The sequence below is a fragment of the Faecalicatena sp. genome, assembly GCF_058819085.1.
Window position 1 is genome coordinate 1 of sequence record NZ_JBZUUL010000021.1, and the last position, 47975, is coordinate 47975.

General features: G+C 48.2%; 46 protein-coding genes and 1 other annotated feature. Of the genes, 6 read left to right on the plus strand and 40 right to left on the minus strand.

The genetic code is table 11. The annotated features are described in order from the left end of the window. The 10 genes from AC4OGX_RS10595 to AC4OGX_RS10640 all read right to left on the minus strand — a co-directional run. Nucleotides 1-80 (minus strand): BMC domain-containing protein (locus tag AC4OGX_RS10595; RefSeq protein ID WP_493330441.1); only part of this gene is annotated, 80 nt, incomplete at its 3' end. Between the two features lie 12 nt (nt 81-92). Further along, complete coding sequence (locus tag AC4OGX_RS10600; protein WP_493330384.1) at nt 93-437, minus strand: BMC domain-containing protein; 345 nt, start codon at nt 435-437, stop codon at nt 93-95. A 26-nt stretch (nt 438-463) separates the two neighbouring features. Continuing rightward, complete coding sequence (locus tag AC4OGX_RS10605) at nt 464-1672, minus strand: zinc-dependent alcohol dehydrogenase (protein ID WP_493330385.1); 1209 nt, start codon at nt 1670-1672, stop codon at nt 464-466. A 16-nt stretch (nt 1673-1688) separates the two neighbouring features. After that, on the minus strand, nt 1689-3077 hold the full coding sequence (locus tag AC4OGX_RS10610) for an aldehyde dehydrogenase family protein (RefSeq protein WP_493330387.1): 1389 nt from the start codon (nt 3075-3077) through the stop codon (nt 1689-1691). Beyond that, the gene (locus AC4OGX_RS10615; RefSeq protein ID WP_493330388.1) at nt 3068-3595 is read right to left on the minus strand and encodes a GlcG/HbpS family heme-binding protein; all 528 of its coding nucleotides are present in this window, start codon (nt 3593-3595) and stop codon (nt 3068-3070) included. Before AC4OGX_RS10615 ends, AC4OGX_RS10610 begins: the two co-directional genes overlap by 10 nt. Before the next feature lie 19 nt (nt 3596-3614). Next, nucleotides 3615-4421: a class II aldolase/adducin family protein gene (locus tag AC4OGX_RS10620; RefSeq protein WP_493330390.1), complete on the minus strand. Its 807-nt coding sequence runs from the start codon at nt 4419-4421 to the stop codon at nt 3615-3617. A gap of 122 nt (nt 4422-4543) precedes the next feature. Then, nucleotides 4544-5017 (minus strand): EutP/PduV family microcompartment system protein, encoded by a 474-nt coding sequence (locus tag AC4OGX_RS10625; RefSeq protein WP_493330392.1) that lies wholly within the window; start codon nt 5015-5017, stop codon nt 4544-4546. A 5-nt stretch (nt 5018-5022) separates the two neighbouring features. Continuing rightward, entirely contained in the window at nt 5023-5385 is a 363-nt protein-coding gene (locus tag AC4OGX_RS10630; RefSeq protein ID WP_493330393.1) for a BMC domain-containing protein, read from the minus strand. 5 nt (nt 5386-5390) lie between these two features. Continuing rightward, complete coding sequence (locus tag AC4OGX_RS10635; RefSeq protein WP_493330394.1) at nt 5391-6185, minus strand: glycyl-radical enzyme activating protein; 795 nt, start codon at nt 6183-6185, stop codon at nt 5391-5393. A 13-nt stretch (nt 6186-6198) separates the two neighbouring features. After that, entirely contained in the window at nt 6199-8730 is a 2532-nt protein-coding gene (locus AC4OGX_RS10640; protein WP_493330395.1) for a glycyl radical protein, read from the minus strand. A gap of 353 nt (nt 8731-9083) precedes the next feature. Here AC4OGX_RS10640 and AC4OGX_RS10645 point away from each other — a divergent pair, with 353 nt between their 5' ends. Next, entirely contained in the window at nt 9084-9800 is a 717-nt protein-coding gene (locus tag AC4OGX_RS10645) for a phosphatase (protein ID WP_493330396.1), read from the plus strand. A 25-nt stretch (nt 9801-9825) separates the two neighbouring features. Here the strand turns inward: AC4OGX_RS10645 and AC4OGX_RS10650 are convergent, their stop codons facing one another. After that, entirely contained in the window at nt 9826-10143 is a 318-nt protein-coding gene (locus tag AC4OGX_RS10650) for a helix-turn-helix domain-containing protein (protein ID WP_493330397.1), read from the minus strand. A gap of 203 nt (nt 10144-10346) precedes the next feature. Here AC4OGX_RS10650 and AC4OGX_RS10655 point away from each other — a divergent pair, with 203 nt between their 5' ends. After that, the gene (locus tag AC4OGX_RS10655) at nt 10347-10961 is read left to right on the plus strand and encodes a Uma2 family endonuclease (protein ID WP_493330398.1); all 615 of its coding nucleotides are present in this window, start codon (nt 10347-10349) and stop codon (nt 10959-10961) included. A 265-nt stretch (nt 10962-11226) separates the two neighbouring features. On the opposite strand, the gene AC4OGX_RS10660 is transcribed toward AC4OGX_RS10655, so the two are convergent. The 9 genes from AC4OGX_RS10660 to AC4OGX_RS10700 form a co-directional block, all read right to left on the minus strand. Continuing rightward, nucleotides 11227-12486 (minus strand): L-rhamnose isomerase, encoded by a 1260-nt coding sequence (locus tag AC4OGX_RS10660; RefSeq protein WP_493330399.1) that lies wholly within the window; start codon nt 12484-12486, stop codon nt 11227-11229. A gap of 51 nt (nt 12487-12537) precedes the next feature. Continuing rightward, nucleotides 12538-13953 carry a rhamnulokinase gene (rhaB, locus tag AC4OGX_RS10665; RefSeq protein WP_493330400.1) on the minus strand — a complete coding sequence of 472 codons (1416 nt, stop codon included), beginning with the start codon at nt 13951-13953 and terminating at the stop codon, nt 12538-12540. A 140-nt stretch (nt 13954-14093) separates the two neighbouring features. Further along, nucleotides 14094-14963: a D-psicose 3-epimerase gene (locus AC4OGX_RS10670; protein WP_493330402.1), complete on the minus strand. Its 870-nt coding sequence runs from the start codon at nt 14961-14963 to the stop codon at nt 14094-14096. Between the two features lie 119 nt (nt 14964-15082). After that, the gene (locus tag AC4OGX_RS10675; RefSeq protein ID WP_493330403.1) at nt 15083-16030 is read right to left on the minus strand and encodes a PHP domain-containing protein; all 948 of its coding nucleotides are present in this window, start codon (nt 16028-16030) and stop codon (nt 15083-15085) included. A 114-nt stretch (nt 16031-16144) separates the two neighbouring features. Beyond that, complete coding sequence (locus tag AC4OGX_RS10680) at nt 16145-17104, minus strand: AraC family transcriptional regulator (RefSeq protein ID WP_493330404.1); 960 nt, start codon at nt 17102-17104, stop codon at nt 16145-16147. A gap of 8 nt (nt 17105-17112) precedes the next feature. Next, nucleotides 17113-17898 carry a ParA family protein gene (locus AC4OGX_RS10685; RefSeq protein WP_493330405.1) on the minus strand — a complete coding sequence of 262 codons (786 nt, stop codon included), beginning with the start codon at nt 17896-17898 and terminating at the stop codon, nt 17113-17115. A 153-nt stretch (nt 17899-18051) separates the two neighbouring features. Continuing rightward, nucleotides 18052-19059 (minus strand): asparaginase, encoded by a 1008-nt coding sequence (locus tag AC4OGX_RS10690; RefSeq protein WP_493330406.1) that lies wholly within the window; start codon nt 19057-19059, stop codon nt 18052-18054. A gap of 31 nt (nt 19060-19090) precedes the next feature. Further along, on the minus strand, nt 19091-19651 hold the full coding sequence (locus AC4OGX_RS10695) for an HD domain-containing protein (protein ID WP_493330407.1): 561 nt from the start codon (nt 19649-19651) through the stop codon (nt 19091-19093). Further along, nucleotides 19644-23474 (minus strand): efflux RND transporter permease subunit, encoded by a 3831-nt coding sequence (locus AC4OGX_RS10700; protein WP_493330409.1) that lies wholly within the window; start codon nt 23472-23474, stop codon nt 19644-19646. The genes AC4OGX_RS10695 and AC4OGX_RS10700 overlap by 8 nt, the downstream gene beginning before the upstream one ends. Nucleotides 23475-23710: 236 nt before the next feature. Between AC4OGX_RS10700 and ymfI the strand changes: the two genes are divergently transcribed. Next, complete coding sequence (gene ymfI / locus AC4OGX_RS10705; RefSeq protein ID WP_493330410.1) at nt 23711-24442, plus strand: elongation factor P 5-aminopentanone reductase; 732 nt, start codon at nt 23711-23713, stop codon at nt 24440-24442. A gap of 30 nt (nt 24443-24472) precedes the next feature. Then, nucleotides 24473-25201, plus strand: coding sequence for a microcompartment protein PduB (pduB, locus tag AC4OGX_RS10710; RefSeq protein ID WP_493330412.1), 729 nt, complete (start codon nt 24473-24475; stop codon nt 25199-25201). 56 nt (nt 25202-25257) lie between these two features. Here the strand turns inward: pduB and hflX are convergent, their stop codons facing one another. From hflX to AC4OGX_RS10780, 14 genes are all read right to left on the minus strand, one after another. Further along, on the minus strand, nt 25258-26499 hold the full coding sequence (gene hflX / locus AC4OGX_RS10715; protein WP_493330414.1) for a GTPase HflX: 1242 nt from the start codon (nt 26497-26499) through the stop codon (nt 25258-25260). Nucleotides 26500-26567: 68 nt separating this feature from the next. Then, complete coding sequence (locus AC4OGX_RS10720) at nt 26568-26981, minus strand: RrF2 family transcriptional regulator (protein ID WP_493330415.1); 414 nt, start codon at nt 26979-26981, stop codon at nt 26568-26570. 199 nt (nt 26982-27180) lie between these two features. Beyond that, nucleotides 27181-27747, minus strand: coding sequence for a tRNA 5-(aminomethyl)-2-thiouridylate-methyltransferase MnmM (gene mnmM, locus AC4OGX_RS10725; protein ID WP_493330416.1), 567 nt, complete (start codon nt 27745-27747; stop codon nt 27181-27183). Between the two features lie 32 nt (nt 27748-27779). Beyond that, nucleotides 27780-28352 (minus strand): tetratricopeptide repeat protein, encoded by a 573-nt coding sequence (locus tag AC4OGX_RS10730; RefSeq protein ID WP_493330418.1) that lies wholly within the window; start codon nt 28350-28352, stop codon nt 27780-27782. A 15-nt stretch (nt 28353-28367) separates the two neighbouring features. Then, a complete protein-coding gene (locus AC4OGX_RS10735; protein WP_493330419.1) occupies nt 28368-30224 on the minus strand; it encodes a heavy metal translocating P-type ATPase in 1857 nt (618 codons plus the stop codon). Nucleotides 30225-30261: 37 nt separating this feature from the next. Next, a complete protein-coding gene (locus tag AC4OGX_RS10740) occupies nt 30262-30621 on the minus strand; it encodes an ArsR/SmtB family transcription factor (protein ID WP_493330420.1) in 360 nt (119 codons plus the stop codon). A gap of 283 nt (nt 30622-30904) precedes the next feature. After that, nucleotides 30905-33361, minus strand: a complete 2457-nt coding sequence (locus AC4OGX_RS10745) for a heavy metal translocating P-type ATPase (protein ID WP_493330421.1) — start codon at nt 33359-33361, stop codon at nt 30905-30907. Nucleotides 33362-33515: 154 nt separating this feature from the next. Further along, nucleotides 33516-34268, minus strand: a complete 753-nt coding sequence (locus AC4OGX_RS10750) for a GTP pyrophosphokinase (RefSeq protein ID WP_493330442.1) — start codon at nt 34266-34268, stop codon at nt 33516-33518. A gap of 169 nt (nt 34269-34437) precedes the next feature. Further along, nucleotides 34438-35211 carry a tryptophan synthase subunit alpha gene (gene trpA / locus AC4OGX_RS10755; RefSeq protein ID WP_493330422.1) on the minus strand — a complete coding sequence of 258 codons (774 nt, stop codon included), beginning with the start codon at nt 35209-35211 and terminating at the stop codon, nt 34438-34440. Next, on the minus strand, nt 35204-36391 hold the full coding sequence (gene trpB, locus AC4OGX_RS10760) for a tryptophan synthase subunit beta (RefSeq protein WP_493330423.1): 1188 nt from the start codon (nt 36389-36391) through the stop codon (nt 35204-35206). Before trpB ends, trpA begins: the two co-directional genes overlap by 8 nt. After that, entirely contained in the window at nt 36381-37004 is a 624-nt protein-coding gene (locus AC4OGX_RS10765; protein ID WP_493330424.1) for a phosphoribosylanthranilate isomerase, read from the minus strand. Before AC4OGX_RS10765 ends, trpB begins: the two co-directional genes overlap by 11 nt. Continuing rightward, entirely contained in the window at nt 37001-37795 is a 795-nt protein-coding gene (gene trpC, locus AC4OGX_RS10770) for an indole-3-glycerol phosphate synthase TrpC (protein WP_493330426.1), read from the minus strand. Before trpC ends, AC4OGX_RS10765 begins: the two co-directional genes overlap by 4 nt. Continuing rightward, complete coding sequence (trpD, locus tag AC4OGX_RS10775; protein ID WP_493330427.1) at nt 37792-38811, minus strand: anthranilate phosphoribosyltransferase; 1020 nt, start codon at nt 38809-38811, stop codon at nt 37792-37794. Before trpD ends, trpC begins: the two co-directional genes overlap by 4 nt. Nucleotides 38812-39013: 202 nt before the next feature. Beyond that, nucleotides 39014-39268: a binding site (T-box leader), on the minus strand. A gap of 126 nt (nt 39269-39394) precedes the next feature. Beyond that, nucleotides 39395-40723 carry an O-acetylhomoserine aminocarboxypropyltransferase/cysteine synthase family protein gene (locus tag AC4OGX_RS10780; RefSeq protein ID WP_493330428.1) on the minus strand — a complete coding sequence of 443 codons (1329 nt, stop codon included), beginning with the start codon at nt 40721-40723 and terminating at the stop codon, nt 39395-39397. Between the two features lie 214 nt (nt 40724-40937). Between AC4OGX_RS10780 and AC4OGX_RS10785 the strand changes: the two genes are divergently transcribed. Next, nucleotides 40938-41378: an RrF2 family transcriptional regulator gene (locus AC4OGX_RS10785; RefSeq protein ID WP_493330429.1), complete on the plus strand. Its 441-nt coding sequence runs from the start codon at nt 40938-40940 to the stop codon at nt 41376-41378. Here the strand turns inward: AC4OGX_RS10785 and AC4OGX_RS10790 are convergent. Together AC4OGX_RS10790 and rd are read right to left on the minus strand one after the other, a co-directional pair. Then, nucleotides 41347-42399 carry a PTS sugar transporter subunit IIC gene (locus AC4OGX_RS10790; protein ID WP_493330431.1) on the minus strand — a complete coding sequence of 351 codons (1053 nt, stop codon included), beginning with the start codon at nt 42397-42399 and terminating at the stop codon, nt 41347-41349. The two genes, AC4OGX_RS10785 and AC4OGX_RS10790, sit on opposite strands and share 32 nt — an antisense overlap. A gap of 213 nt (nt 42400-42612) precedes the next feature. Then, nucleotides 42613-42774 (minus strand): rubredoxin, encoded by a 162-nt coding sequence (gene rd, locus AC4OGX_RS10795; RefSeq protein ID WP_493330433.1) that lies wholly within the window; start codon nt 42772-42774, stop codon nt 42613-42615. 232 nt (nt 42775-43006) lie between these two features. Here rd and AC4OGX_RS10800 point away from each other — a divergent pair, with 232 nt between their 5' ends. Continuing rightward, on the plus strand, nt 43007-43273 hold the full coding sequence (locus AC4OGX_RS10800) for a hypothetical protein (protein WP_493330434.1): 267 nt from the start codon (nt 43007-43009) through the stop codon (nt 43271-43273). Nucleotides 43274-43311: 38 nt separating this feature from the next. Here the strand turns inward: AC4OGX_RS10800 and AC4OGX_RS10805 are convergent, their stop codons facing one another. The 4 genes from AC4OGX_RS10805 to ung form a co-directional block, all read right to left on the minus strand. After that, nucleotides 43312-44733 carry an ABC transporter permease gene (locus tag AC4OGX_RS10805; protein WP_493330435.1) on the minus strand — a complete coding sequence of 474 codons (1422 nt, stop codon included), beginning with the start codon at nt 44731-44733 and terminating at the stop codon, nt 43312-43314. Then, complete coding sequence (locus AC4OGX_RS10810) at nt 44702-46231, minus strand: COG1361 S-layer family protein (RefSeq protein ID WP_493330437.1); 1530 nt, start codon at nt 46229-46231, stop codon at nt 44702-44704. Before AC4OGX_RS10810 ends, AC4OGX_RS10805 begins: the two co-directional genes overlap by 32 nt. Beyond that, nucleotides 46218-46940 (minus strand): ABC transporter ATP-binding protein, encoded by a 723-nt coding sequence (locus AC4OGX_RS10815; protein ID WP_493330438.1) that lies wholly within the window; start codon nt 46938-46940, stop codon nt 46218-46220. The genes AC4OGX_RS10810 and AC4OGX_RS10815 overlap by 14 nt, the downstream gene beginning before the upstream one ends. A gap of 248 nt (nt 46941-47188) precedes the next feature. Beyond that, nucleotides 47189-47857 carry a uracil-DNA glycosylase gene (gene ung / locus AC4OGX_RS10820; RefSeq protein ID WP_493330439.1) on the minus strand — a complete coding sequence of 223 codons (669 nt, stop codon included), beginning with the start codon at nt 47855-47857 and terminating at the stop codon, nt 47189-47191. Nucleotides 47858-47975: the final 118 nt, after the last annotated feature.

A 47975-nucleotide genomic window follows, 5' to 3' on the forward strand; every position in this document is an offset into this window, starting at 1 on the left:
GCCTTTGTCATTGCATCTGCTGCTTCGATTGCTGCTGTAAGTCCTCTTGTTTCTACCATTCCTAATGCCTGCTGTGCCATTTTATATTCCTCCTAAACTTCTTCTACATAAATTTTATTGGGTTTTCCTTTATCTAAACCAGATAATTTTAACATTTTCTCTGTATCTTGTGTTGGTCTTGCGATCTCGTATTCGTTTACAACGCCTGCGAGCTGCTCCGCTCTCGCTTTTGCTGCCTCCAGTGCGGCTTCCACATCGGACACGCTTCCGCGGAACTTTACCATAACGATCAGAGGTACAGGTAATTCGTCTGCATTTGCCGGTTTATTCTTATCAAAGGTCTCAAGCCTTACATTGCCTGCCTTGCATCCGGCATCTGCCGCTGCGAATGCAGTCGCAAGTCCGAAAACCTCTAACATGCCTACTGCTTCTCCCATTTGTTTCTCCCTCCGTGGGATTGCTGTTATTTGTTAACGATCGCGATCTTTAAGCCTTCCATCTTTAAGTTTGTCTGATGTGCTTCATTGATCTGCTCCAGCGGGAACTCATGTGTGATGAGGTCATCCATCGGAAGTCCGATCGCTTTTGCTCTCTTCAAGAAATCAAATGTTGTAGCGTAATCTCTTAAAGTATATACCCAGGAACCAACTAATGTGATTTCCTTAGAGCACAGGTCAAAGTGCGGATTGATCGTTGCATCTCCACCATTGATGAAGAATCCTAACTCACAAAGTCCGCCGCCGTTTCTGATAAACTTGTAGATGTTAGCATGTGCAACAGGTGATCCTGTACACTGGAATGCAAAGTCTGCCGGATGTCCGTCGAATGCAGCCTTTACTCCGTCTGCCAGGGCTTCGATTCCCTTGAAATCCTTGAAGTTTACAGATCTCTCTGCACCCATTCTCTTAGCGAAGTCAAGTCTCTTCTGCTCTCCGTCTACCGCAACGATGTTCTCGATTCCCATGGTACGCAGTACTGCGATACAGATCAGACCGATCGGTCCGCATCCCTGTACAACAACCCTGCTGTTGAATCTTAAGATTCCTGTTGTCTTAGCTCTCTCTACAGCATGGATTAATACTGCACAAGGCTCGATCAGGATTCTGGATTTCAGGTCAAGGTCACTTACGTTAAATACAGTAGAACCTTCGCGGATCAGTATGTAATCTGAGAACCATCCGTTTAAGTGGATGTCGTCATCCGGAAGAAGTCCGTATACATCAGCGCCGCCGACATTCTGTTTGTTCAGGTCATACATTGTGATGTCCGGGTCATCCTTGAAGATCATACAGGTAACGACCTTGTCTCCGACCTTCAGTTCTTTTCCGGCGCTGTCGCGCTTAACATTCTTACCCATCTTCACGATCTCACCAGTTCCCTCGTGTCCGAGAACAACCGGGATGAGTCCGAATGGATCTCTCTTGAATTCATGAGCGTCTGTTCCGCAGACACCGCATCCTTCTACTTTAACAAGGATATCTCCGTCGCCAAGCTCCGGGATCGGATATTCCTTGATGTCATAGTGTTCCAAAGCTGTCAGCATAGCCACGTGAGCTGTCTTCGGGATCTCACCTGATGCTGTTGTATTTGCAGCAGGAGCAATCTTCTTGTCCAGCATACTTTCCAGTACCTGTTTAACGACTGCTTCTACATTTGCAGAATTCATTTCCATTTTATTTCCTCCTGTCTTAGCGAATGCACAGACTGTCTGTCATTACGCAGCGTCTTCTCTTTGTAAATGAGCTTGCACTTGTAAGTCCTTCGCCTGTACGGCTTGCAATGGTAAATGTACAGAAGCCTTCGCCTCCGAATCCGATCGCTGCGTAGGATGGACCGTTCTTTACAAGAATCGCTGTGTCGATCGCTTTTGCATATTTTGTGATGTTGTCAATGTTCTTAGAATGGATATGTGCGGAATGTCTGTTGCCGTGCTCCAGCCAGACAGCCTGCTCAACCGCATCGTCAAAGTCTTTTGCTCTTACGACGCCTAAGATCGGCATCATCAGCTCTGTGGCGATCAGCGGGTGTTCCTTCGGTCCTTCAAATGTGATGCATCTGATGTTGTCCGGAACGGTCACTCCGATCATTCCCAGAAGAGTCTTCGCATCTCTTCCCACGCATTTCCTGTTCAGTCTGCCGTCCTTTAAGACAACAGCTGTCAGTGCATCCTGCTCTTCTTTTGAAGCCAGGTAGCATCCCTGCTCGGAAACCATATAGTGCATCAGTTCATCCACGATGGAATCGACTGCGACGATCTCCTTCTCGGCGATACATGGAAGGTTGTTGTCGAATGTACATCCATTCACAATGTCTTCTGCCGCTTTACGGATATCTGCTGTCTCATCTACAAGTGCCGGCGGGTTGCCTGCCCCTGCTCCGATCCCTCTCTTGCCTGATGACAGGACTGCGGTAACAACTCCCGGTCCGCCTGTTGCTGCGATCAGGTGGATATCTTTATGCTTCATCATGATGTTGCTGGAGTCCAGCGTTGGTTTTTCTACTGTGCAGGCGATGTTGTCAGGTCCGCCCACTTCCATAGAAGCCTCATTGATCATGTTGATCGCATAGATCGATGTCTTGATCGCTGCCGGATGCGGGTTGAATACGACTGTGTTGCCGCCTGCCAGCATTCCGATCGTGTTACACAGAACCGTCTCACTCGGGTTGGTACATGGTGTGATCGCTCCGATCACTCCGAATGGTCCCATCTCGATCAGTGTCAGTCCTCTGTCTCCTGACCATGCAGTCGTTGTGATATCTTCCGTTCCCGGTGTCTTCTCAGCAACTAACTGATGTTTCAGGATCTTGTGTCCGACATTTCCCATGCCTGTCTCATCTACACCCATGCGGGCGAGAATCTCGGCATTCTCTATTGTCTTCTTCCTGATGTTTGAAATTATCTTCTCTCTTGCGTCCATGGACATCTTAGCAACGATCTTCTGCGCCTTCTTGGACGCTTCGATCGCTTCGTTCATGTCGGCAAATACGCCGTGGCTTCCTGTTACATCGGAAGCGATCTGCATCTTTGCCATAACTTCCTGAACAATGTCCTGGACCATCTGTTCATTTACAGACACGCTAATACCTCCTCAAAAACTTCTTTGCCATAGGCCGCGATGGCTGTATCCTGTTCGGCTGTGCCGCCGCTGACTCCCAGGGCTCCGACTATTTTTCCATCTGCTTCCAGCGGTTCTCCACCGCCAAATATTACGATCTTGCCTTCATTCGTAAACTGGATTCCGTATAAAGGCTGTCCCGGCTGGCTTAATCGGCTAAGCTCATCCGTGGACATCTTGAGGCTCGCTGAAGTAAATGTCTTATTGATTGCAATGTCAAAACTTGCTATGTAGGCATCATCCATGCACTGAACCGCAACAGGTCTCCCTGCCTTATCAGATACGGCAATGACTGCATTCACACCCATATCGGCGGCTTTTGCCTTCACCCTTTCGATCAGGGCGTTGGCAGCCTTAAGGGTCATCTTATGCTTATTGCATCTGCAGACATGGCCTGCCGCATGATGTTGATGTCCGCCGCTTACTTTCATCTGGTCCAACACCGCTTTGACGGCATTGGTAATTTCCTGTTCATTCATAGCAGTCCCCTATTTTAGATTACAGTCCTAACTGATCCATAACTTTCTTTGTGATGGATGCAACTAAGTCAGCGTCTGCAGAAGCTGAAGGTGCGCTCTGGCTGCATGATCCGCCGCAGCTGTGGCAGCTTGGCTTACCAGCTTTTGCGTTCGGGCATACATTTGCAGGATGCTTTCCCGGAAGTCCCATCTGTCTTCTGATCTCATACAGCTTGTCCATCTGCTCTTTGTTGAATTCCTGTGGCTCGCCAAGCATCTTTGACTGATACAGAAGACGTGCATAGAACTCTAAGGACTCCATCTTATGATATGCATTTAACAGAGAGTTAGAGTAAGCAAGTGCTCCGTGGTTCTCAAGAAGTACTGCATCAAAATACTGTAAGTGCTCAGATACTGCATCCGGGATCTCCATAGTAGAAGGTGTACCATATTTTGCGATCGGAACACATCCAAGTGCGATAACAGCCTCCGGCATGATCGGCTGTGTCAGAGGAATACCACAGATTGCAAATGTTGTAGCGTACAGTGGGTGAGCATGTACCACCGCGTTAACGTCCGGTCTTTCTTTATATACACGCATGTGCATCTTGATCTCTGAAGAAGGCTTGAATCCCTTGTTAGCCTGAAGCACATTTCCTTCTGCATCTACTTTACAAATATATTCTGGTGTCATGAATCCTTTGCTTACCCCTGTCGGTGTGCACAGGAATTCGTTGTCATTCAGTTTTACAGAGAAGTTTCCATCGTTAGCAGCAACCATACCACGGTTGTACACTCTTTTTCCGATTTCACACATTTCTTTTTTGATTTCGTATTCGTTTTGCATCCTTTTTTTCCTCCTTGGATTCTTACAAACAAAACTTGTTTTTGTTTTATGTTGTTTCTAACTCGATATTACCACATAACCCCACAACAGTCAACTTGTTTTTATGTTGGATTTGTTGTAATTTAGACTTTTTCGCCGTCTTCCTCCATTTCCCACGGAAGTACATCCCCATCCTCCTTTAAATACTCCAGAATTTCCGGGATTCCCTCGTAATTTTTAGAGTCTACATAGAAGATTTTCTTGCATCCCGTGAGCCTTAACCACCTTTCGGCACGTTCTACATCTGCCTTCTCATCGTGTATCTTTGTCACGATCCCAATCACCTCCCGGTTACACATGGACGTGCAGCACGGCGGATAAAGAGAATAAGGCTCTGTGGCCGATAACAAAAGTCCTACCACATCAGCTTCATAGGAATACAGTGCAAGTGCGTATCCCAGATGCTTTGTCTGGGCGTATTCGCCTGGAGTGTCTATGATAACATCGAAGTTATTCACATATTGAGTCTTATGATACTGGATCTTTTCACCTTTTAATGCCTGCGTTAGTGTGGTTTTTCCACACTCGCTCCGGCCCATCAATACGATTTTCTTCATTGTCCTTAAGTCCTTGTGATCTCACATACGGAGAAGCCCATCTTTTCCTTTACATAATCCAGTACCGCACGGATCGCTGCCTCCACCTCGGAAATCGTGCCTGTCACGATCAGTGTACCGCTGAAACGGTCCACAAATCCCAGTTCAATTCCCGCCGCCTTGGTTGCTATATCGGCCGCTATGATTGCGGTCTCGGCCGGGCTGATGGTCAGAATTCCGATGGCAGACTTGCTGTATTCCACCCTCGGGTCCAGCCCCAGCTTCTCATATAATATGATGTCAGGGCTTGCGATCAAATGGGCGATCGTAATCTCTTTGCCGGGGACCAGCTCCTGTACGATCCGCTCCGGCATCTGCTCATGATTCATCTCTCTTAACCTCCTATCTGACACTCTACATCGGATGCCCGGGAAGCAGTTTCCAGCAGCATCTCCATCTTTTCATTGGACGGCGGCTCTACATCTCCCATGAGATAAGTTCTTCCCAGTCCCACGTATTTGTCCTGTCCCAGTCTGTGGTACGGCAGAAGATGCAGCCTTTTTACATTTCCAAGCCTCTTTGTATATTCTGCAATATCCCGGATCTCCTCCGCGGTATCATTAAAACCCGGGATCACCGGAACACGGATACTTAATTCTGTCATACCCGACTGTGCGATCTTCATCGCATTCTCTAACATCAGTTCGTTGGATCGTCCTGTAAATTCCTTATGCTTCACAGGATCCATATGCTTGATGTCCAGAAGATACTGATCTAAATAAGGAAGAATCCCTTCGATCACCTGATAACCGGCGCATCCCATACTCTCCAGCGCAGTGCTGATCCCGGCCTCATATGCGGCCCGCAAAAGTGCGGCTGCAAACTCCGGCTGGCACAGGCTCTCTCCGCCCGACAATGTCAGGCCTCCGCCTGTTCTGCGGTAATAGGTCCGATCCTTCTCGACCGTCTCCATGACCTCTTCCACTGTGACATCTCTTCCGATGATCTTCTCTTCTCCCTGCACCTTCATCGTCTCGATCTCATAGCTCTGAGACTCCGGATTGCAGCACCAGCGGCATCTTAAGACGCAGCCTTTTAAGAAAACGATGGTCCGGATCCCGTTGCCGTCATGGATCGAGTACCTCTGTATATCAAATATGCGACCCTTTGTCTTTAAATAATCGTCCATGCTGTCTTCCTTCCTAGAATCCCTGCTCTGTCCTGCGGATGATATCATCCTGGAGCGATTTGGACAATGTGGTAAATAATGCACTGTATCCGGCAACCCTGACAACCAGGTGCTTGTACTGCTCCGGGTGCCTCTGTGCATCCAGAAGTGTCTCGCGGCTTACCACATTAAACTGCATATGGCTTCCCTTCTGGTCAAAATAGGAACGCACCAGGCCGACAAAATTCTCAAGTCCCCTGCGTCCGCTTAAGGCGGAAGGATGAAACTTCTGATTAAATAAGGTACCGTTTGACGCGATATAATGATCCAGCCTGGATACTGAATTTGCTGCGGCTGTGGGTCCGTTCACATCCTTGCCGGCTGACGGGGATACTCCGTCGGCAACCGGTGTATGTGCCAGACGTCCGTCCGGTGTAGCCCCGGTCTGCGCTCCCAGCGGCACGTTGGCCGATACCGGGTAAAGCCCTGCCTGGAACATTCCGCCTCTTGGATTTCTATACTGAAGAAGCGGCTTCGTATATGTATAAGCAACATCTCTCGCAAATGCATCCACTTCCGGGATGTCGTTGCCAAACTTCGGTACTTCCTCAATGAGCCTTAAGATCCTCTCGCCGTTTTCCTTCACTTCCGGTGACTCTGATGCAGCTACAACTGTCTTAAGGATCGCCGCAACCTCCCGTTCGGTGACGGCCTGTCCGGCCTCCTTCATGCTGCCCGCGATCTCAGCTGTGATAGAAGCGATATCCTCGCTGCTTAATCCCTTTCCATAATTGGTAGCCAGGGCTTCCTTCAACTCCTTCATAGTGATCTTCTTCTCATCATACACCAGCTTCTTCACTGCATATAAGGAGTCTGCCATGTTCGCCACTCCAAATCCCTGGGGGCCGGTAAAGTTGTACACTGCCCCGCCTTCCTGGACCGTCTTTCCCCGCTTTAAGCAGTCATCCACCATGGAGGAAAGGAACGGAAGCGGACATCTCTCTGCATGTGCCATATCGATCGCATTGTCTGCATTGACTAAAAGCCGGATCGCATAGTCCATCTGAGCTTTGTAGGCATCGTAGAATTCCCCGAAGGTCTTCATTTCCTCTACCCTGCCTGTCTTAGGTCCGATCTGGACACCTCGATCCATTCCATTGCTGAATACCAGCTCCAGCGGTCTGCACATATTGAAAAATGCAGCGTCATGCCATCCTTCTGTCTTTCCCGCCTTCTGTGGTTCCACGCAGCCGATGATATTATAATCCCTCGCATCTTCCATGGTCAGTCCACGGCTTACCAGTGACGGGATGATCACCTCATCGTTGTAATATGCCGGAAGACCGATCCCGGTCCTGGTCAGTTCAGCCGCCTTGATCAGGAATTCATGGGGGGTGCCGTTCCATACCCTGACGGATAAGGACGGCTGCGGAAGGAAAACATGCATGGAGGCCTGGATACTCATGAATGAAAGGTCATTAGTCACATCCACCCCTTCTTCATTCTGTCCCCCTGCGATCAGGTTCTGGAACAGGCTGTATCCGGCAAATCCTTCCGCAGAAACCGCATCACGGCATTTATTCAAATCATTTAACTTCACCCAGATGCAGTCCATCAATTCCTGCGCAGACTCCCTCGTGATCCTGCCGCTGTCCAGATCCTTTTTATAATAAGGATACATATACTGGTCAAACCTTCCCGGTGAGATGGAATGGCCGCTGGACTCCAGCTGAAGCAGCTGCTGTACGAACCAGAACGACTGGCAGGCCTCATAGAAACCAGATGCTCCCTTCTCCGGTACATTCGCACAATTCTGTGCGATCACAAGCAGCTCCTTCTTTCGTGTCATATCAGAACACTTCCCGGCCTCTTCCAAAGCCAGTTCTGCGTAACGTCTTGCATATGTGATCACAGCATCGCAGCTGATCATCACTGCTTCCAGGAATCTGGATCTCTTCTGATAGTCTCCGTCAGCCAGAGAAAGCTTTGCCAGTTCAGCCTGAGCTTTCTCTTTAATTCCCGAAAACCCAATCGCTAATACTTCATCATACTTCACAGTCACATGGCCAACACCATTATAGAAATAATTGCCCGGTGTAAAAATATTGTGTTCCATAGCAATCAGTGTCTCCGGCTCCATATATGAGGTTGCCAGTTCACTGGTTGTCTTGCCCTTCCAATATGCATTCGCTTCCTTTAGCTCTTCCTTCGTCTTCTCAGAAATATAGAACGGGTCTGCGGATCTCGTCTCTACAGTATCAAACTCCGCTTCCAGCCATTCATAAGAAAACTCCGGATATGTCTGACATCCTCTCGGTGCGATCGTTGTACTTCCCACGATCAGTTCCTGGTCTCGTATCACGATCGGTATGTTCTCCAGAATGTGCAAAAAAGCCTTTGCACGCCGGATGATCATCGGTTCATTCTCGGTCTGTCTGTAGGACTCCGTGATCAGAACTGCTCTGGAAGATTCGATCTCAGGCATCTTTGCATACAGATCCTCGACAAGCTTGGATATTCGTTCTGATTTCGGTATATCCGTGCTGTCATAGGTATATAATCCCATTCGCCGTGTCACTCCTTTCCTTATATAAATAGCTCTTCGATAACACTGTTTCTATTTATATACTTATCGCCCCGGGCAGAAGCTAATCCTTCTTTACCCAGTTATTTTTATTATACTCTTACAGCCCCTATAAGTCAACGCAAAACAACATTTCTCGCACAATTTCCCCCACAAATTCAACATAACCCAACACATTATCTGTTGTTTTTGTTTGTTTTTAATGGTGTTTCTGTCAGTTTCATATTGACAAACAGGTTCAAATCACGCATACTATATATCAGAAGTTTAACAAAGAAATTTACTGCTCTGGAGATACGCTTTTATATCAGCAGTAAAAGAAAGGCCTGTAGCTTATGTCTGTACCAGAATTCGATATACATACACATACAATTGCAAGCGGCCACGGCTCTGCTGCCACGATCACTGACATGGCAAAGGCTGCAGCTGCCCACGGTTTAAAAATGCTGGGAATAACCGATCACGGCCCCGCTACGTTAGGAGGAGGGCGTACTTCTTATTTCCGCAGTCTTGCCTATGCACAGCGTACCCGTCTTGGCGTAGAGATGATGTACGGGGCAGAAGTCAATATTCTGGATAATAATGGGAAGCTTGATCTGGAAGACTCCATATTGGATAAGCTGGATTACGCGATTGCCAGTGTCCATAAGCCGGTTAAGAAGCCCGGCACAAAAGAAGAGAATACAAGGGCCTATATCGCAGCGATGCAGCACCCCAAGGTACGCATCATCGGTCACTGTGATGATGTAAAGTATCCGGTCGATCACCTTGCACTCGTAAAAGCCGCAATGAAATATGACGTTCTCCTGGAAATCAACAACAGCTCCTTAAGCCCCGACGGATACCGCGGCGATACAAGGTTCAACGACCTGATGCTTTTGCACCTGTGCCGTCACTTCCACTATCCTGTCATTCTGGCAAGTGACAGCCACGGAACAAAGCATGTGGGAGACTTTGAGCATGCCCTTAAGCTGGTCAAACTCGCAGACATGCCCGACTCCCTTGTTATGAACTATTCCCTGAAAGCCTTCAAGTGCTTCCTTGGGAGGTAATCAAAGAATCCTCTGAATCGGACTTTTAGAATGTAAGCTTCATACGATATCGTATGAGCCTGGCATTCTGAAGTCCTATTTTTTCACAAAAATTCTCAGGGATCTCCTCCTGCTGATTCACGATCAGCTCGTCTAATGTGACATCCACAATCTGGCTGAGCGCATAAAAATTATCCAACGACGGAAGCGTCCTGCCGCGGAACCAGCCGTAAACCGACTGGGGGCAGCTCAGTCCTAATTGACGGCACAATCCCTTCACAGGTATCTTCTTAAATCTACAGATAAAGCGCAGCCAGTTACCGGTCCTTTCCATATTAATTCCAGGATAATTCTTTTTCTCCATCTGATCATCTCCCTTTTGTAAGATATTTCATTGTACCTTCTGTATGATCCTCGTATGTATGCACCCTATACTCTCTGATTTCATCATAACACACACAACAAATATTTATCCACTATTTCCTTTGTCAAGCAGTTTGTAACTCAATGACGCAGGATTTTTTTTGATGTACAATAGAAAAAAAGAACTTCACCAAGGAGAAAATCATGAATTCCTTTCATTTTGAAGATATACCGCTAGAATCCATCATTAATCAGGCTTCTGTCCCTGACCCTGCTTTGAACCGCCAGGGGTGCTATACACGCAGGGACTTCTTACAGTATCCGGCCCATTCACGTGTGCAGCTGATCAATGGCTTTCTGTTCATACCGCCTCCGGTACCTGCCATACACCAGCGCATCATTACTGAGTTATTATATCAGTGTACCCGATACCTTAAGGGAGACCGCCTGCCCTTCAAAGCAGTCAGTGCACCTGTCCGTTTTTTCCGGGAAGAGGACGAAAGAACTGTACTGCTTCCGGACCTGGCTGTCGTCCGCTATCCAGACAGTATTCTAAGTCCCGATATCTCCGTGCTTCCTGATTTTGCCGCCGAAGTCACGACCCGGGACACCCATTGTCTGGATCATACGGTAAAGCCTTGGATATACAAAGACTGGGGAGTGAAGGAATACTGGATCATCAATCCTTCGATGTCCAGCATAGAAATCTATCTTTTTGCAGATGATCCAAGCGGCGCTGCTAAGACATATGTCTTTGGCAATTTGATCCCTGTCAGGGCATTTCCCGGCCTTCTTATAGATACGTCAGAATTTCTTTAAAATCTGAGACTGAAGAGCTGTTTTAAACGTCTCATTCCTTTTAGCGCCAAGATCTTGAAAGGAATTTTTGTCAAACAAAAAGCCGTCCCTAGTCTCTACACCGGTCTATTCAGATCTGCGCAGCGAAAAGGAACGGCTTTTCTCCGCATTCGGCGGAGAAGTCCTTCTGACTATTTTTCTATACATTATTCTGCAGCTTTTGCTGCAGACCCGCCCCGTTAGGGGCATGTATTACGGTGTGCCCTTTGGGTATAATACCTTCCGGTTATACTCTCTTAGAAAGTACCTCTTCCTCATACTTCTCAACCTCTGAGAACCAGCCTTCTGCCGGAACACCGCACTGTGCACAGTATTCTTCCCAGATGTCACCGATCGGAAGAGTCTTACACTGTTCCATTACAACCATCTTCTTACTGAACTGATTTGTATCCTGAAGCTCTTTCAACAGGGCACTTGGAGTACACAATGCATTCAAGAGAGCCTTCTGGAAGCTTCTGAATCCTGTGATCCATGCAGAAACACGGTTGATGGATGCATCAAAGTAATCCAGTGCGATATAAGTACGGTCCAGACCGTCACAGCGTACGATTTCCTGAGCGATCTCTTTTGTCTCATCATCATACAGTACTACATGGTCAGAATCCCAGCGGATCGGACGTGTTACATGGAGTGCGATCTCAGGGAAGAATGTCAAAAGCGCCGGAATCTTATCAGATACGACCTCTGTCGGGTGATAATGTCCATTATCCATCAGCGGCAGACATTTGTCCATGTTCGCAGCCGCGTAGCTTAATGCAAATTCAGCAGAACCAACTGTATAAGCCTCAACACCGATTCCAAATACCTTAGACTCTACACAAGGTTTTACCATCTTCGGATCGTATGGCTCGGAAAGGATCTCATCGATAGACTCTTTATAACGCATTCTTGGTCCCATACGGTCAGCAGGAACATCCTTATATCCGTCGCCTGTCCAGATATTCATAACACAAGGAATCCCTGTCTGCTCTGCGAAATAGCTGGAAATACGGATGCAGGCTTTTCCATGCTCGATCCAGAATCTTCTTGTTTCTTCATCCGGGCTTGAGAGCGTCAGCCCGTCTTTTACCTTATCATGTGAAAAGAAGGTCGGGTTGAAGTCCAGTCCCATTCCTCTTTCTTTCGCAAAGTCTACCCATTTCTGGAAATGCTTTGGCTCTAATTTGTCACGGTCAACAAATTCGCCATCCTCAAAAATCGCATAACTTGCATGTACATTGATCTTTTTCATACCCGGCATCAGGCTCATAGCCTTGTCCATATCAGCAAGCAATTCTTCCGGATTCCTTGCCTTTCCGGGATAATTTCCAGTTGTCTGGATTCCGCCTGTCAGAGGGCCGTCATGGTCAAAGCCTGTTACGTCATCCCCCTGCCAGCAGTGCAGAGATACAGGAACGTTTTTGCACTTCTCAATTGCAGCATCTGTGTCTACACCTAACTTTGCATAAATCTCTCTGGCTGATTCATATCTTTCTCTTGTTGTCATGATAAATCTCCTCCTTATTTCAAAGGGGTCTGACCCCTTTGCACTCCATTGTCAGAATTGTTTTCCTTTTTCATCATAGTTCACGATATCAAAGGAACGGTTAATGCAGCTTCTTGCCTCCGGCAGGCTTGCAAACACGCCGTCATGCAGCATCTGTACGGTAATGTTGCCGATTGCAGTAGCCTCTGTCGGGCCCGCAGATACCTTCTTGCCTGTATATCTGGCAGTCAGTTCGTTCAGATATCCGGCATTTGCGCCGCCTCCGATCACATATATCGTGTCGTATGTATTGCCTGTAGCCGCTTCGATCTCGCGGACGGTATCCCCGTAACATTTTCCCAGGCTGTTATAGATCACTGCTGCGATCTCTCCCACTGTCTTGGGTACCGGCTGGTTTGTATTCCTGCAGAAATCCTGTACGGCCCGGATCATGCTGTCCGGCGCAAGGAAACAGTCATCGTTACAGTCCACGATAGAGGTGATATCCTCCTTGGATGCTCTCTCGCAGATCTCCCCAAAGGACAGATCTTCTTCGAATTCCTTCTTCACGGACTGGATCATCCATAATCCCATGATGTTCTTCAAATAACGGTAACGGTGGTCATATCCGCCTTCATTGGTGAAATTAGCCTTCATGCTTTCCATGGAACATTCCGCTTCTTTTCTCTCAATCCCCATCAATGACCATGTTCCTGAACTGATATAGATCGCATTGTCATCATTGGTCGGAACCGCAAGAACAGCAGACCCTGTATCATGAGTTGCCGGAAGAACTACGGTACAATCAAATCCCACCTCTTCCTGGATCTCTTTTGTAAAATTCCCTACCACTGTCCCCGGCATGGAAACCGGACGAAACATCTTCGAATTATATCCCAGCATATCGATCAGCTCATAATCCCAGTCGTTCGTCTTAGGATCGATCAGCTGTCCTGTTGTGGCGTTGGTATATTCCATCCTCTTTTCGCCTGTCAGCAGGAAATGGAAATAATCCGGGATCATGAGTATTGCCTCAGCCTGCTCCATATACTCTGGGTGAGTCTCCTTCACAGCCATCAGCTGGTAAATCGTATTGAAGATCTGCTTCTGGATCCCGGTCCTTGCATAGAGATCCTCCAGAGAAATCTTCTCGTAAACCTTCTGGTCCATCCCGTTTGTACGGCTGTCGCGGTATCCTACTGTGTCCCCAAGAATCTTGTCGTCTTTATCAAGCAGCACGTAATCCACACCCCAGGTGTCGATTCCCATAGAGACCGGAATCTTGCCAAGTTCCTTACACTTCTTTAAACCGTTCTTAATCTCAGTGAACAAGCGCTCCACATCCCAGCAAAGAGTACCGTCCTTATTATCCATTCCGTTCGGAAAACGGTATACCTCCTCAAGCTGCATCTTTCCGTCTTGCATGGAAGCGAGCATGTGGCGTCCACTGGATGCCCCAATATCAACGGCCAAATAATACTTCTCCATTTTGTGCCTCCTTTATATCTATTCAAATCTACCCTTATTATAATTGTTGAAAGCTGACAAAAAAAGGACGCTATTTATCTAAAATAGTGTCCTTATTTGCAGTCTTTCCCGGCTATCCTGTCTTTATCCTCCTGCACTCCCTATCTCCCAAACACATGTCTCAGGAAATTCACCGAGTTTCTGGCATCTTCGTCCAGCTTCGCAAGATCAGCACCGGGCAGCATTTCCCTCCAAATCTTGATATCGCTTCCGATTCCGCCTCCTGTCAGCACAAAAGGCTCCATGACCACACTCCCGTCATAAGCCACCCGATCCAGCGCTTTCCCGATCTCTGCCCACGGGATATTGCCTTTTCCCGGAACTCTTCTGTTATTTTCACCCACATGGAAGTGTCCCAGTTTATCTCCAGCTGTCAAGATCGCATCCACCATGCTGTCCTCCTCGATATTCATATGAAATGTATCCAGCATGACCTTGACCGCGGGCGTCCCTACTTCCTCCACAAACCGCACGGCCTCCTTTGCAGTATTCAGCAGATATCCCTCAAACCGGTTCAATACCTCCAGACAGTAGTCCACTCCGCAGTCTCCCGCGATCTTTGAGACAGTCCGTACATTCTTCACGCTTCTCTCCCAGTCGCCCTGTTTATCGATGGGCTTGGAATAATCCACCGGCCAGTATGAATAAATACCGCCGCCCAGCGTATGGATATCCAGATATTCCAGCTTTTTTAAAATATCCGTATAAAACTCAATCGCATGTTTAACGACCGCATCATCGGCAGAACCAAGATTCTCACTTGCTGCCGGTCCGTAGCCCGCCGTAAGGGTCATGTCATACTCCCTCGCCGCATCCCGAAACCTGTTAAGGCCTGCCTGATCGATGTTCTTTAAGGCTGCGCAGGAAAGCTCCAGGATATCGAATCCCAAATCCTTTGCCTTCTTGATATAGCTTGCCTGATCTGCATCCCATTCCTTTTCCCAATATGCAAAATAAATCCCATATTTCATTGTTCTTACCTCCCTCTATCTGATCTTTTACTTTCCATTTGTTTCTTTTCCCTATTCTCCGCCTATTTTTCTGACAGAATATTTTCTGACTGCTTACTCTTCTTACAGCCCGCTTTTCTCTATTGACTGACAAGGCCGGCCAGTAATTTATTTCCATAGAAATACTCTTCTGTGATCCCGCATTCCCCGATACATCTGGGATTTGGAACTCCTTTCTTCTGATCGCCATGATAGTCTGATCCGCCGGACATGATCTTCACTTCTGCCTCGTAATTTTCCCGGATATATTTCTCAATCTCCCACTTCGCAAGAGGTCCGTCATAGCTGGTCTTATCATAAGTATAGCAGGCCTCTATCCCATCCAGTCCCGCTTTTACAAGCCTGTCCATATAAGTCCTGCGATCCATCTCTTCCTGTCCCTTCACCACGATATCACTGATTAAAAACGGATGCGCCAGTATGGCAATCCCGCCTGTGCGGTGGACCTCCCTGATCACCTTTACAGGATCGGGCTTTCTGCGCCTGATCTGGTAGTTCTGCGTATTCTTCACAAGCAGCTTAGCCTCCCCCCAGCTTTTCGCATAACCTTTTTGGGCCATTAATTCAAAGATCATCTTCTTAAGGACATGCTGCTCTTCAATAGGCTTCCCTCCATTATAGAGGACTTCATCCCAGGTGATCTGCATCCCGTCCTCATTCAGGCGTTCAATCAGCTTCTTGTACCCTTCTGCTCTGGATACGGCCACCTCCTTTTCAAGGTTTATAAACCATTCATCCTCCCAATCACACCCAAGGCAGATGATATGTACGTCCTCCACCTCCGTATCGCAGGAAACCTCCGTTCCCAAAAGTAGTTTCACGCCCAGAGACGCCGCAAAATCTGTCAGCCTTATTTCCTTCCCCTCTTCATCTGTATCACGATCCCTGGGCACAATATCGTGATCTGTCAGTGCCACTATCCTCACACCGCTCTCCGCCGCTCTTTTGATCACTTCTCTTGGGGTATCCGCTCCATCAGAACGTGTCGTATGTGTATGAAGATCACATGCATAATCTGCCTGTATCACTCTTATTTCACACTCCTTTCATTCATATGCTGTCCATGATAACTCTGCTTTCCCAGTCAATTTATATCTGCGTTATATATAGAAAAAGCAGGAACGCTCCCGCCCCCGCTTCTCCTACATCTTTTCTCTGTATTCTTTGGGGCTCATCCCATACTTTTCCTTAAACTTACGGTAAAAATAACTGGTGTTATCATATCCCACCGATTCGATGATATCCAGAATCGGCAGCGTACTGCTGCCTAAAAGATAAAGAGCCTGGTTCATCCGCTTTGCCTGTAACAGCTCCTTATAGGTCTTGCCTGTCCTTTTCTTTATCTCTCTGCTGAGCCAGTATACATCATATCCCATCATATCCGCCAGCTCGGACAGACTTCCATTTTTATAATGCTCCTCCACATAACTGAGCACAACTCCTGTCAGCTCCTTATCAGACCGGCTGCTGCCCGTCTCCATTTTGTCCATATAATTTAAAAGCTGGAGCAGCAGAAGCCCCATCGTGATCTGGTTGCAGCTCCTTATGTTAGACAGGTCATAAAAGATCGTCCAGACCATATTTTCCACCAGGTTCTGGATCGGAAGGATATCGGCAACATGAAAGTAGAGATAAGAGGTCACATCATTTTTCCCGCAGAGTGAACCGACCAGAAACTCCTTGAGCAGATTATCCTCCTCCCCCATCATGGAGAATGCCGTGTTAAAAAATTCCGGCAGGATGATAAAATTCACCGCAATATCTTCTTCTTTCGCCGGAAGGATCTCCTGCACCGCATTCTGGTTCAAAAACAGCAGATCTCCTTTTTCCAATGTCACCTGATCCCCGTCAATGATATGGCTGGTCGATCCCTGACACATGTAGATGACCTCCACATAATTATGGCGGTGCTTCGGGAAATGCACAAACCGGGTGTGGGGCCTTACCTGGATCAGTTTTCCTTTTTTTAGAAGCTTTTCACAGTCTACGATCAGCTCCTTCTTTTCCGTGTACAGATGAGGATCGATCCCATCCCTTCCGGCCAGGATCTTTCGTTCCTCCTCTGTGATCACCGATAATTCCTTCAAAAGCTCAGAATGCATCCACTCACCTATTTCTCATCTGCGATTTCTCTTGTCAGTTCCATATATTCCGCAGCGCTCCTGCTGCTCTTCTTGTATGCCATGATCGGCGCGTTGTTGTCCTGTGACCATTCGATACCACTGTCCACCCGGATATAAGTATCAAAAACCTTTACATGTTCCAGCTGTCTCAGGGACTCTAATGTCTGCTTGAAATAATTCTTCCTTGTATCTACCTTCGTGATCACGATCCCGCCCAGTTTCAGGTCAGGAGTGATCTGCTTTACCTCCTCCAGGAATTCGAACATATTTCCCAGGCCGAACAGCCCCCACGGAGTCGACTCCACCGGAATGACCACCTCATCAGAAGCACATAAAATATTCATGACCCATCCCCCCAGGGTCGGAGGTGCATCGATCAGTATGTAGTCATATTCCCCTGACTCTTTGATCTTGGAAAGACATTTTCTCAAGATAAATTCTCTCTGCCATTTTGTAAATAATTCATACTCAATGGAGCTCATTAATGTAGAAGACGGGATCAGATCAAGGTCTTCATACGGTGAATTCACGATATATCCCGTCAGATCATCCTGTCTTTTGATCCCCTCATACAGATTCTTATCCCCCTGTGCAAATGCAAGCACCTGGTCTTCATCAAAAAGCGACAGTGAAAGATTCAGCTGCATGTCCCCGTCGATCAAAAGGACCTTTTTCCCAAGCTGGGTCAGCCCATATCCCACATTGGAGCAAGTCGTTGACTTCCCACTCCCTCCTTTGTTATTCGCAAAGCATATCACTTTCGTCTTTCTCATCTCGTACCTCCTGGAGGATTTGCAAAGGGGTCTGACCCTTTTGCTCTCCATTTTCAGAATATTCTAAAGTTAGCCCCGCAGGGCGTCCCGTAACTCATGCCTTTCGGGCGGATCTACAGCTTCGTAGTAAAATAAAGTATAGACAATTCATTTCTATCCGTTTACCATTATATCATGATTGATTCTTCTGTAAAACGCTCTTTTCATTTCTTCATAGCTGCCCCCGGGTCCTGCCATCAGCCACATAGCCTTGGTGAGGGTTGCCTCCAGGGTCATGTCATAGGTCTCCAACAAATCAAAGTCTTGTTTTACTTTCTTTCCGACTTCATATACCATCATGTTACTGCCTTCCTTTACCACCTGGGTAGCCACGATCGCTAATTTGCCACGGGATTCCCAGTCTTTCATGACCTCGTAGAATTTATCTACCAGATACTCAGGAATTCCGCCGACCCCAAAGCTCTCGATCACGATGCACTGGTACTTTTCAAAGACATATTCCAGAATCTCAGGATCCAGACCAGGGATCAGCTTTAGTACATAGATACTATTGTTCATTTCATGATAAAACTGAACACTGCCCTCATATTCCTTTGGCGGGATATACCGGATCACCTTCTGATCCTGGATAATAGCCGGATAGGGGAAATTAATGCTGGAAAATGCATTGTAGCTTTTCGCCCGTTCTTTCTTCGCCCGGGTGCCGACTATGACTTTCCCGTCAAACACGATGTTGACGTCCCGGGAACCATCATCCGCAGCATAGATGAAGCTGTCCAGCAGGTTGATCCTGGCGTCCGTATTCTCTACATCGATCGGTTTTTGTGCACCTGTGATCACGATAGGCTTTCTGGAATTCTGGATCATATAAGACAGGGCTGCCGCCGTATAAGCCAGTGTATCTGTCCCATGGCACACAACGAAACCGTCATATTCTTCATAATGCTCCTCGATCGCCTGGCTTACCATGCTCCAGTGCTTCGGTGTAACATTGGTGCTGTCCACATTACACACCTGGATCGTGTGCACCTCACAAACCTCTTTCACATCCGGGATATATCCCACCAGCTCTTCCGGCGTGATCCCCGGGCTTAACCCGTCATCTGTACGCTTGCAGGCGATAGTTCCTCCCGTCCCCAGCATCAGAATTCGCTTTTTCATCAATCTCTGCCTCCTTTATATTTCTCCGCTGTTACCACTCCAGTGAAGCAGGCTCACTGCCAAAATTCTTCTCCACAAGGATACAGTATTCCTCAAAAGCCGGAATGCCTTTGAATTCTTCCTTCAAGGCATCCCTAATCCCCTTATAATACCATCCGATCGCAGCTTTACTGTTCATCCTGAAACGCTTCCAGAGCTCTTCTCCAAAAACCGGATAGTCCCGGTCAATATCCCTCATATTGGACAGCTTATCCGCCAGCCCGATCATCTGGACCTCTTTCGGTGCCGACTTCATATGATGGATGGTCTTCCCTTTGCGTTCCTCCCAGGATCTGGACTTATCCTCGCTCTCCTGGCGGACCATAGCTGCCACCCGTTCTCCAAATCTTGTTCTTAAAATCTCTTCCGTTACTCCGCTGCAATCCTCGATCGTATCATGAAGTACTGCCGCACAGATCACCTCTTCATCCTGCGTCATAGTTGCCACAATATCTGCCACTTCAATTGGATGCACAATATATGGGCGCTTTGTCCCTTTCCGAAACTGTCCCTCATGTGCCTTTGTTGCAAATTCAATGGCTTCATCAATCATTCTTAGGATCCTCCTCAATGCCTTCCCGCAGTCTGGCCTTTTCCTTCTTATGGAACAAACCATAGATACACGGTACCACAAATAGTGTTAACACAGTTCCATATATGAGACCGCCGATTGTTACGATCGCCATCGGCTGGACCATATCCGCTCCCGAGCCAAATCCCAGTGCCATCGTTGACAGCCCCAGGATCGTTGTAAGCGCCGTCATGATAATCGGGCGCAGCCTCGTCCTTCCTGCTTCCACCAGAGCCTCCTGCTGCTCCATCCCCAATGCAGTCAGCTGGTTTGTATAATCAATGAACACAATACCATTATTTACAATAATTCCGGATAACATAACAAATCCTACCATCGCAATGACACTGACCGGACTTCCCGTCATCCACAATCCGAACAGTCCCCCGGTAAATGCCAGGGGCACCGTAAACATGACAATAAACGGTGATCTTAAAGACTGGAACTGGGCTACCATGATCAGATACATGAACACAACCGCAAGCCCCAGCATTTTCAGCAGCTCTGTCATAGTCTCATTGATCGTCTCGTCCTCACCCTTCATCTCCATGGTGTAACCTTTGGGAAGGTCATATTTCGCCAGCGCCTTCTCCACACGGCCGCTTACCAGTCCAATATTATCCCCCTCATCCACCTCTGCTGTCACGTTGATATACCGGCTCTGTGCATCCCGGGAAATCGACTGCAGGCCGCGTCCTGTTTCAAAGGAGGCAATCTCCTTTAATGCCACCTGTTCCTGAGTGCCATCCTGCTTTGTCACGTTCAGCTTCATATTCTGGATGGCTTCGCGGGTCAGGTCCTGATTCTTCTGCTCTGCAACAACGATCCCTATGGATGCGGTATCTGTATCCAGATTTGTCATCGAAGCCGGGTCTTTAAGCTTTTTCGCAAGTTCCTGGTATACCTGGGCTACAGTCAGATTATGTGAGATTGCTTTTCCTTTCTCTACCACGATCCGAAGCTCCTCCGTCGTTTCATCCATTCCGTCGGAAACATTTTTTGTTCCCTTTACATCCTTCAAAATCGCTGCCACATCTTTTGCAGCCTTTTGGAGCTGGTCCAGATCCCGTCCTTTGATCTGGACAGAAATACCTGATGAACCAAGGGCACTCATATCCATATTCGACATACTGATGGATAACTCCAGCCCTTCCTTTTTTGCGATCTTCTCGATCGCCTTTGAAAGCTTCTCATCAGACATCGTCCTCTTCTCGGTGAGCAGCGCGTAGAATTCCACTTGATTCGAAACGGTTGTTCCACCGCCCATCATGCCGCCGCTCATCGCCATTCCGCCGACATCTCCGATGTCCTTTAGCTTCTGTATTTCTGCTGTAAACTGATCAGCCGCCCTGGACGTATCCTCAAGAGAGGTTCCCTTTGGCGTGGTGATCGACATACTAATCTGTGTACTCTGCATAGACGGCATAAATGCGGTTCCCCTGGACATAGCGAGCACTCCGCTTAATACAAACAGTGCCGTCGCTCCAACCAGTACCACCGGTTTAAAACGCAGAGCCGTTCGAAGCAGTTTTTCATAAGCGCCCTTCAAATGCTGGAAGAATCCTGATTCCTTCTGCTCAGTTCTCTTAAGCGTTCCTGCAGACATCATCGGTACCAGCGTCAGTGCCACAACAAGACTCGCAAGCAGAGAATAGGCAATCGTCAGTCCCATGTCGACAAATAGCTGTCTTGCGATCCCTTCTGTAAATACGATGGGAAGGAATACACATACTGTGGTCAGAGTAGATGCCATGATCGCACCTGCCACCTGCTGTGCGCCTTTGATCGCAGCCTCCTTTGCTGATGCATGTTCCTCATTTCTCATACGGTAGATATTCTCGATGACAACGATCGAGTTATCTACCAGCATCCCGACTCCAAGCGCCAATCCCGAGAGGGAAATGACATTCATCGTCACTCCGCTGAAATACATCAGGACAATGGCCGTCAAGATACTGATCGGGATCGAACATGCGATCACAAAGGTCGGCCGGATATCTTTCAGGAACAGCAGAAGGATCAGAATCGCCAGGATCGCACCGAAAACAAGGTTCTGTAAAACAGAGCCGATGACCATATCGATATAGACGCCCTGATTCATCAGGATGACCACGCGGATATCCTGATTTTCCTTTTGGATCTGTTCAAAACGCTCCAGGATCCGGTCCGTCACCTCCCCGGTAGAGTAGCCCGTCTGCTTCTGTACCTGGAACAGGATCCCGTTCTCACCATTTAGCTTTGCATAGGTCTCGTCTGCATCATCGATACGCTCCACATCTGCCACATCGGACAGCTTGATAGGGCTGATCCCCTCCATGTCTACCAGCACGAGATTATTTAACTCTTCTATAGAAGTGAACTTATCGCCCACCCGGATCAGATAATCAATGCCATCCTCATTCACATAGCCCGCCGGCATATTAAAGTTCTGCGCACTTAGGACGCCCTGTATCGTCTCTGCTGTAAGCATGGACTTTACATTTGCACTTGCTTTTGCCTGTTCCTTGGCTTTTTTGAGTTCTTCTTCTTTTCCTTTGATCTCCGACTCACCGACTGCCAGCTGCGCAGAGGCCTGGCTCATCGTAAGGGCCGCCTCTAACTGCGCCGTGCTAAGCTGTGCCCTGGCCTGTGCCAGACTGAGGTTTCCCGCCGTAAGCTGCTCCTGAACCTGCTCTAACATAGCTCTGGCTTCTGAAAGCTCTGCCTGCTTGTCCGCGATCGTCTGTCTTCCCTGCGCTGCCTGTGCAAGCCCCTGCTCGATCGCTGCCATGGACTCGTCGTATTGTTCTAGAAGAGCAAGCTTTCCTGCCAGTGTGGCCCTGGCGATCAAAAGCTCCTGTGTCTCCCCATTTTCTTCAATGGCCTGCAGGACCTGCTGATATTCTGTCTCGATCTGCTCTCTGTTTGCATTTAAATCTTCCAGCTCCTGCTTCTGCTCATTCAAAGACTGCTCGCTGGCATCGATCTGGGCCTGAAATTGCTCCAGAGCGGCCTCGGCAACCTCCAGTTCACTCAGCTTCGTATTGACTTCCAGCTGTCCCTGCGTCAGTTCGGCATCACTCTGAGCCAGCTGCTCCTCTGCCTGGGCCATCTGTCCGGATGCAGCACTTTTGCCTGCCTCCATCTGGGCTTTTCCGTCCTCCATCTGGGCTTTGGCCTGGTTCAGCGCATCTGTCGCCTCCGCAAACTTTTTATCCAGCTGGTTTTGTACCGAGCTGTCCACACTGCTTACCTTATCCTCTTTCACCGTAATACGGATGGTTTCCTCTATATCTCCAACAGTTGTGACAGAAGCAACCCCCTCCAGGCTTTCGATCTCAGGAAGCACTTTTTCCTTGATCACCCGCGTCGTCTCTGCGGCTTCTGCCCCATCCACACTGACTGCCGGGATCATGACCGGCATCATGGTCGGGTTCAGTTTCATGATGATGGGATTCCCCACCGTGTCGGGCCAGTATCCGCTGATCTGATCCAGACTTTCACGCATCTCTATGGTTGCTGAATCCATATTGGCAGTCTGTTCAAATTCCAGGATAACTGTGGATGCATTCTCTCTGGATGAAGAACTGACATGACTGATATTACTGATCGTAGACATCGCCTGTTCCACCGGCTTCGTCACTGTCGTCTCCACCTCCTCCGGGCTTGCCCCCGGATAAGTCGTCATGACAACGGCATAAGGGAGATTCATATCCGGCAGAAGGTCCACTGTCATTTTGTCGAAGGATACAAACCCCAGAATCAGAATTAATACAACAGCCACAACTACTGTATAGGGTCTCTTTACGCTGAACTTAGATAACATTATGTCTACCTCTTTTTCTACTTTTCACTGGGCATGGCCTCTTGCTGCCAGCCCTGCCGGGCTTGTCCTGTCTGACCGGCAATAAAACTAGCAGCCGCTTTTCCCGGAACAGCACGCACTATAAAGAAATCATAACATAAGCAAACTCGAATCACAATAATAGGTATACAAAATTTGTGTAATAAGCTATAATATCCGTACAGTTTCAAACAAAGCTATTATGACGAGGTCGTATCATGAAAAAAAAATCCGTACTGATCACAGGAGCCTCCCGGGGAATCGGGAAGGCCTGTGCCCTGGCTTTTGGAAAGCTGGGATATCATGTATTTATAAACTGCCATAGTTCCATAGATGTCCTGGAAGAGGTATGCAGGCAGATCCAGGCAGAAGGCGGAACATGCACGTGTGTTCCCGGAGATGTCAGCAGGCCTGACGATGTAGCCTTCCTCTTCCGGAAGATAGAAGAAGAGTCAAGCGGTCTGGATGTGCTGGTCAATAATGCCGGGACGGCCTATATCGGGCTGCTCACGGATATGACGGATTCTGACTGGGAACGCATCCTGGGGACGAATCTTTCTTCCGTATTTTTTTGTTCCCGTGCTGCAATTCCTTATATGGTTTCTCAGAAATCCGGGAAAATCATTAATATATCCTCTATGTGGGGAACCTGCGGTGCTTCCTGTGAGGCCGCTTATTCAGCCTCCAAAGCCGGGGTCAACGGCTTGACAAAGGCACTGGCCAAGGAACTGGCCCCCAGTAATATCCAGGTCAATGCCATTGCCTGCGGTGTAATCGATACCGTCATGAATGCACAGCTTTCCGATGAGGAACGCAGTCTGTTGATGGACGAGGTGCCTGCCGGGCGGTTTGGTACTCCAAATGAGGTGGCGGGCCTGGTCACTGATCTGGCCGAACACCACAACTATTTGACCGGACAAGTCATCGGACTGGATGGCGGATTTATTTAACGAAAGAGTTTTAAGAAAAGGAGCTTCCTTATGCTGAAAGTAAAAGATATTGAGAACATCCCTGTAGACTGTACGATGTCAGAATTTGTGGGCACGACTGTCCTGGATACGATCGGACTGGTCATCCCCGGCATCACTCCTGCCCTTCTGGAGCAGATGGGACTTTCCAAGCCCTACCGCAGTCTTGGTCTGATCAGCTCCCGTACCGGTGCTGCCGGACAGATCAACGCCGTGGATGAAGCCGTAAAATCCACCAATACAGAGGTGGTTTCCATCGAGCTTCCCAGGGATACCAAAGGATGGGGCGGGCATGGCAACTTTATCATCATTGGAGGGGACAATGTGTCTGATGTCCGCAGGGCCGTTGAGATCGCCCTCGAGTATACAAAGAAGTATGCCGGAGAGCTTTACATCAGTGAAGCAGGCCATCTGGAATTCACCTATTCCGCCAATGCAGACCAGGCTTTGAATATGGCGTTTGACGCCCCCATTGGCAGGCCCTTTGGTTTCTTCTGCGGCTCCCCTGCAGCGATCGGACTCGTCATGGCTGATCTGGCAGTTAAGTCCTCTCCGGTGGAGATCGTCAAATACATGACCCCGGATAAGGGAACAAGCCATTCCAACGAGGTGATCGTGGCAGTCACAGGAGATGCAAGCGCCGTAAAGAATGCGGTCCTCACAGCACGCCGTGTCGGGCTGCAGCTTTTAGTCTCTCTGGGAAGCTACCCCGAGACCCCCTCGGTTCCTTATCTTCAGTAAATATAAAGAAGGGCAGCTGATCCCGTTCAGCCTGCCCTTCTTTCTTCTTATCAAATTCAGATCTTTCCGTATATTTCTTTCGTCACATATGCCTTAACAGAAATCCCGTCGGGCATATACTCTTCTTCCAGCAGCTGGCCATTTTTACGGATCATCTGGATCTTACCGGCCTCTGTGAACGGATAGAGCTTTTCGATATAGATCTGCTCTTTCCTGATGATCTCCAGAAGTACCGTCTTCAATTCTTCCAGTCCCTGCCCTGTTTTTGCAGAGGTCAGGATAGAATAGTCTGCCTGAAAATCCCGCAGGCTCGTTCTTTCTGCCAATTTATCCTGTTTATTGAACAGAGTTATAACAGGCTTCCCCTCTACCCCCAGCTGTCTGAGTGTCTCATAGACAACATACATCTGATGATCCATCTGCGGATTGGATGCGTCTACCACATGGATGATGATGTCTGCGTATTTTGCCTCCTCCAGTGTGCTTTTAAACGCTTCGATCAGATGATGGGGCAGCTTATTGATAAAACCGACCGTATCTGTCAGCAGGATCTCCTGCCTTTTCTCCAGCTCCAGCACCCGCGTCGTAGTATCCAGCGTGGAAAAAAGCATGGCATCCGCAAGGATTCCAGCATCGGTAAGCGCATTTTCAATACTGCTTTTTCCGGCAGATGTATATCCCACAAGCGCAGCCACCTTAAGATGGGAATCCCGCCTCTGTGTGCGGATGAGTTCTCTGTGCTGCTCCACCTCCGCCAACTCCCTTTTCAGTTTACTGATTCGCTCACGGATCAGACGCCTGTCCATCTCCAGCTTCTTCTCTCCCGGTCCCCTTGTACCGATACCGCCGCCTAAGCGTGACAGAGAATCCCGAAGCCCCACCAGGCGTGCCGCCCGGTATTTCAGCTGTGCCAGCTCCACCTGAATCTTCCCTTCACTGCTCGTTGCTCTGGCTGCAAAAATATCTAAGATCAGAAGGGTTCTGTCTATCACTTTGCATTCCAGCTCCCGTTCCAGATTATGCAGCTGGACAGACGTCAATTCATCATCACAAACGATTCCTGTCGCCTCTGTTTCCCACAAAAGCTCCTTAAGTTCCAGGATCTTTCCCTTTCCTACATACGTCGCCGGGTGAAGAGCCTCCCTCTTCTGGATCAGCCTGCCTGCAACGGACGCATTGGCTGTTTTGACGAGCTCTGCCAGCTCATCTAATGACTCCTCTGTCCTCTCATTTTCATAAACCTGGATCCCTACGAGAATCAAACGCTCTTCCTGCTCCTGCATTTCATATAACGGCATATCATAACCTCACATCTCTACGTTTTCAAAGGGGTCTGACCCCTATGCACTCCATTTTCAGAATATTCTCAAGATTTGAATATTTCCTTATCCAAATCTTTGATCGCTATTTTCTTCAATCGCTCCATACACTGGTTGTTCAGGTCCTCATAGACTTTTTCCATAAGCCCACCCATACCGGAAGCTATCAGACATTTCATCTCTGTGCTCCCGCTCTTCCAGCCGGATGAAACAAAGGTAAAGTCCAGAGCTTCTGCGATCGTGTGAAGACTGATCTGGTCTGTCTCTTCGATGCAGTGATACCCTCCGTCAATGCCCTCTTTTGTCTCTACCAGTCCGGCTTTTTTTAGTTTTGCCATAACCTTGCGTATTCTTGCAGGATTTGTACAGATATTTTCTGCCAGCCCTTCACTCGAATACGTGGTTCCTTTGTGGTTTAAAAAAACAAGTGCATGTACCGCAACCGAAAATTCACTTGTCATATCCTCATCTCCCTGCCTTTTGTTTTATAACCGTTATCTTTTTAGTAACAGTTTATCTTTATATTATAATCATATTTTTATAAAAAATCTACCCTTTCTGACAAATAATTTCTATCAGATATTTTTTCAAAATCACAACCCCATTTTATCTGAACTCCCTGCGGCTATCATCCCTTCATTTCCCGATAAATAGCCCGGATCATTTCAATCTGATTATAAACGCCGGGATCGGAGGGTCGTTCCTTCTATTATAGTACTGGTTCAGAATCACCAGCCAGCGCTTCATATCCAGCTCCATTAGATAGGAAAGGATCGCATCCCTCTCCTCATACCCGGAATCCCTGCCGCTGTAGATGCACAGACTCATGACGCCGTCCGGCCGCAAAAGCTTTAATCCCTCTTCAATTGCCCGGACACTTGTATTAGGTTTCGTGGCGATCGAATGATCCATGCCAGGCAGATATCCAAAATTAAAAACGATGGCAGATACGCTTTCCTTCACGTATTCCCCCATCCTTTCATGCCCATCCCGGATCAGAACTGCCCTCTTTTCTAAACCGCAGCGCTTAAGGCGTTCCTCTGTATTAGCGATGGCCTCAGCCTGGATATCAAACGCATACACCCGGCCATTTTCCCCGCAGATGCGGCAGAGAAATTCGGTGTCATTCCCATTCCCTGCAGTCGCATCCACACAGACATCTCCCGGCCGCAAATGCATCTCAAGAAACCGATGGCAGTATTCTGTAATCTGATAATTATACTTCATCTTTCACTCCTGTATAAGCTCTCCCAAAGCCCTTATCGTGTATTCAAAAATTCCAGTTCCTTCTGTGCCGCCTGATCATCGGGATATTCGGCCGTATAGGCCTCTGCCTTGGCCTTGGCAGACTGCCAGTCCTTCAGATTCTCATAACAGACGATCTCATTGAACTTCATCTCCTGAATCACCTTAGACACATCCGCCTGCCCATCTTCTTCATCACTGTCTGCCTTCTCATTAGCTGACTCATCTGCAAGAGCGATCCCCTTTTGAAATGCATCCAGTGCCCCTTTATGATCATCCAGCTGCATGGAGCATACTCCGATGAAATTATAAAGTGTCACCGTCACATCACCTTCATTATCAATCACTTTCTGGAATGCGTCCCTGGCAGACTCATAGTCCTGCTGCTCATAATAGGCCATACCAAGTCCTCTATACGCCTCGGCAGCATCCTCTTTCTTTTCAAGGGACTGGGAAAAAGATCCGACCGCATCCTGGTACTTCTTTTCTTCCAGCTGTTTCGTCCCCTGTTCGATATAATTCACCTTTTTCCCGCAGCCTGTCACAAAACAGACTGCAAGCAATACGCATAAAACCCCTTTTTTCATCAATTTGTCCACCTCTTACTCCGGATACTTCAGCACCCAGAATGAATTCAAAATATTGATCAGCATCACCGCCATATCTGCAATGATGGCATTCTGCATCGTCACGTAACCAAATACGGCCAAAAACAGCAGGATCACCTTCATCCCGATCGCAAATACCAGATTCTGCTTCACTGCCCGGATCGTTCCCTTGGAAATCTTAATGGCATTGACGATCTTGGATGGTTCATCTTCCATCAGGATGACATCAGCCGCTTCCAGGGCCGCATCTGCTCCCAGACCGCCCATGGCGATTCCGATATCTGCAAGCGCCAGAACCGGAGCGTCATTGATCCCGTCACCGACAAAGGCAAGCTTCTCTTCCTCCATCTGGCTTTCCATAAACTCTTTCACCTGCTCCACTTTATCCTCAGGCATCAGATTCGCATACACATAGCCGATGCCAAGCTGCTTGGCCACGTCATTGGCTACCCGTTCATTATCCCCGGTGAGCATAACAGCCTCAAGCTGATGCTTTCCGAGCCAGCGGATCGTCCATTTTGCATCCTCCCGCAAAACGTCCGCGATCAATATGTATCCCTCGTATTCTCCGTCAAGAGCCACATGTACCGCCGTACCAATCTCATAGACCGGCTGATAAAACAAGCCCTGCTGGTTCATGAACTTAGAATTCCCGATCAGAACCTTATGTCCATCGATAAAGGCTCTGACCCCAAAGCCAGAATACTCCTTGACTGCCTCCACTCTCCTGACATCAATCTCTTTTCCATAGGCCTCCCGAAGCGACACAGCGATCGGATGACTCGAATACGCCTCTCCGTATGCCGTCAGCTCCAGCAGCTTTTCCGGTTCCATATGCTTCGGACATATATCCTTCACCTGGAAAATTCCTTCCGTCAGAGTCCCCGTCTTATCAAAAACAAAGGTCTCTGTCTTAGAAAGTCCCTCCAGAAAATTACTTCCCTTAATCAATACTCCCTGCCTGGACGCCGCTCCGATCCCGCCGAGAAACGCCAGCGGCACAGAAACCAATAGTCCGCACGGACATGCCGCAACAAGGAAGATCAATCCCCTGTACAGCCAGGTCTTTGCATCTGCTGTGGTCATCATAGGCGGCAGGATCATCACGAGGATTCCCAACAGAGTTACGGCTGGTGTATAAAACCTCGTAAACTTATCTGCAAAATTCTCACTTTTCGCTTTATGATTATTCGCATTCTCTACCAGCTCCATGATCTTAGATGCCGTAGAATCCGCATAAACCTTGGAAACTCTGGCTTCCAGCACACCGCTGATATTAATGCTGCCGCTATAAAGCTTATCTCCGAGCCTCACCTCTCTTGGTTCCGACTCACCCGTAAGTGCCTTCGTATCGACCATGCTGCTGCCCAGTGTCACCACCGCATCCACCGGGATCCTCTCCCCCGGCTTGATCACGATGATCTGCCTCTGGCTCAGCTCCCTGGGATGTACCTTCTCCTCCCTGCCGTGGATCTTCCGGTTGGCATACTCCGGCCGGATATCCATGAATCTTGCGATCGACTTCTTCGTCCTGGTAAGTGAGATCAGTTCTGCCATCTTACCGAACTGGAAAAACAGAATCGCGCCTACGGCCTCCGTATACTTTCCAATGACCAGCGCCCCGATAGTCGCCAGCAGCATCAATAGATTTTCATCAAAAATATGCAGTTTTCTGAAATTCTTTGCCATATCCCGGAAAATGCCCACCGACATTACCAGATACGGTATTAAAAATAGTGCCAGCTGTGTCTTACCAATGACATCCCAATGTCTGACAGAAAACAATGCATTGAGATACAGAAATAAACCAAGACCGATCTCAATACATTTTGCCTTTACTTCTTTTGCCATCTAAGCCCCCTCTTCCCTGCATACTGTCTGATCCTGTCTACTCTCTGATATGCTCCATTCCCTGATTCATAATTGTCTTTATATGCCCATCTGCGAGAGAATAGAACACGGTCTTTCCCTCTCTTCGGTTGGACACCAGCTTCATCTGTTTCAACACCCGAAGCTGATGCGAGATAGCCGACTGTGTCATATCCAAAGCCTGGGCCAGATCACACACGCACATCTCCGACTGGAATAAAACATATAAGATCCTGATCCTGGTATGATCACCAAATATTTTAAAAAAATCCGCCAGATCCTGAAGTTCTTCCGCATCCGGCATCTGGGACTGAACCCTCTCCACAGTCTCCTCATGCACATGCACGAAATCACAGTGTTCTACTTCTATTCTATCCATAGCGAATCTCCTTCCTATGCCCTTTTATACGGGGGAATCCTCCACAATCACGACCCGTCCCCCCAAAGGGCGTGAACAACAGTTCAGATTTTATTATACGTGAAATCACCTGCCGGGTCAAGCAATGACAGAGGCATTTCCCGCCGCAGATTCTTCTTTATGTGACTGTTTTCCTTCCAAATAAGCACCTGCCAAAAAGTACCGCGGATCTTAAGAACCAATGTTCCCGGATCCACGGCACCACTTCTTACATCTCTCCTGTCATAAGCCTTTTGAAAGCCAGTTACTTTCTATATAGAACACGGATGGAGTTCAGGATACAGATCATGGCCACACCAGTATCCGCAAACACCGCCATCCACATATTTGCCATTCCTGCAAGTCCCAGTATCATAACAAGCGCTTTGATCACAAGTGCAAATGCCACGTTCTGCTTTGCGATCGCACCTGTCATCCTCGCTATTTTCAGTGATTCCGGAACGGCTGCCATCGAAGAGGTCATGAAAACCACATCTGCGGCCTCGATCGCGGCATCCGCGCCGCTTCCCATTGCTGCCCCCACATCTGCACCTGCCAGGACCGGAGCATCATTGATTCCGTCTCCAACAAACATGACACTTCCATGCTCTGAACGGATCTTCAAGAGCTCCTCCACCTTGTTCTCGGGCAGAAGCCTTGCATGCACTTCATCGATCCCGATTTCGTTACCAACACTTACCGCACTCTTTTTCTCGTCTCCGGTCAGCATTGCTGTCAAGATTCCCAGCTTTTTCAGTGCACTGACAGACACTGCCGCATCTTCTTTTATCGTATCCGCGATTACGATCCTGCCCACATATTTTCCGTTTAGTGCTAACAGCACCTCTGTTCCATATACAGCATCTTCAAATTTCGAAAGATCAACCTGCTCATCTTTTAGCAGCTTCTTATTTCCACACAGGACCGTCCCTGCTGCCAGCTCTGCCCGGATTCCTTTTCCGGATATTTCCTCCACCGCTTCCGGCCTTGAAAGCACGATTCCTCTTTTCTCTGCTGCAGACACAATACTGTTTCCGATAGGATGAGTCGAGTTCATCTCACAGCTTCCTGCCCATGCAAGAAGTGTTTCCTCATCCACACCTTCTGCCGGGACTACATCCTGCACAACAAAATTCCCCTGTGTGATCGTTCCAGTTTTATCCATCACGATCGCTTTTACACCCTGGAGTGCCTCGATGGCAACACCGCCCTTAAATAGGATTCCTCTCCTGGACCCTGCGCCGATCCCTGAAAAGAATGCCAGCGGCACACTCAGAACCAGGGCACACGGGCAGCTGATGACGAGGAAGGTCAGAGCCGTATAGACCCAGTAATTCCAGTCTCCTGTCACAAGTGACGGAAGAATCGCCGTTGCTGCTGCCAGAGCAACCACAAACGGAGTATAGACTCTTGAAAATCTCGTAATAAAACGGTCGATCTTCGGCTTGCTCGCCGCTGCATTCTCCACAGAATCCAGGATCCTCGTGACCATAGAATCCTCCAGCACCTTATCCACACGGATCTTGAGCAGTCCGGATGTATTCACACACCCTGATGTCACCGCATCTCCTGCTTTAGCAGCTGCCGGAACCGGTTCGCCCGTTACCGGAGAAGTATCGATCCTGCTTTCCCCTTCTACAATCGTCCCGTCCAGAGGAATACGGTCACCGGGTCTTACAAGCAGCAGATCCCCGATCACTGCCTCCCCGGCCGGTATCACGTCGACCTCTCCGCCGCGGACTCTGTTCACCACCTCAGGCCTCATGTCGACTGCCTCCATGATCTGGCTTCTGCTTCTCGCAACGGCGATCTCCTCAAACAGTTCCCCGACCCGATAGAAAATCATGACTCCAAGAGCTTCCGGATAATCTCCTATTACAATTGCCCCCAGCGTCGCAATACTCATCAGGAAATTTTCGTCAAACACATGCCCTTTCACCAGGTTCTTTCCCGCTGTCAAAAGTACATGTCTTCCAAGGATCAGATATCCGATCAGGAACAGCGCAAAGGAAAGTGTACTGTTCGTCTGCTCTGCGAGTTTCCCGGCAAGGAAAAAGACAGCCCCCCCTCCGATCTCCAAGAAATCCTTTTTATTCTCAGCAAACTTCCCTTTCCCGGAGATTTCCTTTTGAAGATCAGAAGCTGGTTTTCTTTCCCGTTTTGTGACTGTAACTTCCTCTTCGATAGAAGCACAGATTTTCTGAAATACAGGCAGAAGCTCCTCCTCTGTATTCGTCACTACCTGCAGCTGCTTGGTGGCAAAGATGATATTTGCATAATCAACCTGGGGCAGTGCCTGGATTTTTTGTTCCATCTTAGCTGCACAATTAGCGCAGCCCAGGTTTTCAAGGATGTACACCTGCTTTTTCACATGGTCAAATGCATGATTTTCCATCCGGCGCTCTCCCGGCTCATGTGCATGTTCCTCATGCTTATGCTCATGACCGCATCCGCAGTCTTCTGCATGCTCATGAGTATGCCCGCATCCGCAGTCTTCTGTATGCTCATGAGTATGCCCGCATCCGCAGTCTCCTTCATGCCCATGCTCATGACCGCATCCGCAGTCTCCTTCATGCCCATGCTCATGACCGCATCCGCAGTCTTCCTCATGCCCATGACCACATCCACACTTCTCTGTATGTACATGGCCCTCATGTTCATGACTAAAACTGCCTTCTCTCTTCTCTTGATCTACTTTTTTATTCATTGCCTGCTGTGCCATAATAACTCCTCCAATATCATAACATATGAATAACTGTTCATATGTTCATATAATCACAAAGCAGGCTGTTTGTCAATAGTATTTGTAAAAAAAATAAGGGGCTGCACAATCTTTTTTGTACAGCCCCCGCTATCCCCAAAGGATATCTTTTATTTTAATGTCCAGCATCGTGTTCTCTGGATGTTCCCTCCAAAAAACGTTTGCCGCCGATCACGTTCTCCGTAATGTCATCCAGCCTTTCCTTACCGGACTCGGATGGAAAACCCCCGCTTTCACTAAGCAGGCATGCCTGGATCGCATCATTGAGTGACAGCATCTTGTCATCCAGCTCTGCCACCATCTGCGCACACTCTCTTAATTCCCGGCTGATATAATCCGGTGCATTCCCTTCGAACTTATAGTAAATTTTATGTTCCAGGCTGGCCCAAAAGTCCATAGCGATCGTCCTGATCTGAATCTCCACCTTCGTATCTACCACACTGTCCGACAAAAAGATCGGAACCGATACCAGCATATGGTAACTCTTATATCCGCTCTCCTTTGGATTTTTAATATAATCTTTGATCGAAAGAACCTTAAGGTCGCTCTGATTACCGATCATCTCTGCAAGGCGGTAGATATCGGAAGTAAAAGAACAGATCAACCGTACGCCCGCAATATCGTTTATGTACTTGACCATATTCTCAATGGAAGTCTCATATCCGTATCTCTTTAACTTCTTAACAATACTCTCGGGAGTCTTGATCCTGGTCTTAATATGCTCGATCGGGTTATATTGATGAACGTGCTGGAATTCATCGTTTAATATCTCCAGCTTTGTCCCCACTTCCTTCAATGCCGCATTATATAGAAAAATAACCGTCTTCCAGCTATCCACATCCTCGTAATTCTTGATCGCATCATGCATCTGCTGCTCTCCTCTCACGTCAGAAATCCCCCTTTCCCAGTCTATAATAGTATATCATAAAATAAACTTCATGTCAGCGAGTTCATTCTTTTTTTAGAATTGAAAGTGCTGGAAAACGTTACCGTTCACACACACTGTTCGCAAAATGCATCTTCGGTGTTTCTTAACTTTACCCGGTTATTCCCTCCTTCATCTGCCTCACATATTCTGCCACGAAAGGTACACAGTCTTCGCCATGCTCCGCCACGATCTTCATGATCGCAGACCCTACGATGGCCCCGTCCGCCAGCTCTGCCATCTCTTTCGCCTGTTTAGGTGTTGAGATTCCGAAGCCTACTGCGCAGGGAATATCTGTCACTTCCCGAACCTCTGCGATCATGTCCTTGATATTGGTCGTAATCTCTTTTCTCACCCCGGTCACTCCAAGGGAAGAGACACAATAGAGAAATCCTTCCGCTTCCTCTGCGATCATACGGATCCTGTCATGAGAGGTCGGCGCGATCAAGGAGATTAACTCTACCCCGTACTCTCTGCACACGCCTGAGAGTTCCCCCCTCTCTTCAAAAGGCATATCCGGCACAATAACGCCCGACATTGTGCACTCCACACAGCGTTTCATAAATTTTTCTTTCCCATAGGTATAGATCGGATTGATGTAAGTCATAAATACCAGCGGAACCTTGATCTGATCCCGAACTTCTTTCACCGCGTCAAATAACTTGTCGATCGTGCAGCCCGCCGCCAGTGCCCTTTCATCCGCCTCCTGGATGACCGGACCTTCTGCGATGGGATCGGAAAACGGGATCCCAATCTCGATCAGATCGGCTCCCGCCTCCTGCATCGCGATCAAGAGTTTCTGCGTCACTTTAAGTGACGGATCTCCTCCCGTAATAAATGGAATAAATGCCTTCTTGTTTTCAAATGCTTCTTTTATCTTATTCATAGATTTCCACCCCTCTGTAACGTGCGATCGCCGCAACATCTTTATCTCCGCGGCCTGAAATATTGATCACAATGATCTGGTCTTTCTCCATTGCCGGCGCCAGCTTCATAGCATATGCCACCGCGTGTGAGCTTTCTACCGCAGGAATGATCCCTTCCGTCCTGGACAGATACTCAAATGCCCTTACAGCTTCCTCGTCTGTAACCGGCACATACTGTGCACGCCCCTCATCCGCCAGCATAGCGTGCTCCGGTCCGATCCCCGGATAATCCAGCCCCGCTGAGATTGAATACACCGGGGCGATCTGTCCGTCCTGATCCTGACAGAAGATGGATTTCATTCCATGGAAGATCCCTTGGGAGCCCTTCGCAATAGTTGCCGCATGCTTCCCGATATCCACACCGAGTCCGGCAGCCTCACAGCCGATCAGCTGAACTTCCTTATCCGGGATAAATTCATAGAATGCTCCCATGGCATTGCTGCCGCCTCCCACGCAGGCGATCACCGCATCAGGAAGCCGGCCCTCCCGTTCCATCAGCTGTTCCTTGATCTCTTTCCCGATTATTTTCTGAAAATCCCGCACGATCGTTGGAAACGGATGCGGCCCCATGACTGACCCCAGGACATACAGCGTATCGTCCATCCGGCCTGCCCACTCACGCATCGTCTCATTCACCGCATCTTTGAGCGTCATGGTTCCGGTAGTCACCGGATGTACTCTGGCCCCCAGAAGTTCCATGCGGTAAACATTCAAAGCCTGCCGCTCTGTATCTTCCTTCCCCATATAGATCTCACATTCCATATCCATCAGCGCCGCTGCAGTAGCTGTTGCAACTCCATGCTGTCCTGCTCCTGTTTCAGCGATCACACGGGTCTTCCCCATCTTCTTCGCCAGAAGCACCTGCCCCAGCACGTTGTTGATCTTATGAGATCCGGTATGGTTTAAATCCTCTCTTTTCAGATAGATCTTTGCCCCGCCTAAGTCCTTGGTCATCTTCCTGGCCTCATACAGCATGGACGGCCGTCCCGCATAATTCTGAAGCAGATCCTTAAGTTCCCGCTGAAACTCCGGGTCATCCTTATATTTTTCATAGGCAGCCTCCACCTCGTGCACCGCAGTCATCAGCGTTTCCGGTACGAACTGTCCTCCATACTCACCAAATTTTCCTCTATGATTCATTTCTTCTCACCCTTTCCACAAACTTTTTTACCTTATCAACATCCTTACAGCCATCCGTTTCCACCGCACTGCTGACATCCACTGCGAAGGGACGGCATGCCTTAATCTGGCCCAATACATTTTCTTCGTTAAGCCCTCCTGCCAGGAAATATGGCTTCTCTACGGACGGGATCACGCTCTTGTCAAAGGAAGTCCCGCTTCCTCCATACACACCCTTCACATACGCATCCAGAAGCAGATAATCCACATCCAGCCGGGCCGCCTGTAAGATATCCTCCCCGGACTTTACCCGCACAGCCTTCATGATGGGAATTCCCGTCAAATGCTTTCTAAGTTCTTCTATATAAGCGGCGTCCTCATCTCCATGCAGCTGAACCATCTGGATGATCCCGGCTCTGCTTAGCTTTGCCACCTTCTGGATGGGCGCATTTACAAACACGCCCACCGCCCGGATCAACGGATCCATTCTTCTGCGCAGTTCTGCCGAAAGCTCTTCCTCTACCTGCCTGGGGCTTTTTGCAAATACAAATCCGGCATAGTCCGGTTTCACCTCATTTACGATCTCAATATCTTCCGGCCTTTTCAGACCACAGATCTTAATCTTTGTCATCATGCCTCCCCAAGAGCTCCGCCATTTAATGTTTCCAGCGTCTCCTTTTTATTACTGCTTTTCATCAACGTTTCTCCGATCAGGACTGCGTTTACCCGGTTCTTTTTCAGCTTTTCGATATCCGCTGCCGTCTTGATCCCGCTTTCTGCCACGAACAGGACCTCCTTAGGCGCCAGCTTTCTTAAGCGGATACTATTTTCAATATCCACGGTAAAATCTTTTAAGTTCCGGTTATTCACCCCGATCACCCGTGCGCCGGCTTCAACGGCTGAGTGCATCTCTGTTTCATCATGCACCTCCACCAGAGCGGAAAGCCCCAGTCTGTCACAGAGTTTGATATAACGCTTTAACACCTCTGTATCCAAAAGTGCACCAATCAGCAGTACCGCATCTGCCCCCAGAGCTTTTGCCTCATAAATCATATATTCATCGATCACAAAATCTTTTCTTAGGATCGGGACCGACACCTCCTGCCTGATCTCCTGCAGATATTCATTTTTCCCCTGAAAATATTCCGGCTCCGTCAGGCAGGAAATAGCCGCCGCCCCGGCCGCCTCATATTCTCTGGCGATTTCCCGGTAGGGGAAGGCTTCTGCGATCACTCCCTTAGAAGGAGAGGCCTTCTTTACCTCACAAATGTAGTGCATGCCCGGCTTCTTAAGAGCCTCCTCAAACGGAAATCCGGTATTTCTCTCCATCTCCATAGCTCTTTTGCACATCTCAGAAAACGGTACTTTTCTCTTTGCTTTTTGTATCCTCAGCTTTGTAGCTGCGGCGATCTGATCTAAAATCATTTGGCTTCCTCCTTTACCGCATCGCGGAATTCCTCATATTTTGCAAATGCCTTTCCACTTTCAATTAATTCTTTTGCCATCCCAATCCCCTCTGCAAGAGTGATACCGTCAATCCCCAGATACAGGCTCATTCCCGCATTCATAAGAACTACGTCTCTTTTCGGTCCGGTCTCCTTCCCGGTGAGTATATCCATGGTGATCTGTGCATTTTCCTTTGGTGTTCCGCCGATCAAATCACGAAGGGGACACCTTTTCAGCCCGAACTGCTCCGGGGAAATGGTATAGGATGTGATCTCACCAAACCGGATCTCATAGACATCCGTCTCACCGGTTAATGTAATTTCGTCCAGGCCGTCCTCCCCGCAGACTGCCACGCCGCGGGTCACGCCCAGATTTGCAAGGACTCTTGCCATCGGCTCTGCCAGCTTTTTGTCATACACGCCGAGAAGCTGCATCGTTGCGGCTGCCGGATTGGATAAGGGCCCCAGGATATTGAAAACAGTTCTTACCCCCAGTTCTTTTCTGACCGGTGCTGCATATCTCATGGAAGAATGATAAACCGGTGCAAACATAAAACAGATCCCGGTCTTATTCAGCACGGCTTCGTTTTGCTCTGCCGTAAGCGTCACCTGGATTCCCAGCTTTTCCAGTACATCCGCGGCCCCGCTTTTGCTGGATACGCTCCGGTTCCCATGCTTTGCGACCGGAACTCCGCCCGCTGCCACGACAAAGGCAGAGGTGGTGGAGATATTGAAGGTTCCCACTTGGTCTCCTCCTGTCCCGACAATATCAATGACCTCCCTTTGAGGCTTGATCTTCACACCCTTGTCACGCATCACTGTCGCAAATGCCGTGATCTCCTCAATGGTCTCACCCTGCATCCCCAGCGCCATTAGAAATCCTCCCATCTGCGCCTGTGTTGCAGTGCCGTCCATCATCTCCTCCATGACCCCCTTTGCCTCTTCATATGTCAGGTCCTCTTTCCTTGTAAGTTTTGCAATTGCTTCCTGAATCATCTTAGTTTCCTCCTTTTTCATGCATCCATATCCGTCATCCAGTTTCGTGTTTCCTGTGCATACAGCGTAAGGGGGGATATAAAATACCTGCGGATTGTTACGCACCTTGTGCTCTCGCATCTGCGCTTAACTCCGGCCGGTGTTAAACGAACTTCCACCGGATGTTCAACACCCTGGTATCAAAAAAAAGCCTCTGCCCCCCGAAAGGGACAAAAGCTTAGATCTACTTCTGCGGTACCACCCAAATTGCCGATATCATCGACCGCTCCTTTATGTACTGACATACACATCTCCTTGGTAACGGGCGAGAATCCCGTCAGCGTCTACTCCTGCATACGCAGTTTCAAGCTGCCCTCACAAGTCCATTCAGTAAAAACTCTTATTACTGCCTTTCCACCAGCCGGCAGCTCTCTGTGAATAAATATCCTTACCTACTCCTCTTGTTCGTCGGTTTATCTATTTAATGTACTACAGTATAACCTGATCTTTTAAAAATGTCAACAACTATTTTCCACGGATTTGAGCCTGCATGGAAAAATAGATGACAGTTCAAACGCGTCATTCGCAAAATAGCTGATATCTATCAGTTATCTCCCCTGACTGCCGCAAATCCCCGCTCCAGATCCTCCAGGATATCCTGGATGTGTTCTGTACCGACAGAGAGACGGATCGTGTTAGGCCGGATATTCTGTTCCACTAATTCTTCCTTTGTCAGCTGAGAATGAGTTGTTGTTGCTGGATGTACCACCAGACTTTTCACATCCGCCACATTCGCCAGAAGGGAAAAGATCTTAAGATTGTCTATAAAGCGGTATGCTTCTTCCTGTCCTCCCTTGATCTCAAACGTGAAGATCGACGCACCCCCGTTCGGAAAATATTTTTCATAAAGCCCGTGATCCGGATGCTCCGGCAGGGAAGGATGGTTTACATGCTCTACCTGCGGGTGTCCGTTTAGGTATTCTACTACTTTTTTCGTATTCTCCACATGACGGTCCAGGCGCAGTGACAGCGTCTCCACACCCTGAAGGAGAAGGAACGCATTAAATGGAGAAATGCAGGCTCCTGTGTCCCTCAAAAGGATAGCACGGATATAGGTGACAAAAGCTGCCGGCCCTGCTGCTTCTACGAAGGAGCATCCATGGTAGCTTGGATCCGGGTCTGCGATCCCCGGATATTTCCCGGCTGCCTTCCAGTCGAACTTACCGGAATCCACAATGATCCCGCCAAGAGTCGTTCCGTGCCCGCCGATGAATTTTGTTGCAGAATGTACCACAATATCGGCACCATGTTCGATCGGACGGATCAGATAAGGAGTTCCGAAGGTATTATCGATCACAAGAGGCAGACCGTGTTTGTGCGCGATCTGTGAAACAGCCTCGATATCAGGAATATCACTGTTGGGATTCCCCAGTGTCTCCAGATAGATGGCTCTGGTATTCTCCCGGATCGCACTCTCTACTTCCTCCAGATCGTGAGCGTCTACAAAGGTCGTTGTAATCCCATAGTGAGGGAGTGTATGCTCCAGCAGATTATAGCTGCCGCCATAGATCGTCTTCTGGGCAACAATGTGCCCGCCGTCCCGCGCCAGTGCCTCGATCGTATATGTGATCGCCGCCGCACCGGAAGCCAGGGCTAACGCGGCAGTCCCGCCCTCCAGAGCTGCGATCCTCTTCTCTAAGACATCCTGCGTGGAATTCGTAAGCCTGCCATAAATATTCCCACTGTCGGACAGATCAAAGCGTGCAGCTGCATGCTCGCAGTTCTGAAATACATATGATGTAGTCTGGTAAATAGGCACTGCCCGGGAATCCGTCGCCGGATCCGGCTGCTCCTGGCCCACATGGAGCTGAAGTGTCTCGAATCTATAACCACCTGCAGGTACTTTCTCTTCTCTTCTTGTGAAATCTCCCATATCCTTCTCCTCCTTGCTAAAAGCTTCAAGTTCATTATGGGAATCATACGCTTATAAACCTACTTTGTCAATAGGTTTATTGGTATTATTTTCTAACTCTTTGTAAAATATTTAGGTATATCAACATACTCTTTCTTCATATTTAGCAATATCTAAGCTTGATATTCCCTATTACCCTCCGGTATAATAGGTTATAAGAACAGGAGGGACTACTATGATTTCTACAAAGGGAAGATACGCCTTACGCGTAATGATCGACCTGGCCCAGCAGGGGAGCGATACATTCACACCACTGAAAGATATTGCCGGACGCCAGGGCATTTCTGAGAAATACCTGGAAATTATCTTGAAAGTACTTGTAAAAGAAAAATTGCTGAAAGGACTGCGCGGAAAGGGCGGCGGCTACAAGCTGACCAGACGGCCAGACGAATATACCGTCGGCGAGATCCTTACACTCGCCGAGGGAACTCTTGCACCTGTAGCCTGCCTTACAGAGGGTGCAGAACCCTGCAGTCACGCAGAGAACTGCCCCACACTTCCCATGTGGCAGCGGTTTGATGCCATGGTTCATGACTTTTTCTACGGCATCACCCTTGCAGATCTGTTACAGGAGAGCAGCGATATCAAAGCTCCAGCTTCATGTCCCCAAACTTGATCCATTTGTGCTTTCTCATAAACTCTGAAATCCCTAAGGTCAGCAAAGCCGGAAGCAAAATCTGAATGACCAGTATTTTTACAAGAACGACCATCTGAGGCTCGCTCTGTGTCATGACCTGCCAGGTCATGATTTGTCCCACCAGACCTGCTGTCCCCATACCGGAACCTGTGGCGTTGCTTGTCATATGAAGCACCATCGTCCCCACCGGCCCCAGGATCGCACTGGATAGGATTACGGGCAGCCATATGATGGGCTTTCTCACGATATTCGGAACCTGTAGCATGGAGGTTCCGATTCCCTGTGCCAGAAACCCGCCGATTTTATTCTCCCGATAGCTTGCCACGGCGAATCCCACCATATTGCAGCAGCACCCGATAGTAGCTGCCCCTGCTGCCAGTCCCGACAGGTTTAAGATAATACCCAGTGCCGCGGAGCTGATCGGCATGGTCAGGATCATCCCCATCAGTACCGAAACCACAACACCCATCAATAATGGCTGCTGTTCTGTTCCCCAGTTGATCAGAGATCCCAGCCAGTTCATAAAGCGTGAGATCGGGGGGCCTAAAAAGATCCCCACAACAGAGCCTGTTCCGATGGAAACAAGCGGCGTTAAGATAATATCTAACTTCGTCCTGCCCGATACTAAGATCCCGCACTCAATTGCTATGTAGGACGCAACAAATGCTCCCAACGGCTCCCCAGGCCCTGCAAATATCATCGTTCCGTCCTGGATCACCTGCCCGGCCATAAGCTTGCCTGCAAAGGCGCCGACCATCCCTGCCGTCGCCGCCGAAGCGATCACCAGATGGCTTCCATCCAGTTTTCTGGCCACACCAACTCCAATACCGGCTCCTGTCATAACCGCAGCAACCCTTCCCACCGCATAGATCAGATTTCCGGTCGGTCCGCCTGCAAAAGTGCCGACCTGCTGAATAATCGTTCCGATGATCAGGGTCGCGAACAGCCCCTGTGCCATTCCCCCTAATCCACTTATGAAAATCCTGTCAAGTATCTTCATCCTTTGTTTCCTCCTGCATTCCTAACTGTGTTGTCACTATGCGACATTTTATCATAAACACTATAAAAAGTCACCATGATAGAAAGAGGATTTGACAGATGGGTTTTTAAGTACCACGGACTGCACAGTGACAGGCAGCTTTCGCCCCCTCCAATAAAAAAGACTGTACCCAGCATCTGTACAGTCTTTTTGCATCTCTTATGGTCTTTACCATTATTCCTCCGGCACGAATACATCTTTCCCGAGTCCGCACACTGGACAGACCCAGTCCTCCGGAATATCCTCAAACGCCGTTCCCGGCTCGATTCCGCTGTCCGGATCTCCTTCTTCCGGGTCATACACATAACCACATGGCTCACATACATATCTCTGCATCTTAACATCCTCCTGTTTTTTTCCTTATGGCTTATCTTTCCCATTTTTAACATAATCATACATTTTTCATTTTCCGGCATGCAGGCAGCAGAAGGATACGCAGACGGACAAAAGAAAAATATCATCATTTACAACCTTTTAGGAGGATGGTATACTTTACAGGACATGTATTATGAGCTGTACCATGGGGATACTAATTCCATTCATAAGATGATAGAAAGAGGTTTTTGATATGTTCCGTTTATGGGGAAAAGAATTTAAAGACAACAGAATGCTGCGTGATACCGTGATCTGCGATGATACGGATGACACTCGTACTCATAAGATCTTCAATGCTTTAGATGAGATCTGCTACGAATTTGACTTAAGCAAGCCTATCTGGCTTGACAACACCATCAATGAATTTAAAAAGCATGCAAAAGCCAGATTCTATCAGGATAATTTCGTAGATTCCATTGACTTTGATTATCTTGAGATTCAGGTGATAGAGGAAGAATAGAAAAATCCTGGGACCAGCCAAACGTCCCAGGATTTTTGTTATTCATTATGGATTGCTGCAAGAGGACTTAACCTCATCGCGCGCAGTGCCGGGAAATATCCCGCCGCCATTCCCACGAATACGGCAAATGCCATGGATGCAAGCACCAGCCATGGCGGAATATAGGAAATATTTCCGTTCATCCCCATGGACCCTCCGTTCTTCGTCAGGAAATTGATGATAAATGACAGCAGAAAGCTTAACAGATTCCCCACAACGCCACCGATAAATCCGATAAATGCTGCCTCCAAAAGAAACATCTGTTTAATATTCTTAAGGCCGCAGCCCAGTACCTTGATCACACCGATCTCTTTTGTCCGTTCATAGATCGACATCATCATGGTGTTGGCGATACCGATGGCCGCAACAAACAGGGAGACAGCTCCGATCCCGCCAAGTACTGCCTGGATCATGGCAAACTGCTTCTTCATACTCTCCATGTATTCCGCATTGGTCGTCACCTGGAAGCCCATGTTTCTGATCGTGGCAGACAGTTCTTCTACATCGTCCATATCCTCCGCCTGCACACTGGCTGAGCTGTAAACAAAGTCTTTATATGGCTTTCCTGATTTCGTGCTGGGCTGTCCCGGGATCACACGGCCTCTGAATTCCTTCTTTAGCAGATCGCGCAGTTTGTCAAGATCGCAGTACACATAATAGTAATTTGCATTATAGCTATCCAGATCACCCTTTACTACGCCGCTGGACTTCACCACATACTTTTTCGGCGGTTTATTCTGTGTTTTGTTTCCGGACGCATCACCGTCCTCTGTGCCTCCCAGTCCAACATTTTTATTCTGACTCTGAAAATATCCGTCCTGATCCAGTATCAGGAACATCTGATCCTTTGCCAGATCGATCTCAGGCAGCTTTCCGGTATCCCAGTAACCTTTTCCTGTGGACTTCTCACTAAATGAAGTCAAGACGCCGTTCCCAAACACAAGCTCCATATTCGCACTTTTCGGATCCGGCAGCCTGCCACCGTCTGCAAGCTCGATCTTCTGCGCTTTCAAAGCTTCCTGAGACATCCCTCTAAGCTGAAGATACCCCATATATTTCCCTTTTAGTGCGATCGCACTGACATCCAGAATAGGGTTGGCCTGTTTCACATGATCAAGCTGCTTAAGTTGTTTGATCACATCATCGGTAATATATTTATTTGATTCCTGCTGGTCAGAACCCATCGACGTCGCCATATACATCCCACCGCCGCCATCCTGTTTTCCGGTAACAGTCAGATTTGTCATTCCGCCAGACTGCTCCACTTCACGATACATCTGCTCCTGCATTCCCAGCCCCAGAGAAATCATTACTACAATGGATGCAGTACCGATCACAACTCCCAGGATAGTAAGGAAGGTCCTCAGCTTTCTCCGCTTGAGGTTGCCGCTACTCATCCTCAGTAAATCGATCCACCTCATCCAACAAGTCCTCCTCTTCTACAGACTCTTTCTTTTTCTTCCTCTTCTTAAGTACCACAATTAAAACAATGACCGCTATAATAGCCGCAGCGACTCCAATTACAACAGGAACGACCGGGAATTTTTTCTCCACCGGAACATCTGTCATCTGGGACATATCCATCGGCGGAGCAGCCGGAAGTACCTCCAGTGCGAACTCTTTTTCTAAAGTATTGACTTTTCCTGCATCATCCTCGTAAGTGACCACCATCTTACACTTCTCGCCGGACATCATCTCCTTCATTCCGGTTACGATTCCATCGATGGAACCAGTTGCTCCTGAATCCACATTCCCGACAAAGACTTCTTTTCCTTCGATGCCTTCACCCTGGAATTTCACTTTTACATTGTACAGCTTAATACGTCCTGTATTGTACAGGCTGCATGTGATGTTCGCTTCTTCGCCTACCGCTATGGATTCCGGCGCGATCTCCAGCTCACTGAATTCGAATCTCGGTGCCTGTTTGACCGGAATCGCCAGACTGGAGGAGCTTTCATACTGGGTTGCCTTGTCATCCTCATACTTCATTGTCATAGCGATGCTGTACGGCTTCTGCACCAGATCAGCTCTGGCATTCATCTGAATGGAAATATCCTGAGTACCTCCAGCCGGAATACTGTCCAGAAAGATAGAACTGGACCCGGAAGAAGGCAGGAAAGCCGGTGCCTCCGCAGCTGCTTCTGTACCTGAGGACGGCGCCTGCAGGTCAAACAGCATGTTAGAGACAGCCGTCCGTCCAGAGGTGTTCTTTAAATGGATGATCAGCTTAAAATCACTGCCTGCATTGACTGCTCCCGGCTCTGTATTAAATCCGGTCACGATCACTCTGGGAACCGTATTATTACCAGACTCGCTTCCACCGCCCCCGCCTGTTACGACCGGGTCACCGTTGGAAAAACCGCCATCCATTGGCTCAGACCCTTCGTCCGGGGGATTCTCTGTATTCGGTTCCTCCGGTTTTGGATCCTCTGGCTTTGGTTTTTCTTCCGGCTTTTCTTTTGTTTTTACAAAAACATACTTATTCGTTTCAAACTGATTTCCATTTCCATCATCACAGGTAATTGTGAAAAATAACTGTACTGTTTTGTTCTTCACTTCTGAACGCACAGTCAGATTATCCCAAAAAACCAAACCGCTACCTTCTGATGGGATATTATCACCTGTTCGCTCAACAGTCATATTGTCCATCTCAAAAGGCCAATCATCAGGATTTGTTAAATCAGGACTGATCTTCACATTTTTTGCTTCTAGTTGACCTTTATTTGTTAGCTTAATTTCCAACTTTTGCCCTTGATCTCCGGCTTGATATGTAGGGGTTTTCTGTCCTTCCTCTACTGAAATTTGAATATCCAGCAAGGGGGTTTTCGTATCCTCCGCACGCACTCCTGACGGAAGTATGAGAGCCGCCGCCAGTGCGAGGCTCATTGCAGCTGCTGCTAGTTTCTTAAATGGTTTCATGTTCCTTGTCCTCCCTCTTTTTTCGGTTATCTTCTATCTTGACGATCTTTCCATCTATGATATGGAAAATCCGGTCGGCGTATGTAGCCAGATGGTTATCATGCGTTACCATAACAAGCGTCTTCTTCTGTTCCTTTACCACCTTCTGCATCAGGTGCATTACCTCTTCCGATGTATGGGAATCCAGATTCCCGGTGGGCTCATCCGCGAAGATGATCCTCGGATCCACCACAAGAGCCCTCGCCACACCGACTCTCTGCTGCTGTCCTCCTGACATCTGGTTCGGCAGATGCTTTTTATGCTTCCTCAAATTCACCAAGTCCAGCATCATGTCTGCTTTCTTTAAACGTATACTTTTTGGCTCTCCTCTAAAGCTCAGCGGCAGTGCCACGTTCTCCAGCGCATTCATCGTCCCTATGAGATTGAATGACTGGAAAATGAAACCAATATTCTCTCTTCGAAATTTGACCAGCCCGTCCTCATTTAAGTGTTCCATATGCTGCCCGTTTATGATCACTTCCCCCTTGGTCGGCTTCTCAAGACCCGCAAGCATGTTCAGCAGTGTAGATTTGCCGGAGCCAGACGTTCCGACAATTGCACAGAATTCACCTTCATATATCTCAAAGTCCACGCCATTCAATGCACGCACTGCGGAATCACCAACCCGGTACAGCTTATACAAGTTCTTTACCTCTATAACCTTATTCACGGTGTTCCTCCTTTTTTATACTCTATTTTACCATAATACTGATGGAATCAGAATATTTTCCTATGCAAATCATTAAGATTTTATTAAATTTAAAATATAAAAAATTTTCAAAAACATCGTAACTTTTCCCCCCGCCAGTGGTTTACTTAATGAAGGGGCTAATCTCCTCACTTTTTTAGCTCCTTTCCCACCACATAAAGCAAGCCTGGAATCTAATTGATCCCAGGCTTATTTTCTGTCTCTAATCTCTAATCGATCTGCCAGTCGATCGGCGTGATCCCGTTCTTTTCAAGAAACTGGTTCGTCTGGCTGAACGGCCGGCTTCCGAAAAACCCTCTGTACGCTGACAGCGGACTCGGATGGGGCGCTTTCAGGATCAGATGCTTCGGATTGTTCAGCATCGCTGTTTTTTTCTGTGCCGGACTTCCCCACAAGATAAATACAATGGGTCTGTCCTGTGCATTCAACACCTTGATCGCCGCATCCGTAAATTCTTCCCAGCCTATCCCTCTGTGGGAATTCGCCTGGTGTGCGCGTACTGTCAGCACAGTATTAAGCATCAATATCCCCTGCTCTGCCCATTTTGTCAGACAGCCGTGATCCGGGATCGTACAGCCCAGGTCATCATGCAGCTCCTGATAAATGTTGACAAGGGAAGGAGGCACCTCCACCCCTTTCTTCACTGAAAAACACAGGCCATGTGCCTGTCCGTTATTATGATATGGATCCTGCCCCAGGATGACCACCTTAACATCTTTAAGAGGTGTCAGATGAAATGCATTAAAGATGTCATTTGCAGGCGGAAAGATCAGCCGGGTACGGTACTCCTGATTTACAGTCGTAAACAATTGTTTATAATAATCCTTCTTAAACTCATCCTTTAGTGCTTCATACCAGTCACCATTGATTCCTGCCATTTCTCTTTTGCTCCTATCCTGTATAATAACTTCTCGGAATCTTCAGCCCTGATTTTATCAGGCTTTCAGACCCTGTATTTAAAAAATCACCCACTTTTTTGTCGAAAACACTTGACAA

Excerpts from the sequence above, each read along its gene's own strand:
- AC4OGX_RS10600 (WP_493330384.1), bottom strand. The coding sequence starts at position 437 with ATGGGAGAAGCAGTAGGCATGTTAGAGGTTTTCGGACTTGCGACTGCA.
- AC4OGX_RS10605 (WP_493330385.1), bottom strand. The coding sequence starts at position 1,672 with ATGGAAATGAATTCTGCAAATGTAGAAGCAGTCGTTAAACAGGTACTG.
- AC4OGX_RS10615 (WP_493330388.1), bottom strand. The coding sequence starts at position 3,595 with ATGAATGAACAGGAAATTACCAATGCCGTCAAAGCGGTGTTGGACCAG.
- AC4OGX_RS10620 (WP_493330390.1), bottom strand. The coding sequence starts at position 4,421 with ATGCAAAACGAATACGAAATCAAAAAAGAAATGTGTGAAATCGGAAAA.
- AC4OGX_RS10625 (WP_493330392.1), bottom strand. The coding sequence starts at position 5,017 with ATGAAGAAAATCGTATTGATGGGCCGGAGCGAGTGTGGAAAAACCACA.
- AC4OGX_RS10630 (WP_493330393.1), bottom strand. The coding sequence starts at position 5,385 with ATGAATCATGAGCAGATGCCGGAGCGGATCGTACAGGAGCTGGTCCCC.
- AC4OGX_RS10635 (WP_493330394.1), bottom strand. The coding sequence starts at position 6,185 with ATGGACGATTATTTAAAGACAAAGGGTCGCATATTTGATATACAGAGG.
- AC4OGX_RS10640 (WP_493330395.1), bottom strand. The coding sequence starts at position 8,730 with ATGGGATTATATACCTATGACAGCACGGATATACCGAAATCAGAACGA.
- AC4OGX_RS10645 (WP_493330396.1), top strand. The coding sequence starts at position 9,084 with ATGTCTGTACCAGAATTCGATATACATACACATACAATTGCAAGCGGC.
- AC4OGX_RS10650 (WP_493330397.1), bottom strand. The coding sequence starts at position 10,143 with ATGGAGAAAAAGAATTATCCTGGAATTAATATGGAAAGGACCGGTAAC.
- AC4OGX_RS10655 (WP_493330398.1), top strand. The coding sequence starts at position 10,347 with ATGAATTCCTTTCATTTTGAAGATATACCGCTAGAATCCATCATTAAT.
- AC4OGX_RS10660 (WP_493330399.1), bottom strand. The coding sequence starts at position 12,486 with ATGACAACAAGAGAAAGATATGAATCAGCCAGAGAGATTTATGCAAAG.
- rhaB (WP_493330400.1), bottom strand. The coding sequence starts at position 13,953 with ATGGAGAAGTATTATTTGGCCGTTGATATTGGGGCATCCAGTGGACGC.
- AC4OGX_RS10670 (WP_493330402.1), bottom strand. The coding sequence starts at position 14,963 with ATGAAATATGGGATTTATTTTGCATATTGGGAAAAGGAATGGGATGCA.
- AC4OGX_RS10680 (WP_493330404.1), bottom strand. The coding sequence starts at position 17,104 with ATGCATTCTGAGCTTTTGAAGGAATTATCGGTGATCACAGAGGAGGAA.
- AC4OGX_RS10685 (WP_493330405.1), bottom strand. The coding sequence starts at position 17,898 with ATGAGAAAGACGAAAGTGATATGCTTTGCGAATAACAAAGGAGGGAGT.
- AC4OGX_RS10690 (WP_493330406.1), bottom strand. The coding sequence starts at position 19,059 with ATGAAAAAGCGAATTCTGATGCTGGGGACGGGAGGAACTATCGCCTGC.
- AC4OGX_RS10695 (WP_493330407.1), bottom strand. The coding sequence starts at position 19,651 with ATGATTGATGAAGCCATTGAATTTGCAACAAAGGCACATGAGGGACAG.
- AC4OGX_RS10700 (WP_493330409.1), bottom strand. The coding sequence starts at position 23,474 with ATGTTATCTAAGTTCAGCGTAAAGAGACCCTATACAGTAGTTGTGGCT.
- ymfI (WP_493330410.1), top strand. The coding sequence starts at position 23,711 with ATGAAAAAAAAATCCGTACTGATCACAGGAGCCTCCCGGGGAATCGGG.
- pduB (WP_493330412.1), top strand. The coding sequence starts at position 24,473 with ATGCTGAAAGTAAAAGATATTGAGAACATCCCTGTAGACTGTACGATG.
- hflX (WP_493330414.1), bottom strand. The coding sequence starts at position 26,499 with ATGCCGTTATATGAAATGCAGGAGCAGGAAGAGCGTTTGATTCTCGTA.
- AC4OGX_RS10720 (WP_493330415.1), bottom strand. The coding sequence starts at position 26,981 with ATGACAAGTGAATTTTCGGTTGCGGTACATGCACTTGTTTTTTTAAAC.
- mnmM (WP_493330416.1), bottom strand. The coding sequence starts at position 27,747 with ATGAAGTATAATTATCAGATTACAGAATACTGCCATCGGTTTCTTGAG.
- AC4OGX_RS10730 (WP_493330418.1), bottom strand. The coding sequence starts at position 28,352 with ATGAAAAAAGGGGTTTTATGCGTATTGCTTGCAGTCTGTTTTGTGACA.
- AC4OGX_RS10735 (WP_493330419.1), bottom strand. The coding sequence starts at position 30,224 with ATGGCAAAAGAAGTAAAGGCAAAATGTATTGAGATCGGTCTTGGTTTA.
- AC4OGX_RS10740 (WP_493330420.1), bottom strand. The coding sequence starts at position 30,621 with ATGGATAGAATAGAAGTAGAACACTGTGATTTCGTGCATGTGCATGAG.
- AC4OGX_RS10745 (WP_493330421.1), bottom strand. The coding sequence starts at position 33,361 with ATGGCACAGCAGGCAATGAATAAAAAAGTAGATCAAGAGAAGAGAGAA.
- AC4OGX_RS10750 (WP_493330442.1), bottom strand. The coding sequence starts at position 34,268 with ATGCATGATGCGATCAAGAATTACGAGGATGTGGATAGCTGGAAGACG.
- trpA (WP_493330422.1), bottom strand. The coding sequence starts at position 35,211 with ATGAATAAGATAAAAGAAGCATTTGAAAACAAGAAGGCATTTATTCCA.
- trpB (WP_493330423.1), bottom strand. The coding sequence starts at position 36,391 with ATGAATCATAGAGGAAAATTTGGTGAGTATGGAGGACAGTTCGTACCG.
- AC4OGX_RS10765 (WP_493330424.1), bottom strand. The coding sequence starts at position 37,004 with ATGATGACAAAGATTAAGATCTGTGGTCTGAAAAGGCCGGAAGATATT.
- trpC (WP_493330426.1), bottom strand. The coding sequence starts at position 37,795 with ATGATTTTAGATCAGATCGCCGCAGCTACAAAGCTGAGGATACAAAAA.
- trpD (WP_493330427.1), bottom strand. The coding sequence starts at position 38,811 with ATGATTCAGGAAGCAATTGCAAAACTTACAAGGAAAGAGGACCTGACA.
- AC4OGX_RS10780 (WP_493330428.1), bottom strand. The coding sequence starts at position 40,723 with ATGGGAGATTTCACAAGAAGAGAAGAGAAAGTACCTGCAGGTGGTTAT.
- AC4OGX_RS10785 (WP_493330429.1), top strand. The coding sequence starts at position 40,938 with ATGATTTCTACAAAGGGAAGATACGCCTTACGCGTAATGATCGACCTG.
- AC4OGX_RS10790 (WP_493330431.1), bottom strand. The coding sequence starts at position 42,399 with ATGAAGATACTTGACAGGATTTTCATAAGTGGATTAGGGGGAATGGCA.
- rd (WP_493330433.1), bottom strand. The coding sequence starts at position 42,774 with ATGCAGAGATATGTATGTGAGCCATGTGGTTATGTGTATGACCCGGAA.
- AC4OGX_RS10800 (WP_493330434.1), top strand. The coding sequence starts at position 43,007 with ATGTTCCGTTTATGGGGAAAAGAATTTAAAGACAACAGAATGCTGCGT.
- AC4OGX_RS10805 (WP_493330435.1), bottom strand. The coding sequence starts at position 44,733 with ATGAGGTGGATCGATTTACTGAGGATGAGTAGCGGCAACCTCAAGCGG.
- AC4OGX_RS10810 (WP_493330437.1), bottom strand. The coding sequence starts at position 46,231 with ATGAAACCATTTAAGAAACTAGCAGCAGCTGCAATGAGCCTCGCACTG.
- ung (WP_493330439.1), bottom strand. The coding sequence starts at position 47,857 with ATGGCAGGAATCAATGGTGACTGGTATGAAGCACTAAAGGATGAGTTT.